Genomic DNA, 57,671 nt, shown 5'->3' with positions numbered 1-57,671 from the left:
GACCTGGTGTTGCGCCATCCACCACGGCACAAGCGTCCCGAAAGTGACTCGGTGATCCTGCGGGAGATCCGCGTATTGGAGGCTCTCGGAGAGTCCCGCGTACCCGTCCCGCGGCTGCGGGCCGCCAGTCCGGATCCGGGCATCCTGGGATCCGTGTGTTACGTCACGGACTTCATCGAGGGGTTCAATCCGGCCGAGGGACTGCCGCACGCGTTCGCCCAGCGGCTCGAATGGCAACGGGACCTGGGCCTCCAGATGGCCGACGCGCTGGTCGCCCTTGCGGCGGTACCGGTTACCGACTTCGTGGCAGCGGGCTTCCGCTCGCCCGACGGCTGGCTGGAGCGTCAGCCCGCTCGGTGGCTCGAACAGCTCGCAGGTTACGAGACCGGCGATCTGGTGGAACAGGGCACCGTGCTGTCGCGCTGGCTCACCGAGCACCGGCCGACGATATGGCAGAAGGGACTCATTCACGGCGACTACCACCTGGGCAATATCCTGGTCCGGCCGGATGAGCCGCGGCTGGCGGCCGTCGTCGATTGGGAGCTCGCCACCTTGGGTGATCCGCTGCTGGACCTGGCCCACCTCCTCGTGGGCTGGCCGGTGGGCAACCCGCACTCCTCGCACGCCGATCTGGACGCGCCCGGCCTGCCGGGCCGAGGGGCCCTGTTGGAACGGTATATCCGCTCCGGTGGTGAGGTGCACGACCTGGATTGGTACGGCGTCCTGGCCGCCTTCCGGCTCGGAGTGCTACTTGAGGGCACCTACGCCCGCTCTCGACGGGGCCTGGCAACACCTGAACTCGGCGCGCGGTTCCACGGGCTCGCCACACATCTGTTCGACCGGGCGAAGGCCATCAGCGAAGGCGAGCCCCTCGTCTGACTCACGACCGACGCCGGGCACTCCGAATCTGTTGTCCGCGTCGGCGTATCTGCGAGGTTTCCGGTGCGTGGGTCGAACGACCGCCTGCAACCGGAACCGAACGGGACCTCACCGCCCGTTTCGGCCGGTACCTACACGATCGCCTCGGTACCGGCCGTTCCCCGTCGCCGGACGGTCCGTGAAATGGGCGTTCCGACATGGAAGGTAGCAACGATATGCAGTTGATGACCGGTTCACGCCGGCAGAGTGGCGTGGTCCACGGCGAAAACATCGCCCCACCCTCGGGAAAGGGCTGTACAGGCATCACGGCTCCGGCGTGCGCGGTGGTGATCGAATAAGTGACGCACCGATCGAAAGGCTTCGCTGCCGCCCAACTGCTGCTCCGGGCAGCCCTGGGCGGGACATTGATCGCCCATGGCGTCAAGCATGGACGTTCGCTGGACGGCACGGCGGGCTGGTTCGGGTCCATCGGGTTCCGCGAGCCCGAGCTACAGGCGCGGGTAAGTGCTGTGGTCGAAATCGGAGCCGGGACGGCCCTCGCGGTCGGGTTCGGGACACCCTTCGCGGCGGCTGCCGTGGTCGGCACGATGGGCGTGGCAGCTCGTTCGGTGCACGCGCCCAACGGCTTCTTCATCACGAGCGAGGGCTGGGAATACGTCATGAACATCGCCTCCGCGGCTGTCGCGCTCGCGGCAATCGGGCCCGGGCCGCTGAGTGTGGAACGCGCACTGGGGCTCGAGGACAGAATCGCCGGCGTGCGAGCCGCAGCGCTCGCGGCGGGCCTGGGGCTCGCGGGGGCGGCAGCCCAGCTCGCCGTGTTCTGGCGCCCGCCACAGCCTCCGCTTGATTCGAAAGGAACAGTATGACTCGCTCGGCCGTAATCGTCGACGCCATCCGCTCTCCGATGGCCAAGGGGAAGGCCCCGGAGAACGATCGCCCAGGCGGCGCTCTTTCCGGCCTCCATCCTGCGGACCTGCTCGGCCAGATGCTCGCTGCATTGTTCGCCCGTACCGATGTCGACCCGGGTGTGGTCGACGACGTCATCACCGGGTGCGTCACCAACTCCGGTGAGCAGACCGGCACCATCGGTCGCTGGGCGTGGCTGGGGGCGGGTCTTCCCGAACACGTTCCGTCCGTCATGGTGAACCGCGCATGCGGTTCCTCGCAGCAGGCAGCGGACTTCGCCGCGCAGGCCGTTATTGCCGGGGCCTGCGATGTCGTTGTGGCCTGCGGCGTGGAATCGATGAGCCGGGTGCCGATGTTCAGCGCCCGGATGGGGGCGGACCCGTTCGGTCCCGCAGCGCTCGCGCGTTATGCCCCCGGTATGGTGCCCCAAGGCGTCGCGGCAGAACTGGTCGCCGCGCGGTGGAATCTGGACCGGCAGGCCCTCGACGAGTATGCCGCCGCCTCACATACACGTGCCGCCGCCACGGATTTCGGTGGCGAGACCGTGCCGGTCACCCTCCCGGGCGGTGCTGTGGTCGATGCCGATGAGACGATCCGGCCAGGGACCACGGCCGAGAAGCTGGCGCAGCTCGGTTCCTCCTTCCGTAGCGAGGAAATGACCGAGCGCTTCCCCGAGATCGGGTGGCACATCACCGCGGGGAATTCCTCACAGCTCACCGACGGTGCGAGCGCAGTCCTGATCATGACTGAGGAGCGGGCGGCGGCACTCGGGCTGAAGCCGCGGGCGCGGTTTCATGCCTTCGGGCTGGCCTCGGACGACCCGATCACGATGCTGACCGGGCCGATCCCCGCCACGCGGAAGGCGCTCGAGCGGTCCGGGCTGGGTATCGACGATCTCGACCATATCGAGGTGAACGAGGCCTTCGCCTCGGTCCCGCTCGCTTGGCGTACCGAGTTCGACGCCGACCCCGCCCGGGTCAATCCCCGCGGCGGAGCGATCTCGCTGGGCCATCCGCTGGGCGCCTCGGGGGCCCGGCTGCTGACCACCATGCTGAACGGTCTCGAGGCGACGGGCGGTCGCTATGGTCTGCAAACCATGTGCGAAGCGGGTGGTATGGCCAATGCCACGATCATCGAACGGTTGTGAACCGTTCGGTCCCGGGCCGGAGAGTGTCTCGTGTACCCCTCGTGGGCTGTGGCCTCGCTCCCGCAGGATGTTCGGCCGGCTCGTCGAGACCACCCCTCTTGCCAAGGGGAATCCTGGATGCAAGACTGGTGCGATCCCCGTCGTTGCGAAACATCCGGGCGGGTCTGCGGGGTTCCAAAGGAGGAAACTGGGCAGTGGACAGCTTGAACGATTTTTATCGCATCGCCGAGCAGGTACGGAACTGGGGACGCTGGGGACAGGCCGATGAGCTGGGCACGTTGAATCTGATCGACGAGGAACACGTTCGGCGTGCGGCCTCGTTGGTTCGCAGTGGCCGTGTGTTCTCGCTGGGGATGGATTTCGGCCCGGCCAGCCCTCAGGGCGCGCTCGATTTCCGGCCCAAACCCATGCATATGATGACCGTGGACGGTGGTGACCAGACCCATTACGCCGAATACGGGAGCAAGTGGCCCACCAATGGTGTGGCACAGCAAATCGCCGGGTTCTTCGGAGTCAGCCCGTTCCGGTTCAACGACGATGTGATCGTCATGCCGTTACAAGCATCGACGCAATGGGATGCGTTGTCGCACGCGTATTACGACGGCAAACTCTACAACGGATTTCCCGCAGAATCGGTAACCAGCGCCGGCGCCTTCCACTGCGGTATCGACAAAGTCGATGTGAAAGGCGTGATATCGCGCGGAGTCTTGATCGACATGGCCCGGTATCGCGGAGTGGAATATCTCGCCCCAGGCAACGACATCACGCCCGATGAGCTCGACGACGCGTTGAAACGCCAAGGCGTTTCGGTAGATCCGGGCGATATCGTGCTGGTCAGGACCGGTTGGATCAGCAAGTTCCGGGAGACCGGAGATCCGATGGAACCGTCGGCGGGGCTCGGCTGGCGCTGCGCGTCCTGGCTGCACGAGCACGAGGTGGCCGCGGTAGCCGCCGACAATGTGATGGTCGAGAGCCTCGAGTCGGGCGTGGAGGGCATGTTCTTGCCGCTCCACCTTCTTGCACTGCGTGAGATGGGGATGATGCTCGGCGAGTTCTGGAACATGGAGCAGTTGGCGGCCGATTGTGCTTCCGACCGGATCTACGAGTTTCAAATAATCGCCCCGCCACTGCGTGTGACGGGTGCTGTCGGATCCCCCGTCAACCCGATAGCACTCAAATAGCCGGCGGCACACGGTGCGCGGTCACCAGGTAGTGAATGAGGGTTGACTTGAGTGGCGGTTCACTATATTCGATCCGAGCAATCCAGAAAGCTTCCGCCGCACAGATGGAAACGCGGAGAGGGGCACTCCATGGATAGCCCGCTCTTTCCATGGGGCGCTTCTTTTTTCGTTGAGGACGAAGAGGTGTGATGGACGGCCAGCAATACACGCATCGCGATATGTGTGCGATCGTGGGTATCGGTGCCACCGAATTCAGCCGGAGGTCAGGGCGCAGTGTCGCGTCGATGGCCGCCGAAGCCGGTCTGGCAGCGATCGCCGATGCCGGACTGCGTCCCGAGGATATCGATGGCGTGGTTCGCTCGGACTACGACACGGTGCACCACAACGACATCGGACACTGGCTGGGCCTGGCCGGTCTGAAATTCTGGGGAATATCGGGCACGGCCGGATCATCTCCGTGTGCGATGATCGGGCAGGCAGTCGCCGCGATTGTGTCCGGGCAGGCAACGAATGTGCTGGTGTACAGGGCGCTCAACGGTAGGTCAGGGCTCCGGTATGGCAAAGGGACAGCGATTCAGCAGTCCGGCGGAGCTCGCTACGTCGGCGGCAACGGCACCTTGGACGAGTTCTTTCTTCCGTACGGGATGATGGCACCGGGCCAGCTCTACGCGATGCTCGCCCGCCGCCACATGATCGACTACGGCACCACGAGCGATGATTTGGCGAGCATCGCCATGACGATCCGGCGGCGGGCAAATGCGAACCCCGCCGCGATGATGGCGCAGAAACCGATGTCGCGAGACGATTACCACGCATCTCGGATGATCGCCGATCCGTTGCGTCTGTTCGACTACTGTCTGGAGACCGACGGTGCCTGCGCGGTCGTCGTGACATCGGCCGAACGTGCCGCGGACACGCCCCAGCCGATAGTCCTGGTGCGTGCGGTGACCCAGGGGGCCGTCCCGGAAATGCAGGGCGGCAAGGTGTTTCCGGCTTTGATGCGCCCTTCGATCATGGAGACACCATCGAAGTACGTCGGCGACGAACTGTATCGGCGAGCCGGAATAGGGCCCGCCGATATCGATGTCGCGCAAATCTATGATTGCTTCACGATCACGGTCTTGCTGCAGCTGGAAGATTACGGCCTGTGCCCGCGGGGAGAAGGCGGGCGGTTCGCGTCCAGCGGTGCGATCGACATCGAAGGCCAGGTGCCGATCAACACTGCCGGTGGCAACTTGTCGGAGGGCTACATCCACGGGATGAATCACATTGTGGAAGGTGTCCGTCAGCTGCGCGGCCGGTCGACAACACCGGTGCCCGGCGCGGAGACGTGTCTGGTCACCTCCGGTGCACCGACGCTGACGAGTGCGATGATCTTGAGGACGGCGTAATGACCGAGCAGATGAATCGGCCGCTACCGGTGACCGACGACGAGGAGACCGCCGGCTTCTGGAAGGCCGCGACCGGGGAACGCCTGGTGGTGCGCTCGTGCAACTCCTGTTCGTTGTTCCTGCACCTGCCCAAGTCCTACTGCCATCACTGCGGATCCTGGGATGTGGGCTGGCGGGAGGTCGGCCCCACTGGCTCGGTTTACACATGGACGGTGTTGATGCATTCGATCCATCCATCATTCCCGGCGCCGTGCACTATCGTGCTGGTCCAACTCGACGAGGATCCCGCGATAAGGTTTGTCGGCTACCTCGACGGCACGCCGGAGCTCGCGTCCGGCACGCCGGTGCGGGTCCGCTTCGAGCACGTCGAGCCAGGGGTCACCGTTCCGCAATGGGAACTCGCCGAGTAGTGATAGGGACTGGGTATCACTGTGTGCGGCGGATACCGGCTCGCTGGGACTGTTGGTTCCTGGCTCGTCACGGAGGTGATGTGTCCGGCCCTCCATGTCGACCGGATAGGCGCATCCCGCGCGTAGCAGATGCGCGGGATGCGTCGTGTTACGGGTGTTGTCCGCTCCGGCGATCGAGAACGCGGGGGAGGGCTCACGGCAGGAGTGCGTCGGCGAGTCACGCGCTGACGATGACTGACGCCCAGGCCCGGCATCACCCGGTTCACCGCGGCCGGCGACAACGCGTTCACCCAGGCCCCGGTCTCGAACGCCGCATCCACGGCGATATTGAGGACGCCGGATGCGACGACGATCCGCGAGGACGCCTCCAGCGTCGACGGCGTGTCGGACCAGCAGGCCCGGAGTCCGGACCCGGGTATCCACACTGTGCCGAACCCGAATCCTTCCAGTCCGGCGGCCACGTCGCGGGCTTTGGCCTTATCCCGACTGCGGAGGTGCGCCGACCAGATGCCGATCGAGCCCAGTTGCGGCGTCATCGGTTCCCTTCAGCGATGGTGAGCACGCTGGCGCGTGCGATGGCGGGGACAGTAGCCGACATCTGTCCGGCTCATAGCCGCTGTAGCTTCCGTGCCGGCGAACCCGACAAGTTATCCGGCAATTGCTGGAGGATGTTCGACGGCGTCCGGGGCCGTCCGTGGGGCGGCACTTGCTCGCGACATCCATACGAAGTCCTCAACGTGGCGCTCGGGTAGGAATCCAGTATCCTGGACACACTTCGGGTGTGACGTTGAGCGCCCGGCGGGCTCGTTCAATCGCACCCGGGCCGTGTGCGTGCGGCCGACGAGCGTGGAGAGAACTGATCCGCGGCCCGGCCGACAGGGCGGCGGGTAGACTGCTGAAGGCACTGGACAGAACGCCTCGTGGGGCGCAGTTATCCGGTCGGAGTGAGTGGGTCGACGTGACCGTTGAATATGCAAGCATGAGGAGAATCCCCATCGCCGCCGAATCGCAGCTCGAGATGCTCGACCGCACTCCTCGGCTTGTCGATGAGGTAGTGGCGCATCTGCGGGACAGGATCATCGAAGGGGTTCTCTCCCCTGGGACCCGATTGGCCCAAGTGTCGTTGGCGGCACAGCTGGGAGTCAGTCGCACGCCGCTGCGTGAGGCATTGCGAGTGTTGGAGAGCGAGGGGCTGCTGCGACACTGCGATAACCAGCGCGTTGAAGTGGTCGAGATCGGTGCCGAGGACCTACGTGAGATGTACGAACTACGGGAGGTGATCGACGGCCTCGCCGCGCGATTGGCCGCTCGGAAAGGTGTCTCGTCGGCTGATGAACGCCGCGCGAATGAACTTCTCGACCAGATGGGCACGTCGGCAGAACCATATGATCCCGTTCTGCGTAGTCGGTCCCATTCGCAATTTCACGAACTCATCGCTACGGCCTCAGGCAACAGCAAAGTGCAGTCGTTCTGTCCATTGATCAGAACCAGTACGGCGGCTCTCTATCTACCGATGAACCGCGAGCGTGGAGCGGCTAACCTGCTTGCCGCGCAGCCCACCAAGTCGTACAAGGACATTCTCGACGAAGCTCAAGTCCAACACAGCGAAATTCTCGAAGCCATTGTGGCGCGCGATCCTGAGACCGCTGAAGCAGCTGCACGTCGCCATATTCGGAGAACGATCTCCCTCACGCCGCACTTTGCATGACATGTCAAGTGGGTCGGGTCGGCACTTCGGTCCGCGAACCGAAACCCTGTGCGTGTGGCTGTACTAGGAGCATGCGTACTTGCCGATAGGCTCTGCCGCGAGTGCTGTGCCGGACTGGAGTCGGGATGCCAACAACGGCCGATCTATTGCGCGATCGAGGGCACTGTGGCACACGATGGACACACCTGGCTCACACCGGGGCGCGGGCCTCGTCCCACCTGGGTATCGTGTGGACCTCGTCGATCGAGGTGGCTTCCGGTGCGAGCTGCCACCTCGTCAACTTGTGACGTGTCTCGAGGTTTCACGAACCGAGGGGCAAGCAGGCGTCAGCCACTGCTCAGCCAACCGTTGCCCAGTCAGTAGGGGGCAAGAAGTCGTACCTGGCCTCGGAGATGAAGTCGTTGGTGGCGTCGATGAGGATGGTCGAGCGGAGCCTGGACGTGTTCGCGGCCGTCCGCGACGAGTTGCTGGCGCTGGTCAGCTGACGTCAGCGCCACACGGGCGCAGGAACCGGGAGCGGAGCCGCATCGGCCCGCAGTAAGCCATCGATGATGACGGCGAGATATCGCCGCCAGAGATCGGAAGGCGCACCGGGCAGATTCTCGGCAACCTGGACGGGAGCGCAGGCGAGGAGGAAGACGTCGGTGCCCGTGATGTCTGACCGGATGAGGCCGTGCTCACGTGCTCGGTCCACGAGCGCCACCACCGCATCGTGCGCCTCGCCACGTACCCGGGTGGCTTCCTCAGTGCTGCCGCCATTCGAGATGAGGTAGGCCAAGTCGCGCTGTTGCCGCTGGTCAGCGGCGAAGGTGAGGAAGTCCACGAGGGCTGTCTCGGGGTCGGGAGCGTCCAGCAACCGCCGGGCATGGTCTGCCAGGACGATCATGTGTTTGACGACGATGGCCGCCACGAGGTCTTCCTTCGTGGCGAAGTGACGAAACATGGTCCCCTTTGCCACGCCGGCCCGCGTCGCGATATCCGCCACAGAGACATCGGGGCCCCGCTCTGCCATGACTGCCTCTGCCGCGGCGAGCAAGCGATCCCGGTTTCGTACAGCGTCTGCGCGCAATGGTCGAGTCCTGTCCTCCATGGCTGGAGTCTATTCGAAAGTGACCTGGTGGTCATGTTATATTCGACCTGCTCCAGCAAAATGACCCTCTGGTCAACTTAAGGTGGACATCATGGACCCTCGCGACACAGACGCGAACAAGATTCCTTTCGACTCGCATCTCAGCTTGACTGCTGACGAAGTCCTCACCACGACACGCGCGGTCCGTCGGCGTCTCGACCTCACCCGCCCCGTACCGCGCGAGCTGATCGAAGAGGCCGTGAAGATCGCGCAGCAGGCACCCACGGGGCGGAACCAACAGCAGTGGGACTTCATATTCATCGAAGACCCGGCCACCAAGGCGCGAGTCGCCGACATCTGGCGTCAAGGCCTTCAGAGCCGCGCTCCGGATGAGCACGGCATGGCCCCCATGCCTACCCGAATGAGCTTCGGCTCATCGGAGTGGGGGAAGATCCGCGACAGCCTCGGGCATCTCTTCTGGCGCCTCCACGAGGTTCCGGTGCTCATGATCCCCGTCGTACGTGTCGCGCATCGCGCAGAGATGACATCCACACGAGGGCAGGCGCACAACTGGGGTTCTGTCATCCCAGCCACCTGGAGTTTCATGCTTGCCGCGCGCGAACGCGGCCTCGGCACAGCCTGGACCGTCGGACACCTGCAGTATGAGCGAGAGATGGCCGATGTTCTCGGGATCCCCTACGACAACGTCGTCCAAGTTGCACTGACCCCCATTGCCTACACCATCGGGACCGACTTCAAGCCCGCACGGAAGGCCGATCCGGTCAGTCATATCCATTGGAACCGCTGGTAGGGAGAACGTTGCCCGCTCCTACTGCTCTGGCCTTGTCTCCGTGTAGGTGTGGCGCGTGCCTCGCCGTCATAGTTGGATATCGGGAGGCGCATTCCGGAATCCGGTGTCTGCCGCGATTGCTCGGTTCGGGCGATCTTAAGCGTGCCGCCATCCACGATCCAGTTGGAACAGAACCACGCCATCGACCTGCTCACCGAACTGGCCCATCAAACCGGAAAGTAATCCCAACGCCGCAAGGCCGACAACCTCCGCTGCTACTTCAAACCCTCACCAGCAGCTATGCGCAGCATCACCAGCCTCCTCTGCCTCGACCCGCACCGCCGATAACCCTTCCCGAAACACCGACACCGGATAGTCCGTCATCACCGCTGGTCAAGCCATTGTCGTTGTTCTTCGCCCGATTACTACCGGCGGCAAAGGTGTTGCCTTCCTCGCTCGCTGGCCTTCGAATAAGGCGATACAGTATGCGCGCGACCGGATTCGGGAATAACCCTCCGGCGGCGGGCATGGCCTTGTCGATGCTGGTCAGGAACTCGATGACGCGATGGCGGCGGTGCTGTTCGCCGATCACGGTGCCGTCGGCGATGTTGAACGCGGCGAACAGGCTGGTGGTGCCGTGCCGGGCATAGTCGTGGGTGCGGCGCGCGGGCGTACCCTGCACCTGATCCAGCAGGATCGACGGTGGCCGGTCCGGCCGCGGCTCATCGGCCAGACCTGCCAGTCCGTACTCGATGAAGCGACCTCGCCATTTACGCACCGTCATCGCCGATACGCCCAACTCGGCAGCAACGTGGGTGTTGAACGCACCCGGCTCGGCGCACGCCGGCACGATCCGGCACCGCAATGCATACGCCTGCGTCGAGGTCGCTGCCCGCGCACCCCGCACTAACTCCCGACGCTGCGTCTCGGTCACTACCAGATCCGGCCCCAGGCCGCGGCCGCCCTGTCCTTGCCGCCGCCGGATCCTACAATTAACCAACGGATTTCAGGCGCGGAACACTAGTGTCCTGGTCCCGAAATTTGCGCTGTTATTGAGTATGGTTGGTGCGTGTCGTTTTCGGGGCGTGCTGATGCCGAGTTCGAGTTGACCAGTGCTGAGCGGGAAAGGCTTGTCGCGTGGTCGGTTTCAGGGTCGGAGCGGGAGGCCGTGCAGCGCGGATCGTGCTCGCGTGCGCCGAGCCGGGTGTGGTGTACGAGCGGCTGGCTGCCGATCTCGGTGTGTCGGCAATGACGGTGGGCAAGTGGCGTAAGCGGTTCGCCGAGTCCAGGTTGGACGGACTACGCGATGCGCGTCGGTCGGGTCGTCCGACTGCCGATGTGGTGTTGACCGGCGACGAGGCCGAACAGTTGAGGCGCTGGTCGCGGCGGGCGAAGACCTCGCAGGCTTTGGTGTTGCGGGCTCGGATCGTGTTGGCCTGTGCTGCGGGAGCGTCGAACAAGCGGGTCGCGGCCGATCTCCGGGTGATGGAAAGTACTGTGGCTCGTTGGCGGAGCCGGTTCGTCGAGCGACGGCTCGGGGGTCTGATCGATGAGCCTCGCCGGGGGCGGCCACCCTCGATCCTGCTCGATCAGGTCGAGGACGTGGTGGTCACCACACTGGAACAGATGCCGCCGAACGCGACGCACTGGTCACGGGCATCGATGGCCAAGCGAACTGGCCTGTCGCGCAGCACGATAGGCCGTATCTGGGGCAAGTTCGATTTGAAGCCGCATTCTGGTCGACGGGTTCAAACTGTCCAACGATCCGCAGTTCGTGGACAAGGTCGTCGATGTCGTGGGCCTCTACCACAACCCGCCGGAGCGGGCCGTGGTCCTGTGCGTGGACGAGAAGTCCGGGATGCAGGCGCTCGACCGTTCCCAGCCGGTTCTTCCCATGATGCCCGGCATGCCCGAACGCCGTAGCCATGACTACGTCCGTCACGGCGTGAGCGACCTTTTCGCCGCATTCAACATCTCCGATGGCACCGTGATCTCCCAGCTCTACCCACAGCACCGAGCGGCCGAGTTCAAGAAATTCCTGGTCGCAATCGACAAAGCCGTGCCGGCCGGCCTGGACGTGCATGTGGTGTGTGACAACCTGGCCACCCACAAGGCCCCGGTCGTCAACGCCTGGCTCGCCAAGCACCCGCGCTTCCACATGCATTTCACCCCGACCGGATCCTCATGGATCAACCAGGTCGAACGCTGGTTCGGGCTCCTCACCGACCAACTCCTGCGACGCAGCGTCCACAAAAGCGTTGCAGCACTGGAGAAAGACGTCAAGGGCTGGATCGAGAACTGGAACGCTGACCCGAAACCGTTCACCTGGCGCAAGACCGCTGACGAGATCCTCGACTCCCTCGCCAAATATATGGCGAAGATTTCGGGACCAGGACACTAGGTGGGGGGCGCCCGTCGACGCGCCCGGATCGAACATGCCCAAGACGTCGGCGTCCGGCCGAGCATGTCATCAGGCGGCCTGCGGCACGACCTGTGCGATAATGTCGAGGATGCCCGGAAACTGCTGCTCGAGTTCGGCGCGGCGCAGGACTGGGAATCGGAAGGCGCCCTGGGTCCGGCATGTGGTGACGCCGGCATTCAGGAGCTTGGTCAGATGATAGGAACACGTCGAAGTCGGCAGCGACACTTGCTCCGCGATCTGGCCGGCCGTCCGGAGCTCGCCGTCGAGCAAAAGTCTCACGACCGCCAGTCGGCTCTCGTCACCCAGCACTGCGAACAGCCGGGCCATATCTGGAAGCGGCATGGGTGCTGACATTCGAGGTTTGCGCTGCATGAAACCCATGCTAGCGTAGCAACCATATTTCCACAGTTTTGGAAATGTCATTTTTATGCTGACCGGTATCAAGCCCCGAGGAGAGCCATGAGTGACACTGACCGGATCCAATACCTGCTCGACCGACTGGAGATCCAGGACAAGGTCGCCCTCTACGGGCTGGGACAGGACCTGCACCAGGCCGACAGTGAGGACGGAAATGTCCTTGCACAGTGGGGCCAGCTCTTTACACCCGACGCCGTGATCGATGCAACCGATGCCGGAGGGCAGATCTTCAACCTCGGCGACTACGCGGAACTAATGCGCGGCAAGGACCTCGTCGGTGGCAAGGAAGGCCTGGGGTTCTCCTTCAACGCCTGGCAGCACATTGAGGGACACGCCACCGTCACCATCGACGGCGACACCGCTCACTCGATGGCCCCACACTGGCACACGCACATGAGCCGCGACGGCAAAACCAATACCCACGCTGTGGGCTACTGGCACGACGACTGGGTCCGCACGTCCGAGGGATGGAGGATCCGGCTGCGCCGCATCGAGCACCTATATTTCCAGACGTTCCCGGTCGTCGACACCCCGCCGATGATCGCCGGAATCGACCCGATCTGACACCGACCGGCCAGCGCTCTGTGCCCGTGCGCCGACCCGTTCTCGGCAGCTCCCGCGTTCAGGATTCCCGACCACGTGGGCGCGCCGACCACCGGAGCTCCGTCCACGCCGGAAAGAAGGCCGACGGCCACCGTCAACTCATCCGGGCTGCCTTGCAGGATCTCGCCGAGATCGGCGAGTACGCGAGAGGTCTGCCCAACCGGTAGAGGATGGTTCCGGTCACGACGGAAGGTACCGGGTGCAATCGGATTCGCGCCGATGTCACGACGCCGGAGTTGCCTCCCCTGACCGAAGCGGGAGCACTGCGCAGCGACATCGACCCGGTCGACGTCGGCGGCATCCTCGCGGGCGTGCTCTCCGTGGCCGGCGCGCCCGAGCAACACGCCCAACTCGACCGCATGCTCACCGTCGTCGACGGCGGCTCGAGGCCGCTAGTAGATTTCGTCGGTGGCGAAGACTGGGCGGCCGTGCTCATCCGCGTCGTGCGCGAAACCTCTCGATGCGTGATCTGTGCGTTGGCTCTCGAGCCGCGGGCTCGGTCTCGGAGCGGTCACGGCTCGCGGCACATGCGCTCTCGAGGATTGCGCGCTGGCGGTGGTGGTTTCGCGGGTCGGCAGCGGCCGTGCGCAACCACCTTCTCCGGTGCTCGCACCAGATTGTGTTCTACAAGTGCCGGCGGTCGGCGACTTGGATCGCCGTCGGGGGCACAGCCGACCGGTGGGCGCGAGCCGGTGAACGGATACTCCCCTCAGATCGATGTCGAGTGTGTGTCCCACGCGGTCCGGCTGCCTCCGGTGCCCTCGGCGAGGAGCCTGAGGGCGTGGGCCGAGGGCAAGTCGGGTTTTGTGTCGTAGATGATGAGGGTCTGATCGGGGTCGTCGGCGATGATGAGCGCCTGGTAGCTGATGGTGAGGTCGCCGACCAGCGGGTGGTGGTAGCGCTTGGTCCCGGTGGTGCGCTGGTGGACGTGGTTGCGGGCCCAGAGGCGGCGGAACTCGGGACTGTGGATCGACAGCTCACCGACGAGCCGGCCGAGCTGCGGGTCGTCGGGGTGCTTGCCGGCATCGACGCGGAGCATGGCTGCGGTATCGGCGGCGACCTGCTCCCAATCGGCGTAGAGCTCACGCGCGTGGGGGTCGAGGAAGACGAACGTGGCCTGGTTGCGTTCCGAGGTGGGCAGTGTTTCGAAGTCGGTGATCAGCCGGCCCGCGAGGTGGTTGTGCCCGAGCACGTCGAGGCGGCGGCCGAGGACGAAGGCGGGCCGGAGGGCCGCGTCGAGGTTACAGAGCAGTGATCGTGTCGCTGGGTGCAGTTGCTGCGGCCGGTCGGGGCGCCTGCGGCGTGCCGGTGCCGGTTTTGCGATGGTGTGCGGATGGGTGCGTTCGGTGTCGTCGAGCCGGAGTGCATCGGCGAGGGCGTCGAGCACCTGCGGCGAGGCACTCTTCGAACGGCCCTGCTCGAGACGTGTGTAGTAGTCGACGCTCACCCCTGCCAGCTGCGCCAGCTCCTCCCGGCGCAGCCCCGCCACCCGTCGGCGTGGCCCGAGGTCGTGGAGACCCACGTCTTCCGGGCGTAGCCTGGCCCGCCGTGCCTGCAGGAAGTCGCCGAGCGGGCTTGGTCCGTCCATCACTCCACTATCCACGCCAACGGCACCGCCCAGCCACACCCTGCCGGGGGTAGGACAAGGCGGGGCTGGTTGCCGCGCGCGGACACGATCAGGCTCGACCTGCCAGGGCAGCCGCCCTCGATTCACGAGGAGTGATCATGGATCAGATCGAGCTGGGTGACGTGACCGTCACCCGTGTCAAGGAGTACTACGGCTCCGTCGAGATGGGCCCCGCGGACTTCTTCCCCGACAGCCCCGACGGCGTCTGGGACGAGCACCAGAGTTGGCTCGCGCCGGACTTTTTGGACACCGGCACCGGCGAATGCCTCTCGGCTATCCAGACCTGGCTGTTGCGCAGCGAAGGCCGCACCATCCTCGTCGACACCGGGGTCGGCAACCACAAGGACCGTCCCTACGCGCCCGTCTGGAACCGGCTGGACACGAACTTCCTGGACAACCTCGCCGCCGCCGGTGTCCGGCCCGAAGACGTCGACGTCGTCATCAACACCCATTTGCACATCGACCACGTGGGCTGGAACACCTACCTCGACGGCCGGACCTGGGTGCCGACCTTCCCGAACGCTACGTACCTGATCACGCGGCAGGACTTCGACTTCTGGAATCCGGCCAACAACCACGAACCGCTGCTGGGTCGCGGCAACCAGAACGTCTTCGAGGACAGCGTCGTTCCGGTGCACGAGGCCGGGCTGATCCACCTGTGGGACGGCTCGTGCCGGATCGACCGGAACCTCCGGCTGGATCTCGCGCCCGGCCACACCCCCGGGTCGTCCGTGCTGACCTTGGAGTCGGGCGGCGACCGTGCGCTGTTCGTCGGCGATCTGGTGCACACCCCGTTACAGCTCGTGGAGCCGGAGACCAACTCCTGCTTCTGCGAGGACCCGGCCGAAGCTCGGGTGACTCGCCACAAGCTCCTCGGCCGCGCGGCCGAGGACAACGCGCTGGTCTTCCCCGCGCACCTCGGCGGCCAGGGCGGCGCCGAGGTCGAGCGCGACGGGTCGAAGTTCGCCATCAAGGAGTGGGCGGGCTTCTCCCGCATCGCCTGAGCCCGGTGGGGCCGGCCCTGCCCCGCAGTAACCCGAGAGAGGATGAATTTCCCGTGCCCCAGCAGGCAAATCCGATCGTAGAGACCCCGGCGGGCGCCGTACGCGGTGTTCGTGACCGATTCGGCGAGTTCTACCGCGCCGTCCCCTACGCGGCGGCACCCAGAGGCGCCGGCCGGTTCGCGCCACCGGCGTCCCACCCGGGCTGGTCCAGTGTCCGGGACGCCACCGCACCGTCGCCGACCGCGCCGCAGCCTGCCCGGGACTTCGGGCGGCTCGACATGATCCCCTACTTCGGCCCGGGCTGGGTGCGCGGCGAGGAATACCTGACTGTCGACGTCCGCACGCCCGGCGCGGACGGCGGGAAGCGGCCGGTCATGGTCTTCGTGCACGGCGGCGGATTCGTCACCGGTTCCACCCGCGCCGCGCTCTACGACGGCCGGGCGTTCGCCCGCGACGGCGTGGTGCTGGTGACGGTGAACTACCGCGTCGGCATCCCCGGCTTCCTCGACCTGGACGGAGCCCCCGCCAACCGCGGGCTGCTCGACGTCCTCGCCGCGCTCGGCTGGGTGCGGGACACGATAGCTGCGTTCGGTGGCGATCCCGCGAACGTCACGCTGTTCGGCCAGTCCGCTGGTGCCACCATCACCGGAGCCCTGCTGGCGACGCCGGAAGCCAAGGGGCTGTTCCGGCGCGCGATCATCCAGAGCGGCAGCGGCACCGGCGCCTTCACCCCCGAACAGGCGCAGCGGGTCACCGCGGCGGCTGCCCGGGCGCTGGGCGTGCCGCCCACCGCGGAGGCATTCGCCGAGATCCCGGACGAGAGGTTTCTCGAGATCCTGCCGGATCTCGCGGGGATCGACCTGCGGACCGCGACGGCCACGGACCCACTCGTCGAGCTGAGCCCGTTCTCCCTGGTCCTGCCCGTGCAGCCGGCCGACGCCCTGGCGGAGGGGCCGGGCGGAGAAGTCGGCCTGCTCATTGGCACCAACACCGAAGAGGGCCATCTATACCTGGTACCGCAGGGCAAGCTGGAGTCGTCCATGGACGACGATGTGCTCGCAGTCGCGGCGAAGGTCGGCGCGGACCCCGCCGCCGTCGTCGCGGCTCATCGGGCGGCCCGCCCGGGGGCGACCCCGGGCGAGTTGCGCTCCGCGGTGCTGGGCGAAGGCCTCTTCGGGGCCGGCACCGCTCGGATGACCGAGGCCCACGCCCGGCTGTCCGGTGGCCGCACCCATGTTTACTCGTTCGGCTACCGCTCGACGGCTTTGGACGGTCGGCTGGGCGCCACCCACACGGTCGAGCTGCCCTTTGTGTTCGACATCGCCGATGAACCGTGGCTGCACGGCGACGCCGGTCTGCTCGGTCCCGACCCGGCGCCCGCCGGGCTCGCGGCCCGCGTGCACGGCGCCTGGGTCGCCTTCGCGACCCACGGCGACCCCGGCTGGGCGGCGTACGACCCGCGGTGGCCGCAGGCGGAAGCCTTGGGTGGCTGAAAGATCCCCATCGTTCTCACCGCGACGTGCCGGACAACGCCCGGGTCCGCGGGCCGCCCGCCTCCGTCACCGGCCGACGGCCGCGGATTCTGCGGATCAGACCGAGGAGGACCGACCGCAGCGCCTCGGCCCGACGGCTGGAGGGGACGAACATCTGCTGCTTGAGCCGCGCGGTGCGCTGGTGCTTGGTGATGAACGGACGCAGGCCGGTTTCCCAGGTGTCCAGCGCGGCGGCGAGGTCGTCGGGGTGTTCCAGCAGAGCCACGCCCAGCGCGGCGCCCCCGCGAAGCGAGGACGTGGCACCCATGCCCGAGTAGAGGTTCATGCACCACGCCGCATCCCCCACCAGCACGACCCGACCCTTGCTCCACCGTGGCATCCGCACCTGGTGCACCGAGTCGAACAGGTGGTCAGGGGCCTCTTCCAGGGAGTCCAGGACGTGCCGCACCACGGGATCGTCCATTCCGGAATAGACCGAGCGCAGCCGCTGGACCCGTGACCCGCTGAACTGCTCCTGGATGTCTGTCGTCCGGTACGTCAGCAGCGCGGTGGGCGCGTGGTCGGCGAGCCCGAACACCCACATTGCCCGCTTCGCGCGCGCAATGATGATGCTGTCACTCGCCTCGTACGACGGCACCTGCTCCTTCAGTTGGAAGGCGCAAATCATCGCGTTCCATGTGGTCAGGTAGTCCTCGTCCGGACCGAACACGATCCGGCGCACGCTCGAGCGCATCCCGTCCGCGCCGACGACCATGTCGAAGCTCTCGCGGTACTGCGCACCGGTGTCGGCCTTCTCGAGCAGAACCTGCACCTCGGCAGGACCCTCGGTGATCGTGACCGGAGTGGTCCCGAACCGCACCTCGACGCCGGTGATGTTCTGCCACAGCGCGGCCTCGATGTCGCCGCGCAGCACCGCTGCCGGCTCCCCGGGCTGATCCAGGAATCCCAGAGCCGGCCTGCGCCTGCCCCTGCGATCCACCGACCACGAATTCGCGCGGGCCGCCCGTTGCGGGTTGCGGGTGTGCAGGTGGTCGGCGATGCCCAGGTCGACCGCGGCCTGCCGACCCTCCGGGAACAGCCCGACGAAATAGCCCCCGGTACGCCGCTCGGGCGCCCGTTCGACGATCACCGGCGTCCAGCCGGCCCGGCGCAGCCCGATGGCCGCGGACATCCCCGCGATTCCGAGCCCGACCACCAACGCCCTCTTCCGCATGGCTGTCACCGCGTCGCGCCGGACGGGGCAGCGGCCGCCGCCGCGGTGAACTCCGCTGCCAGCCGGCGGTGGACGACCCTGCGGACCAGTTCGAGAACGCTCGAAACCAGCACCTGGACCGGGCGGCTGGACGGGACGAACCGCTGTTGCTTGATCCGTGCGGAGCGCCGCTGGCTGGTGATGTAGGGACGCAGGCCGGTTTCCCAGGCGTCCAGCGCGGCGGCGAGGTCGTCGGGGTGCTCGCCCAGTGCGGCGCCGCCGCGCAGCGAGGACGAGGAGCCCATGGCCGAGTAGGTGTTCATGCACCAGGCCGCGTCCCCCACCAGTACGACCCGCCCCGTGCTCCACCGGGGCATCTTCACCTGGTGGATCGAGTCGAACACGTGGTCAGGGGCCTGCTCCAGGGAGTCCAGGACGTGGCGCACCACGGGGTCGTCGTCCATCCCGGAGAAAGCCGCGCGCACCTGCTCGATCGACGGCCCGGCGAACCGGTCCGGAATGTCGTCGGTGCGGTAGGTCAGCCATGCGCAGGGCGCGTGGTCGGCGAGTCCGAACACCCACATCGCACGCTTGGGGCGCGAGACGATGATGCTGTGGCTTGCCTCGTAGGAGGGCACTTGCTCCTTCATCTGGAACGCGCAGATCATCGCCTTCCAGTTCGCCAGGTAGTCCTCGTCCGGACCGAACACCATTCGGCGCACGCTCGAGCGCATCCCGTCCGCGCCGACCACGAGATCGAAGTCCTCGCGGTACTGCTTCCCGGTGCCGGCGTCCTCGAGCAGGACCCGCACCCCGCCGGCGCCCTCGGTGATGTCGACCGGAGTGGTCGCGAACCGCACCTCGACCGCGTCCTCGGTCGCGTTGCCGGTGATGCCTTGCCACAACGCGGCCTCGATGTCGCCGCGCAGCACCGCTGCCAGCCCGCTGGGCGCGTCCAGCAATCCCAGAGCCGGCTTCCGCCTGCCCCGGTGATCCACCGACCACGAGTTCCCGCCCGGGCGCCATTCCGGGTTGCGGGTGTGCAAGTGGTCGGCGATCCCCAGGTCGGCCGCGGCCTGCACACCCTCCGGGAACATGAAGATGAAGTAGCCCCCCGTCCGACGCTCGGCTGCTCGTTCGACGATCACCGGCGTCCAACCGGCCCGGCGCAGCCCGATGGCCGCGGACATCCCCGCGATTCCGAGCCCCACCACCAGTGCCCTCTTCTGCATGGGTTTCCTCTCTCCGGTCACGTTCTGATGGATGGACGGCTCAATCGGGCACGACGACGGCGCGGCTGCGGCCGGTGTGTGCCCACGCCTCGCCGATCCGGCTCAGCGGGAACACGGTGTAGGGCAGCTGCAGGGACCCGTCGGCGAAGCGGGCCATGACCTCGGGCGCCTCGGCGAGCATCTCCTCGGCGGACCGCGATCCGACGCCGCTCCCGGTGATCCGGATCCGCCTGCTGCGCAGCAGGTCCGCGGGCAGCGACGCCTCCAAGCCCGCGAGCGAGCCGATCTGCACGTAGGCCGTGTTCGCCTCGGTGTCCTCGCCGCTGCGACCCAGCACGGCGAAGACGGCTTCGGCGACGGGCCCCCACAGGTAATCCAGCACGAGACCGGGCGATGTCTCGGATACCGCATCAGCCAGGGCCTTCTCCATGCCGTCGGGTCCGTCGTGGGCCAGCGACACGGTCGTCGCTCCCGCGCCACGCAGCCGCTCCAGCGCCTCCGGATCGCGTCCGGCCGCGATGACCCGCTCGGCCCCTAGCGCCAACGCCCCCTGCACGGCAAGGCTGCCCGACATCCCCGTGGCGCCCAGCACCAGTACGGTGCCCAGCGCCCCTATTTCCTTGCGTCGCGCGGTGAGGACCATCCAGCCCGAGAGGCCGGGGTTCATGCCTGCGGCGATCGCGAGTGGATCCGCTCCCGCCGGGACCTCCGCTTGGAAGGGCGCGACCAGCCGTTCGGCCATCGTCCCGAAGGGTGGACGCGCGTATCCGGTGTAGACCAGGCGCCCGTCGCCGGTGCGAGCGACCGCGTCGATGCCCGGCACCAGTGGATACGTCATCTGCCCTCGGCCGTAGTGCCGCCCGGTGGTCAGCCCGCGAACGATGTTGTGCAGGCCGGCGCCGACGAGGTTCAGCGGCTCGTGACCGGGTGGGACCGTCGGCTCGGGGAAGTCGCCGCAGACAGGCGACATATCGGGGGCGGTGACGACTGCAGCACGCATCAGATTCTCCTTAACTAAGTTAAACGCTGTAATCAGCATTACTTAACAAAGTTAAGTTGTCAATTCGCTCTTGCTCTTGGTCGTGGGCTTCGTCATCGAGGAGCAGGAGCGACGCCAGTCCGCCGCGACGATCCGACGCGCTACTCGGCTACCGAGCGTGACGTCTGGCTCGGCGAAGGCGCGTCACTGGTGAAGGAGGCCGGGCACTTTCACGACGACGGCGACCAGCGGTTCGAACGGCATCTCGGCATCGTCCTCGACGGGCTTACCGCCCGACCAGTCATACGCGCCTGCGAGCAGGCACGAGCGGCCGCCGGGCCTGACGTGACGACCCCGGGGATCCGTCGGGAAACAGCTGACCCCACTGAATTCGGGCTGCTGTCTTCACCGACGTGGACGCGCACACGTCGCAGCTCGCGGGCAAGGTGCAGCGCGGGGTCGGCATCACAGCACCGGGCCGTGGCCCAGGACGTGTTGATCCTGGCGTCCGCCGCGAACAGCACGCAACAGGGCGACCCGGTGACCGACCGGCTGCCTTTCCCGGCGTGATCGCGGTCTGCGCGGTGGATGTGGATCTCGCGGCCGTCCCGCGCGGGCCGGCGTCGGAAGTGGTGCCCGGCGCGGTGATCGAGGTCGTGCCACCGGCCGCCGCGGGCAAGAGGGACTGAAGTGAGTTCGTCAGGCGGGGAATCCGCGACGGCGACGTCGAACGGCGGAGGAAAGACCGAAGACCATAGGATCAGACAATCTGCACTGCCGGCTGTTCCGGCGTCCGTTCGACGCTCGGCAAGGCTGGACTCGTGCCGGGGAGCTCTCGGTCCGGATCGAGCGGGGCGGCGTCGCCGCCGTCTCGACGGAAGTCGGCCGGCGCGCCGAGGGCGGGGCGGCACGTCGCCCAGGACCACTCCGGCCACGCCGACGTTGAACGCCGTCTGCATGTTGCCGGCTTCGCGGCGGCGGGTCTCGTCCAGAACATCGGCGTTCGAGACCCGCTCCGGTCAGGGCTACAACGTCGGCAAAGCGTGCTACGGCTACCGCACTGGAGCCATTGGAAATGCCTGGTCATCGTGGGTGGCGAGGCAGTGTCAGCGAGGCTGACCGCTCTCATGAGCACGGCTGGCCATCGGGGATCGACGTCGGCGGGCCAGGCCGAGGGCGAGCACGGTGGCGGTCGCCAGCGTGGCGGCCGCGATCGCGATATAGCTGTACACGCCCGTCGCGGAGTTCACCGCCGTCCCGTCGATGATCGTCTGGGTGGACGAGAGCACGGCTGCCCCCACGAACGTCATGACCACCGAGCCGAACGCGCCCACGACCGAAACCATGCTCGAGACCGCAGCCTGACGATCGGCCGACACGAGCAACCCGGCCAGGTTGAATCCGGTGGTCAGGAGCGCACCCATCGTGCACTGCAGCAGAAAGGAGCAGGCGATCGCGGCGGGCAGCCAGGACGCCCCGGTGAGCATTCCGGCGGCGCCGGCGGTGCCGACCGTCGTGGCGGCGGCCAGCGTGGCCGCCGGTCCGATCCGGGTCGCGAGCCAGCCCGAGAGCACTCCACCGACGACAACCCCGACGGCGGGAATCCCGAACAGTAGTCCCAGCATGCCCTGGGCGTCGAGCCCGTAACCGAGCCGCTGCTCGTGCGAGACCTGGGCGATCAAGCTGAGGAGCTGGTCCATGCTCTGTGTCGCACCCGTAGCGAGCACGATGACGAGCAGCGTGAGCAGGAGGGGCCGCCCGAGGTTGCTGATGTCGATCACAGGATCGGTGGCCCGCCGGGAGTGCCGTACCCAGTACGCCAGCGTGGTCACACCGGCGCCGAGAATGGCGAACGGGACCACGCCGAACCAGCCGATCTCCGGCCCCAGGCTGATGTAGCCGAGCACCGTGACCAGGCCGGCGCCCAGTAGGAGGGCGCCGCCGACGTCGAGCCGGCCCGGCGTAATGGTTGTGGATTCGGGGATGACGGCGCGCACGGCAACGGCGGCGGTGGCGCCGAGTGCGGCTGCCGTCACGAAGATGATGCGGAAGCCGAACTCGGCGACCAGATTCTCGTAGAGGAAGGCGGCGCCGAGGTTGAGCACTGCTGTGCCGGTGGTGACGATCCCGACCGCGGGCATTGCGATCCGTGGTTCGCAGAGTTCGCGGACGATCGCGGCGGAGAGGAAGATCGACGCGATGACGGCGCCTTGGGCGAGACGTCCGAGGGTGAAAATCAGCATGTCGGGAGCTATCACGCAGATGACGGAGCCGGTGCAGCCGATGAGCAGCGTGCTGACGAGCATCCGGCGTTTGCCGCGTAGGTCGGCGCTCCGGCCCAGCAGCGGGGCCCACAGCGCACCGGCGAGTACCGCGCTGGAGCTGATCCAGGCCGCCTGATCGGTCTGGAAGTGCTCGAGCATCTGCGGGAGGAACAGTAGCGGCGCTACGAGCACGGTATCCGCCATCAGATTGCCGATGAGGAGTGCGGCGATCTGTGCGGCGAGGCGCTTGTTCCACCTTCTGTGCCGTGTCGTGCCCGGTGGCAGGCCGGTGTCAGGCGTGGTGTTCACGAAAGCTCCTTTGCGATGGTCGAGCAGTTTCAGCGCTGCCGCCACGGTCTGTTCCCGAGTGATTCCCTTCCCCGTGGTCGCAGCTTAACTAAGTTAAGGAGCGGTGGCAATCGGTCGGCTGAACTCGGATGAGGAGGGTGCCGTGCGGGCGGCGGTCGTCACCGGGTCCGATGTCGCGCCGGTGTGCGCGGAGTTCTACGCCCCCGGTGCAGCCGCCTGTTGTGAGGGTCGGAACGGCTGATCGGTCGTCAGTGCAGCCGATGTGCGAGCCCGTCGAGGAGGATGCCGAGTTGCCGTTCGAATCTCGGGTCGCCGTCGTCGCGGAGATGTCCGGCGGCCTTGACCAGCTCGGCGCCTTCGCCGAGCCACGCGTCACGTCCGGTGAGCGAGTATCGAGCGGGGTCGGTGTCGGCGGACGGGCTGCGCTCCTGCTCTTCGATGACGAAGCCGACTACGAAGGCGGTGACCAGGTCCAGGGTGTCGTCGGCCTCGGGCAGGGAGAACCCGGCCGCCGTCAAGCGCTCGAGCCACGATTCTTTCGCCTTCACCACTTCGGGGTCGGCGAAACGCGTGCCGCTGAAGATGCGCGCCCCATCCCGGTGCATCAGATACTCCGACCTCAAGACGCGGGCGTAGGCGAATACATCGTCACGCCAGTCGCCGCCGCGCGGGATCGCCGCGAGGGCTTCGGTGACGCGTCGCATGACGAAGGTGGCCATTTCGTCGAGCAGTTCCTGTTTGTTGCGGACGTGCCAGTACAGGGCGGGGGCCTTCACGTCGAGCCGGGATGCGAGCGCACGGACGGTGAGGGCGTCCATGCCCTGCTCGTTGAGCAGATCGAGTGCTGTCGTCACGATCTGCTCCCGCGTGATTCCTTTGGTCACAGTTGGCACCTTAACGAAGTTAAGGCACTGTTGCCGACATCGGAGATCAACTTGGTTGAATAGTCATCTCATGCGTGCTGCGGTCGTCAGCGCCCCGGACGCGGCACCCGTCTGTGCGGACTTCCCGGATCCGCCGTTCGGCGGCGGACAGTACCGTGTGCTCGGCGCAGGCCAGTCCCGCCTCTGATCAGTGTCGGTCAGCTCCTGGCGGCGTCGGTTGTGGATTGCCGGCAATCCCGGGGTGCAACAACTCGCCAATCGAATTCCGATGACAACGATCCGACTCTGAAGGTGCGTTGTCACGTTACCGGGGACCTGTCACTACGATAGGGGCATGGCGGCTTCGTTCTCAAATGGTCTCAACGGTACCGAGCCCCGGGCCGGTAGGCGGAACCTCAAGGGCGACATGCGAGAGCGAGCGATCCTCGAGGGAGCTTATGAAACACTGCGCACCGAGTCGATGCGTACGGTCTCGATCGATGATCTCACCAAGAGCGCAGGATTGTCGCGATCCTCCTTCTATTTCTATTTCGAATCCAAGTGGCAGGTGCTTTCGGCGCTTCTTTCGAGCGTTACCGACGATGTTTTCAAAGCATCCGCAATGATTTTCGATCGGCCGGCCGGAGTTCCGCCAGAGGTTGCGATAGAGCATGCGGTCTCCGAAGTTATAGATGTATGGGAGCGGCACGGGCACATTCTTCGTGAAGTCGGTGATGCCGCGGCGGCGGAACCTGCCTTACAGGCTCAGTGGGACAAAATCTTGGGTGGATTCATCGATGCTGCCGCCGCCGCTATCGAGCGCGACAGAGCCGCTGGTGTGGCTATCGACGGGCCGCCGGCCCGCTCCCTGGCGGCAGCGCTCATGTGGATGGGTGAGAGAAACCTCGGTCTCATGAGCATGCGCAGCGCGAACGCGATCCGCATGGAAGATATGGTCGAGACGGTGACGACCGTGTGGCTGAGAACAGTGTTCGGCCTCGAATACGCTGGAACCTCGAAAAATACCTGAGCGGACGTTTCAACTCCCAGCGCCAGGGCAACGAACCACGCTGTGCCCGGCACGGGCTTCGTGGTGGTGAGAACGCTGCGGCCCTGTGCGGTATGTGTTTCTGCCACGTCGAGGTCATGGGGCTGCTGCACGCATGACCGACTCGATACCTGAAGAAATATTGCGGACTTCGCGACCCCGGTCTCGCGTTCGCGGCGCCGTCCGAGCGGCCGATGTCGACTGTTTCCTTGCCTCGGAAGGAGCGGCGGACATCACGGGTGTGGTGTTTCCGGTCGACGGCGGCGTGTTGACGTGACCGGTTGATCCGCGCGGCCTCAGTCTCCGGCGTCTGTCCGAGACCCACGAATCTCGGGGTATCGATCCCGCCCTTCGGCAAAGCGCTCCAGCGCAACGGAGTCGACCACAATCGTGCCCGTAATCGTTACCACCTCCCTCTTTTCGATCGTGACAGTGTAGGCGACTGTCACCGATCCTTGTTGCGCGGAACTGACATAGCCTTCACATCTGAGGCGCGAGCCCAACGGCGTGGGAGCGGTGAATCGGGAGTTCAGAGATCGGAGCTCTTCGAGGGGGCACCAAGATGTCACCCACCGACCGACAAATGCCATAGATAGCATTCCTTGAGCAATTACTTCGCGATGCCCCGCCAGTTGCGCTGCCGAATCACTCAGGTGAAGAGGATTGTTGTCCCCGGAGGCCTGAGCGTACTCGGACAACATGGATCTGGTGACCGGCCCGAAAAATGCGGTGGGCACAGGAGCTCGGTCGATCATCGAATGACCTGCCGATCCTTGATCAGCCAGGTGCATTCGGACGTAGCGACCACCTCGTCCCCGCGGTGAAACGTATTCAGCGTCACCAAGTAGGTCATGGTTCCTCCCTTGAAACCAGCATCGGTGATGCGGCGTCGAACCTGAATCGCGTCGCCCGCGTAGACGAGCGAACGGAAGTGAAACGCTTGTTCACCGTGGAGAACCATTGTGGTGTCGAGCCCGAGTTCGCGTATGAAGCGAAGGATGTCTCGGTGGTCGATCTCCAGCGTGATCATGAACGTGGGCGGTGCGGGGATATCCTTCATACCGAGCTCCCGGGCGACCGCGACGTCGAAGTACATCGGGTCGGTTTCGCCAGTGGCGGCGGCGAACTCACCGACGGCTTGTCTTGTCACGTGACGATCGAAGCTTTCGAGCTGCCGACCGATGAATTGCGTCGGTTCGGTGGACACCTCAGTGGCTCCTTCCCAGGTAGGCGGCGCGAACGTCCGGCGAAGTTCGCAATTCGTCGGCCGGCCCGCTGATCGTGATTCGCCCCTGCTCGAGTACATGGGCATGTTGCGCGAGGCCCAGAGCATCGTCGGCCATTTGTTCGATCAAGAGGATGCCGGCGCGTGTCTCGTCTGCGATCAGCTGGATCAGTCGGAAGACCTCCTGCGTCAGCTTGGGGCTGAGGCCGAGCGAAGGTTCATCGAGCACCAGATACCTGGGCGCCGAAGCAACGGCTCGGGTCAGGGCCACCATTTGTTGTTCTCCGCCGGACAGATGGCCGGCGCGTTGACTCCACCGATCGCGGAGTATGGGAAACGCGTCGAGAAGCGTCTCCACGTGCTGCGACGATGTTCTACCGCGTCCAGCAGCCGCGCAGGATCCCATGCGGATGTTCTCCGCGACGGTCAGCCTGGCGAATAGTCGTCGACCTTCGGGCACCATCACAATGCCGGCGCGTGCTCGTTGAGCCGCGGTCAACTTCTGGACGGGTTTGCCGTCGAGGACGATGGACCCGGACCGGCAAGGCAGCAGACCGCACACTGTTCGCGCCAACGTCGATTTGCCTGCGCCGTTCGACCCGATCAACGCCGAGATTCGGCCGGGCGCAAGCTCCATGCTGATCGACTTGGTGACCGTAGCCCTACCGTAGCCGGAACTGACTTCTTCAACGACCAGACTCATACCTGTCCCCTTCGGTAAACGATTCCACCTGCGAAGAATCGGATGCCCCGAGATACACCGCCATCACCGTCTCGTCGGTCAAGACGTCCGACGCGGTTCCATGGGCGATGACGGTCCCTTGCGCCAAGCATGTGACCTCGTCGGCCACCGTCGAGATCAGGTCCATGTGGTGCTCGACGAGGACCATGCCGAGACCATCGGCACGAAGGTCTGTCAACAGGCGCCCCAGTTCCATGACTTCAGTCGAGTTGAGACCGGCGGCCGGCTCATCCAAGATCAGCACCTTTGGTTGACTTGCGAGCGCTCGAGCGATCTCGAGTGCACGCGCCTTGCCGTACGCCAAGCTCCCAGCGAGAACATACGCTTCGTCGAGGAGGCCCACGCGTCGTAACAGGGCAACCGCCATCCCCTCGAGTTCGGCCTCTCGCCGATACTGAGCGCGCGGCTTCAATGCGGCCCGCCACCACGAAAGTTGTCCTGTGTCAGCGAACCCCGCCTTCACGTTCTCGAGCGCGGTAGCCGAATTGAACAGCTGCGGTGTCTGAAACGTTCGGGCGAGCCCCTTTCGCGTGATCTGGTCCGGACGGTGGCCTGAAATTTCGACCCCGGCCAGGAGGATCGAACCGCTGTCGGGGCGATATGCCCCACTCACCAGGTTCGCCAACGAAGATTTGCCGGCCCCATTCGGTCCGATTACGCCATGGATGCTTCCCGGGCGTACGTGGAGGTCGACTCCGTTGACTGCCAGCAATCCACCGAACTGCTTCGTTACACGGACGACTTCCAAGAGGGCCTCTGTGTCGGTCTCTCCGATATCGACAGCCAGGAAACCCGACGTCGACGGCGGCTGAGAGGGCAGTTGGGGTGCCGGAAGCCGAGCGAGGTTCCGGCGCGTTCGCTTGGCAGCGAAGTCCGAGATCGTTCCTACGACTCCGTGCGGGAGGGCGAACAGTGCCGCGATGAGAATCAGGCCGATGATCCCAGGCGTCGACAGATACCACTGTTCACTCAGGTACTGACGCTGAAATTCTGTGACACCCTCCAGCACCTCTGACCGTTCCAGCCACACGACGATCACGGCGCCGACAGCGGGCCCGATGACAGTTCCACTGCCTCCGAGGATGACGGCGAGCAGAATCGTGATCGAGAAGAACACGTCGAACGATTCCGGCTGCAGGTGAGCGAACAGCAGGGCGTAGAAGATGCCACCGAGACCTGCGAGTGCGCTCGAGATGCCCAGCGCAGCGACCTTCCGCTGAAATACGTGCACACCTAGATGCGAAGCGAGGATGTCACTTTCGCCGACGGCCCTCAGCGACCGACCCCATGACGACAGGCTCAGGTTCCGATACCACACCAGCACCACCACGGTTGCCACGAGCACCAGCACGAGCACCGAAGCGAACTCGCCGGCGAAAAGGGGCGGCACAAACGTAAATCCCAGGACGTTCGCGTCGGGAAGAAGGCCGGTTTGGTGTTGGAGGGTGTTCGGATATCCCGATGCGGCGCCGAGTACCGGCCACTCGACCAGGACCTTATGAACCAGTACCGCCAGGACCAAAGTGATCATGGTGAATTGCGGACCCCGGAGGCGGGCCGTTCCCAGGGCTACGACCACGCCGACAACAGCGCACACGATCAGGCTGATGGGAACTGCCAGCAGGATTGGCAGGCCGCCCTCGAAAGAGAGGTAGCCGAAGACATAGGCCCCCACCGCATACATCGCGCCCTGTCCGAGCGAGATGAGACCGGCAAACCCCGATACGAGATTCAGTCCCACAGCCGCCACGACCGTGGCGGCCATCAGGCCGATCAGTTGCATATGAGGAATTGATGTCCCTTCACCACTGAGCCCGGGGGCCAGAGCGAGAAAGGAGATGAGGACGACAGCGATGCCGAACAGAGCATCTCGACGCTGCGGCGAGACTTCGGACCAGCGTGCGATTATGTTCTTCGCCGCTGGTAAGGGCATGTGCATGGTGTTCCTTCGTGCTCGTCTCTGGATCGAGCTTCGAGTGTTCGATTCGCGGGCTGCTGGGTCAGAGCTTCAGCTCCACACGCCGTCCCAGCAGACCCTCGGGTCGGAACATGAGAACGGCCAAGACGACCAGAAGTCCCGAGACCTCGCCCCACATGACGCCGGCGAAGTCGCCGACCGCAGCTGTGACCAGCCCGTAGATCCCACCGCCGAGGAGCGGCCCCCAGAGGGATGTGAGGCCGCCGATGATTCCTGCCGCGAATGCACCCACGAGCAATGGCTCGCCCAGCTGCGGCGAGACGCCGACTTCGGCTGCCCACAGGATGCCGGCCAGAGCCACCACCGACATGGCCAGGCCATAGGCAATCATTCCGATCCGTCGGGACGAGATGCCCATGAGCGAAGCTGCTTCGGCGTCTTCCGACACGGCTCGCATGCGGGTGCCCAACCCGGTCATTCGGGTCACCGTCACCAAGGCGATCGTGACGAGGACCGCTGTTATGGCGATCAGGCCCTGCTGAGCCTGAAGACGGGCCCCCAGGAACTCGACAACTCCGTCCGTTCCGCCGTAGTCCAGTGGCTGGCGCAGCACACCTTCACCGTTGGTGGTCACATTGATGATGATGAATGAGAGACCCACGGTTGAAAGGAGCCATCGCGAGTCGTTGTGTCCCGAACTGAACGGCAGCACGATCAGTCGATAGGTCCATGCCCCCAGCGCACCGACGACAACGATGACGAGCATGATTTTCGCTGCGGCCGGAAGCCGGTCCCATGAGCTGACTCCCAGCGCGAGGAAAGCGGCAACCACCATGAACTCGCCGAGTGCGAAATTCAAGGTGTTGGTGGTCAAGAAAGTGAGGACGAAGCCTTGGGCGACAAGGGCGAACAAGCCGCCCGCGGCCAGTCCCGCTATAACGATCTCCACGAGTTCCGGCCCTTCAGCAGCCGCGCTTGATGCAGTCGGCAACCGTGCCGAACGTTACGATGTCGCCCTCCGGCGTGTCGTCGAATCCCAGCACGTGCCAGTTGGCGACATCTGCGTCGTAGAACTCGCCGTCACCTGGTGCAAAGGGCTTCTCGTACGTCGTTCCCTCTACTTCCACGCTTGCCACCGATTCGATTGCATCCCGGACCGCCCCATGGTCGGCGCCGCCGGCCTTCAGCCCCTGGGCGTAGGCGTCCAGCGCCGAGAACACGTTGTAAACAACCGTGGGCAACTGAGGCTCTTCACCGTAGGCCGACCTGTAGGCGTCGAGCACCTTCGTGAAGTTCGGGCTGTTCAAGTCCTCACGCTCAACAAACTTCAAGCCTTCCCATTCAGCAGGCTTCGAAAGCTCGCGGTAGTTGGCGAGAATATTGCTGGTCGTCGTCTTGCGCGGCGGGTCGAAGCGTACGACCTTCATATCGCGCGTGACGGTGGCGATGTCGGACCCGGACGTGAAGTTGAGGAAAACCGAATTCACGCCGGCATCACGGAGCCGCTTCGCCCCCGCGGTGAAGTCTGTGGCGCCGGTCTGCATCGATTCTTCCACCACCTTCACACCGAGCTCGTCCCCTAGTTTGCGGTACTGGGCCACGGCGGCCTGACCGAAAGCGTCTGCTGCGTAGGCGATACCGACGACGGGTTTCTTTCCATCGACATCCGAGAAAACCACCTGGCTGTTGACCTCGTTGAGGACTGGTCCCGACCACTGCGTTCTGAACGCAAAATTCTTGTCGCCGCCGGTCGGGACCAGGTCGGCATTGCTTGCTGACACCAAAAGGTACGGACGTCGAGAGCGGGCGACCACCTCCGCGATCTGCAGAGCCGGAGCCGACGTCGGAGGACCGAAAATGGCGTCGACGTCGTCTTCGTTCAGGAGCTTCTGCACGGCGCTCGAAGCGCCTTCGGGCGAACCGGCGTCGTCGGCGTAGACGAAGTCGAGTTCGAGACCGTAACGCTTCTCGATAATCGGTGCAGCAAGCTCGATCCCGCGCTGAGTGTCCTGGTAGAACTGCGGGGCCGGCCCCGTCTTCGGGCCGATGACGCCGATCGTGGCATCGCTGTCGGCCGAGGGCGACGACTCCGAGCCCGAGCCGCAGGCACTGGCGAGGAGCATGGCGGCCAGTACTGCCACCATCCGTCGTGTGTGCATCTAGATACTCCTTCAGCCATCGCCGCGCTGAGCGCCGGACCTGTGTGATGCCGCTCACTTCGCGACGCCGAAAACCTATAATCATGATTCACGATTGTCAATAGGTAGCGATCGGAACTGCCAGTCAGCAGGGAACGATGGGACCTGCCGAAAGAGTCGGAAGGTGCATGAAAATAGCCTGGCCACCCCTCGGAACTCGAGGGGTGGCCAGGCCGGGCCGACCGGATCGCTATCGGGGAAGTGGCAGGAAAAGTGCTCGCGCTATAAAGGCGCGATAGCCCTTCAGCACGGCCGCACGCGACTCTCCGACGCGTCCCATGCTGGAGAGATACACCTTCGCGTAGTAGTTACGCGCGGCGAGCAGCGCGATGGCTATCCCCTCCAGTTCGTCGGGCTCGTATCCTTCGATCTCGCCTCGGTCGACCGCTCGGTTCAGGGCTCTCACGTAGCCGTTGACCACCCTGTCGAAATAGGCGGCATTTGCAACAGGGGCCTGGACGCTCGCTTCGTCCAGGACACGAGCGAACCAAGGATGATCTGACACAAAATCGAGAAATGCCTGCATCCTCTGCATCTCGCGATCCAGGCCGGTCGAATCCTTGGGCACATGCTCCTGGATGAACTCGAGCATGCGTTCTGCATAGGTCGGCAGAACGACGTCGAACAGATCTTGTCGTGTCTCGAAGTACCGATAGAAAGTCCCTTGAGAAATACCTACGTCTTCGACGATTCGGGCCACCGACGCCTCGGCATAGCCGCGATCTCCGATGATCCGGGCTGCGCTCTCGATGATCCGTCGACGCATTGCCGAGATTCGTTCTGGATTTCGCTTGTAGGGCCCTCGTGCCACGCTCGGTCCTCTCCTCCTCGCCGGTACCATCACGCGTACCGCTTACTGGTTCAATTCCTTACCTGCACGACCACCTTCCCGGTGATCGCACGACGATCAAGCATGTCAAGTCCGTCGGCGGCCTGGTTCAGTGGTACCACGGCCGTGATAGCGGGCTTCAAAACCCCGGATACGCACCAGTCGAGAAGCTGTTCCATCAGTGTTCCGAGACGCTCCGGCCGGACCTTCAAATGCTCACCGAGAGCGGACCCGATCACTTTCGCCTGCTTGACCAGGACCACATTGTTCGGTAATGGACCGACACCCGCCGCGAATCCGACCAGCACGTATCGGCCCTCCGTGCGCAGAGTGCGAGCAGCCGGATCAGCATATGGGCCGCTCACCGGGTCGACGACGATGTCCGCTCCGACTTCCCCAACGGCATCGGCGAAGAGTCGCCGAAGCTCCCGGCGATCCGGCACCTGGTCGCCGGTGCCCGAATACGCCAGTCCACGCGCCGCACCGCCCGCCAGAGCGGCCTCGACCTTCTCGCTTGTCGAACAAGCAGCCACCACTTCGGCCCCCAGCCTTGTGGCGATCTGCACGGTCGCAAGGCCGATTCCCGCGCCCGCGCCGGTGACGAGCACTCGCTCGCCCGATGTCAGGCGGGCCCGGTCCTGCACTGCGTGAAGTGCGCTCGCATAGGCGATGGGCAAGACGGCTGCTTCCTCGAACGATACGCCGCCCGGGATGCGGATCAGGCTCGATGTTGGCAGCACAATCTGCTCGCGCAACCCCCCTGAGCCGGTGATCGCGACGACTCGATCACCAACCGACAGGTCATGTACGTTATCGCCCAATGCCTCGACGACCCCGGCGACTTCGCCGCCGGGCGAGTACGGTCGCGCCGCTTTGTCTTGATAGAGATCGCGCATCATCAGGAGATCGGTCGCGTTGAGCCCGACTGCGCGAACCGAGATACGCACCTCGCCACCTAGCGGTACAGGTTCGGGCAGATCAACCCATTCCAAGGTTTCTGGACCGCCCGGCAATACTGACATCAGCGCGCGCATCTCAGCCCTTCCGCTCTGTCGGCGACGCAGCCGCCGGATCGCTGAGCCAATCTGCCGGGCGAGGCCATAGACCTGAGTCGGACATCGAAACCGCCTCGTCCCGAGAGAGCACCTCGGCCGCGGCCTCCGCGTTCGACTTCGCACGCTGGCGCTGAAGCTCGAGCCGCCCGATCTGATTCCGATGGACCTCGTCGGGGCCGTCCAGCAACCTCATCGACCGCGAGTTGGCGAACATCGGGCTCAACAGAAAGTCATTCGTCAGACCGGCTCCACCGAACGCCTGGATAGCCCAATCCACGACCTGGTGCGCGACTGCAGGCGCCGCAACCTTGATCATCGCGATTTCTTGGCGCGCCGCTGAATTTCCGACGGTGTCCATCATCCAGGAAGCCTTCATGGTCAGAAGCCGCGCCTGCTCGATACTGATTCGAGCTTCGGCAATCCGCTCGAGCGTGACGGATTGTTCCGAGATGGTGCGACCGAACGTGCTCCGGCTGTCGACGCGCCGACACATGCGCTCGAGAACTCGTTCGCTCAGGCCGATCAGTCGCATGCAGTGGTGCATGCGGCCGGGCCCGAGACGGCCCTGCGCGATTTCGAACCCCCGGCCCTCTCCCAGCAGGACGTTCCCGACCGGGACACGAACGTCGTCGAACCAGACCTCACACGCGCGGTCGAGGTACGAGCCCAATACCGGCAGCGCCCGAGCAACGTGCACGCCGGCCGTATTGCGGGGTATGAGGACCATGCTCTGCTGCCGGTGGCGGTCTGCTTCGGGGTTCGTCCTGCCCATGAATATCATGAGTTCGCAGTTCGGATGGGTCGCACCACTCGTGTACCACTTCCGCCCGTTGATGACGTACTCGTCTCCGTCGCGGACGATGGAACTCGAGATGGCCGTCGCATCGGAGGACGCTACGTCCGGTTCCGTCATCGCGAAGGCCGAACGGATTGTTCCCTCCAGCAACGGCGACAACCAGCGCGCTTTCTGTTCGGGAGTGCCGTATTTGTGCAGGACCTCCATATTCCCCGAATCCGGGGCCGAACAGTTGAACACCTCCGCCCCGAACAGGACCCGTCCCATGATCTCCGCGAGCGGGGCGTACTCCATGTTCGTCAATCCCTGACCATCGGGGTCCCCGGGCATGAACAGGTTCCACAATCCGACGCCCTTGGCCTTTCCGCGTAGATCGAGAAGCGTCGGATACACGGCCCAAGGCCCCAGTCGCTCGATCTCTTGATGTACTACCCGTTCGGCCGGATACACGTGCTGGTCCATGAATGCGCTCAACCGCTGCTGCAGCTCTCGACTGCGATCGGTGTATCGCAGGTCCATGTCTGTCCCTGGGGGAGGTGTCACGGTCGTGCCTGGGGATCTCAAGATCTGTCTCCTCGACTCAGCGGCTCTGATGCGTACCGGAAGGCTCTGATGCATACTAGAGCAAAAGCGATACTCATGAATCAGCATTACTGTTCCAGATCGAAGCGGAGAGTCCTTTCCTATGTCGTCACACTTGCCCCTCGTCGGCGTCCGGGTACTGGACTTTTCGACCCTGGTGCCTGGGCCGCTGGCCAGTCTGCTCCTATCCGACGCGGGAGCAGATGTTCTCAAGGTGGAACGCCCCGGCAACGGAGATGAGATGCGGGCCCTCGACCCCTATGACTTCACAAACCTCAATCGAGGCAAGCGCAGCATCGTGATCGATCTGAAGAATTCTTCAGCGGCGGCCGAACTCGACCCACTGATCGCGCAGGCCGACGTCTTGATCGAGCAGTTTCGTCCCGGAGTGATGGACCGATTGGGGCTCGGCTACGAACATGTCCGCTCACTGAACCCACGAATCGTCTATTGCTCGATTACCGGATATGGGCAGAACGGCCCGCTGGCAGCCAAGGCCGGACACGACCTGAATTATCTGGTCGACGCGGGACTCCTCGCGTCGGCGCGCCGCTCGTATTCCCATGGTGTCCCTCATCTTCCGCCGACGTTGATCGCGGATATCGGCGGCGGGGCGTACCCGGCCGTCGTCAACATTCTCCTGGCACTGCGCTCCGTCGAACTGACCGGACACGGGGCTCACCTGGATGTCGCGATGACCGAGAACTTGTTCTTCTGGCACTGGTGGATACGGACCCAGGTGGACGTCGCGGGGAGGTCGAGTGCCCCGGGTACTGCCCATCCGGCCGGTGGGTCGCCCCGCTATGCGCTTTACGCGGCGGCCGACGGCGCCGTGGTGGCGGTGGCTGCCATCGAGGAGCGTTTCTGGCAACGACTGTGCGACATACTCGCCCTGCCTGCCGAGCTCAGGTCAGCGGATGCCGACGAGACCACCGTCCAGGCGGGACTCGCCGAGCGGTTCTTGCGATACGGCGGGGACCACTGGCGGTCGCTTTTCGATGGTGTCGACGTGTGTGTCTCGATCATGACCACGCCAGAAGATGCCTTCGCTCACCCACATTGGGCGTATCGCAAGACGTTCGAGGAGACCGTAAGCACGGCCGATCAGAGTTTCGCGGCGATCCCAAGCCCAGTTCATCGAGGGTTTCGCCGCGGTGGGCAACGGGCAGCGCCAGAGCTCGGAGCGTCCGAACCGCAGTTCCGGGGGGCCGAGCGTAGCCGGGTGGACCGTGCCGACGAGGGAGGCAAGCTGTGAGTGCAGATCAGGCCGGGGGTGGCGTTCGTCTTTCCGTCGAAGGCCGTGTTGCTCTTCTGACAATCGATCGGCAAGAAGCGCGGAACGCATTGGATATCGGTATGTGGCGCGCGATTCCTGGACTGATCGCCGAAGCCGAGTCGCACCCCGATGTCGTCGCCGTGGTCCTCCGCGGTGCCGGGAAGGAAGCTTTTGCTGCTGGGGCGGATATATCCGATCTTCGATCGGCCCTCGGAAATCCGGCGGCCGGACGTGCATACATCGATGCCATCGCCGCGGCGGAGTCGAGTATCTCGGACTGCCGACGAGTGACGATCGCAGGCATCAGCGGCTACTGCATCGGTGGCGGGCTCGAGATCGCAATGGCCTGCGACCTGCGCTTCGCCTCGGACACATCTACCTTCGCAACGCCACCCACCAGCCTCGGTGTCGCGTACAGCGTGAATTCGACGCGTCGGCTCATCGAGCTCGTCGGAGTCGGCGCGGCCAGAGACCTGCTCTTCACGGCTCGTCGAATCGATGCGTCGACCGCACGCTGCCTCGGGCTGGTGGACAGAGTGGTAGCAGTGACCCGGTTGGACGAGGAGATCGACGACTACACCGGCGAGTTGGCCGAACAGTCGCAGTATGCGATCCGCTTGACAAAGCTGGTCATTTCCCAGGCACTGGGTCGGCCGGTCGAGACCGCCGCGCTCCGGCAGCTGCGGGTCGACTCCTTCTCCGGTTCTGATCTTCGGGAGGGGATCGCCGCGTTCGAGGAACGCCGACGCCCGAAATTCATCAGCCGCTTGCTCAGTTGACCATTCATTCAACGCATGAGTTCGCTCGCCGGCGTCGGGCTGGAGAAATACTGGATGATGTGGCGATCGGAAGCCAGTGAACTTCTCTCCGTAGTGGACTGCGGGAGCCGGGGCCGGCAGGAGGATCAGCGACCGGTGAAATTGGCTGGTCGACGTTCCAGGAATGCGTTCCGTGCCTCGAGGAGATCTTCGCTGGGCATGAAGGCGGCGTTCCATGCGGCAACGAACCTGAGTCCCGCTTGCACGCGGCGCTCTCGCTCGGCGCCGAGCACCTCTTTGATCCCGGCTAGCACGAGCGGAGAATTGCTTGCCATTTGTAGAGCGAGTTCCGCGCCGGCCGCATAGAGGGCTTCGCTGTCCGTGAAGGTACGGTTGATCAGACCGATCTGCCGCGCCTCATCGGCCGCGATGTCCCGTCCTGTCAGTACCAGCTCGCGAAGGTGCCCATCGCCGATGATCCCGACAAGACGTTGAAGGCTACCGAGGTCGGCGACCATTGCCATACGGGTCTCTCTGACGCTGAACTTGGCACTCTGCGTCGCGAGCCGGACATCGACCGATGAGATGAGATCCACGCCGGCGCCGATGCACCAGCCATCCACAGCGGCGATGACCGGCTTGTTGATACTGGCGACGCTGGAAAACGCCGTTTGGAGTTCGGCGATGGATCGCAAGAAGACCTGACGTTCGCCGGCGCTTGCTCCCGGCCGGGCCAGGTCGAGCAAGGGTTGCATGTCGATCAGGTCGAGCCCGAACGAGAAATCTCTTCCAGAACCTCGGACGACGACGGCGCGTACATCATCACATTCTTCCAGCCAGGAAAACGCCAGCGGCAACTGCTCGAAGTGCGCAATGCCCATCGCCGGATTCGAACCGGTATCGAGCAGCGTGACCGTGGCGACGTGCTCTGTCACAGAGATCTGAAGTGCCGAGTAGGCGGGAGGCTGCATGCCGTTTTGTCCTTTGTGTCCGGTGGGGCGGCCCGCCGTCGGTACGAGCGCCTTCGCTCATGGGAACGTACGGCATTCGGCCAATATTGACAATAATGATTCATCATTATATAAATTGAGGGTCGAGCTACGGTGAAGGACGGTTCAAATGAGCAGGTGCGCATGCTGACGGATCTCCAGCTCTCGGTACGGGATGTCACGCGTAGCTACGTCGCGCGCGAGATCTCGCCGTACATCCAACAGTGGGAGAGCGCGGGCGAAGTTCCCGAAAAGGTCTGGCGGGAACTAGGGGAACAGGGGTTCTTCGGCCTCGCCGTAGATCCGGACTTCGGCGGCGCCGGGGCGGGAGTGACGGCATGGGCGCTCATGATCGAAGAGCTCGCCCAGGGAGATTGCGCCATCGCCAACCAGGTCGGCGGGACCAACTTTCCGTTCGGATCGAAGCTTGCCGAGCTCGGCACTCCTTGGCAGCAGGAGGAGTTTCTCAAACCGGCGGTAGCAGGGGAGTACTACATATCTCTGCTACTGAGCGAAGCGCATGCCGGCTCAGACCTGTCCCAGGTCCGCACCAAGGCGACCAGGCGAGACGGTGGCTGGGTCATCAATGGGGAGAAGGTCTGGATCACTGGTGGGGCGTCTTCGGGGGCGGGCATCTTGCTGGCGACGACCGATCCGGACGCAGGGGCCCGTGGATTGACGCTATTCCTTGTCCGGCCGGACATGCCGGGGTACAACGTCGTCCGGCGCGAGCCGAAGATGGGTCACCGTGTCATCGACATCTGCCAAATTTCTCTCGATGACCTCGAGCTCACCGATGATCATGTTCTGGGAGAGGTGGGGACGGGGTATCGCACCATCCTCGACGGCTTGGACACCAGCCGAATCGGAGTCGCGGCGCAAAGCGTCGGCGTCGCGCAGCGAGCGTTCGACCTGGCACTGGACTACGCCAAGGAAAGGGCGACCTTCGGCCGGCCGATCTTCCAGCACCAGGCGATCGGCTTCAAACTCGCCGAGATGGCAACGAGCATCGAAGTCGCGCGACAGATGTACCTGAGGGCAGCCGCCCTGAAGGAATCCGGTGCGCGTTCCATGCGGGAATCGGCCATGGCCAAGCTTTTCGCTTCCGAGATGGCCGAGTCCGTCTGCAGCGACGCTGTGCAGATATTCGGTGGTGCCGGATTCGCCGGCGGCGGGATGGTAGAGAAGCTCTACCGAGACCAGCGAATCTTGCAGATCTACGAAGGAACCAGCGAAGTCTTGAAAATGCTTATTCATAGGGAGCTGGCGTGACTCAACAGCTGAAGAACAAGGTGGCGCTGGTGACGGGCGGGGGCAATGGAATCGGGGCAGCCATCGTGCGGCGCCTGGCCGAGTCCGGAGCGTCGGTCGGCATCATCGATCGCGATGAAGCATCCGCCCGAGCGATTGCTGCGGAGCTGGATGCGTCTGGTGTGCATACTGCGGTCGTGGTGGCCGACATCAGCAGCAACTCTGCAGTCGTCGACGGAGTGAATGCCATCGAGGAAGCCCTCGGCCCGATCGACATCCTGGTCAACAACGCCGGGTGGGACTCTCTCAAACCTTTCCTCGATAATGACGAATCCCATCGTGACCGAATTATCGACATCAACCTCAAGGGTCCGATCAATGTGACACATGCTGTCCTCGGCAAAATGGTCGACCGTGCCGGTGGCCGGGTCGTCACGATTTCGTCGGATGCCGGCCGCGTCGGGTCCACCGGGCAAGCGGTTTACTCGGCTTGCAAGGCAGGCATGATCGCATTGACGAAGTCGACCGCGAGGGAGATGGCCCGACACGGGATCACTCTGAACGTCGTGGCGCCCGGTCCCACACGGACCAGAATGATGACGGAAGCCCTCGACGGCGACGATGCGAGTGCCAAGCACGTTCTCGAGCGGATGACCAAGGCGATACCTATGCGTCGAATGGGAGAGCCTCGAGACGTCGCGGGGATAGCGGTATTCCTCGCGACCGACGATGCTTCCTTCATCACGGGCCAAGTCATCAGTGTTTCCGGTGGCCTGACGATGCACGGCTAGGGAGAGGCCAGAGGATGAATGTTGTCGAATTCATGATGGGAATCGAGGCGACCGCCAAGGACCGTCCGATCATCTACTTCCGAGATCGAGGTGTGACGGCAAGGGCCTTCAGAACACTTGTTTCGGATGCTGCCGCGAAGCTGGACACAGCTGAGATCGGTACCGATGATCGTGTGGCGCTACTTGCATCCAATCGTCCGGAATGGCTGGCAATCTACTGTGCCTGCCTGGCACGGGGTGCAACTCTGGTCCCGCTCAACCCGGCCTTGTCGGAACCGGAAATCGCCTTCATTCTCGATGACTGTTCTCCGGCATTGGTGATCGTTGACGACAAAAACCTGCCTCGGATCCCACATGGCCTGACGATCCCGATGGTCGTGCTGGTCGAGCCCGAAGTCCGGTCACGGGACGAGGATGACGGGGGTAGCTGGCCGCGAGTCATCGATCTGGAAGACAGGCACCCTGCTCTGATCCACTATACGTCCGGCACCACCGGCCACCCCAAAGGTGCGGTGCTTCCTCACTCCGGAGTCGCGGCTACGCTCAGCCGAACGACCACATGGGTCGGCTCTACGGCGGACGATACGATCCTCATCAACGGATCGCTTGCATTCATCATGCACTCCACCATCGCCGCGATGGGGCATATCGCCATCGGCGCGACAGTGATTCTGGAAGAGCGGTTCCATCCCTCCGAGGCGATCCGAACGATCAACCGCCACAAGGCGACGGTCATCATGTGGGTGCCGACGATGTACGTGATGGTTTGCGAATGGATCGAGTCGAATCCCGATCAAGCCCGGTCCCTCGCCAGCCTCCGGGCATGTGTCTCTTCGGCAGCCGGTCTGCCGTGGAGTCTGGTGGAACGTATGCGTGCCCTTACCGGCAAGACCCTCTACAACGCTTGGGGCATGACCGAGGGCACCCCGCTGACCGGGTTTCCACCCGGGTCTTCACCAGTTCCCGACTCGGTCGGCCCTCCTATCGGGGACAGCGAGATCCGGATACTCGACGCAGACGGATCCGAAGTCGCAGTCGACGAGGTCGGTGAGATCACCTTCCGTAGTCCGAGCAACATGCTCGGATACTTCAACAGACTGGAAGCCACCAAAGAAACCATCATCGACGGCTGGGTACGCTCCGGGGATCTCGGACGTCGCGATGCGGACGGGAACATCTACATCTCCGGACGGATCAAGGACATGATCATCCGAGGTGGTGCGAACATCTACCCCGCCGAGATCGAGGCGGTGCTGACCGATCACTACTCGGTAGCAGAAGCTGCCGTAATCGGAGTTCCCGATGAGCGCTTCGGCGAGATCCCGGTCGGCTTTGTGGTCACCCGGGGCGGTGAAGTAGCAGATGGTGAGCTGCTGCGAGACTACTGCGTTTCCCATCTCGCCTCCTACAAGGTTCCCGCATGGATCTCAGTTGTCGATGATCTACCTCGCGGACCTACCGGCAAGACGTTGAAGCGCGTACTACGCGACCAGGTCCTTGCAGCCGGCAATCCTCCAACCAAGCACTGATCGGAACTTCATGGAAACCATCCAAGCTGTACAGATCTCGACGGGTCACGGCCTTCTGGAAGGGCCCCTCTGGACGCCAGAGGGTCTACTCGTGGCCGACGCCACGGCCGGAGGCGTGCTTCGCATCACCGACTCGGGTCGGACCGAAACTGTGATCGAGCACCGGCGTGGAATCGGTGGAATGGCTCTGCACGCCAATGGCGGACTCGTTGTCAGCGGCCGGAACGTGGCAGTGAAGGGTCTTGTCGGAAGTGGTGACACGGCAACCCATGTGTTGCGAGAAAACGATCCATCCAACGACATCGTCGGGTACAACGATTTGACGGTGGATGCCAAAGGTCGCCTGTATGTGGGTTCGCTCGCCTTTGTCGCTTCGGAATCGCGGGATGCCGATAAACCGGGCCAGCTGTTTTGCATCGACCTGGATGGTTCCGCACGGATCGTGGCCGACGAAATCCTGCTCACGAACGGGCTCGCATTCTCGCCCGATGGCTCATTGCTCTATCACGCCGATACGCTGCGGTCGACCGTCAATGTGTACGACGTCGACGATCGCGGCGGACTCGGCACCAAGCGATCCTTCGTGACGACCGAGGACGGCGAACAACCTGACGGGCTCGCCGTCGATGCCGCCGGAAATGTGTGGGTCGCGCTGCCGCACAGCGGTCAGGTCGGTTGCTTCGATCACAGCGGACAGCGTGTCGCGTCGATCCAGATCGACGTCCCGATGGTGACGAGCTTGACCTTCGGTGGCGATGATCTTCGAGACATGTACATCGTCTCCGGCTCCGAGGGACTCGGCAACGATCGTGGAGCCGGCGTGTTCCGGGCGCGTGTCGAGACACCGGGACTGCCGACAGCTCCGTGCCGGGTTGAGTTTTGAGCACCCTGGGCGGCCCTGCGCACCTCGGGCACCGGTCGATGAGTCCTACCGCGTCGGGTACGACCGGCGCCGGCGCCGATCGTCAGCAGTTGAACTCCGGGGAGGCGCAGGTTCGTCAGCAGCACCGGTTCGATGAACTCGCATTGGTGGAGTGGCTTCGGCCGAGGGTGAGCGGCTTCGCGGGACCCCTGAGGGTGACGCAGTTCCGCGGGGGCCAATCGAATCCCACATACCGGCTGAGTACGCCCGGTGCCGACTACGTCCTGCGGCGGAAGCCGCCGGGTGAGTTGATTCCGGGGGCTCATGCCGTCGACCGGGAGGCGCGTGTCATCGCGGCGCTGGGTGGTGCCGGCATTCCAGTCCCCAAGATCTTGGCTGAATGTCAGGATGACGCCGTGATCGGCACGGCCTTCTACGTGATGGAACACGTAGAAGGCCGAATCTTCTGGGACAGCAGCATGCCGGAGCTTGCCTCTCGCGACCGAGCCCTGATGTTCGACGACATGAATCGAGTGGTCGCCGCATTGCACTCGGTGGACCCTGACACAGTCGGGCTGAGCGACTTCGGCCGAAAAGGTGGCTACCTGCGGCGTCAGCTGGACCGATGGTCTCGGCAGTACGATTCCGAGGCCGGTGGACACGACCCGGATATTGATTGGCTACAAGGATGGCTTCGCGAAAGAGTGCCGACAGATGAACGCGTCTCGATCACTCATGGCGACATCAAATGTGACAACCTCATCTTTCATCCCACAGAGCCTCGGGTAGTTGCGGTTCTCGACTGGGAGCTTGCCACATTGGGCGATCCACTCGCCGACTTCGGCTACAACGCGTTGATGTATCACTTGCCGAGCGATATCGCTGGTGGATTGGGGGCATTTTCGGCCGAGGAGCTCACAGTGCTGGGGATTCCGTCAGAGGATGAGTATGTGGGGAAGTACTGTGAGCGGTCGGTACGTCAACACATTGATGATCTGGACTTCTACCTGGCATTCAATGCCTTTCGACTCTACGCCATCATGCACGGTATTCGAGCGAGGATCGCGCACGGTACAGCAGCGTCGCCGCACGCGGACGAGATGATCTCGGCGATGCCTCAGCTCGCGCAGCTCGGTAGACGTCTGGCAGAACGCGCCGGGAATTGACCGGTCGACGCCCGCCGAACGAGACCGCGTCTGGCCGGACGCGATAACGCGACCACCTGGTTTCAGGGCGGTGGCGTTTCGTCGGCATTCAGTTGATATCGCATCCCACTGGTTGGCGGGTGGGGGAGCCCGCCCGCCATCACCCGGCAGGCTGCCGCCGGACGGCGGTGTCGGCCTCCTGTATCTCCCGCACGGCGGTGATCGCTTCCGTGAGCCACTCGGTCCAGAATTCTTCGAGACCGATACCGGCGCGCAGGACCAGGTGGCGGAGGCGTTGCTCGTCGGTACTGTGGTCGGCGAAGTCGCGCGCCTCGATGTCGAGATACTCGTCGAGTTGGCGTCGGTGGACTTCGAGGTGGCGGCGTAACTCGGGCTCGATGCCGTCGATCCCGACCACTGCGGCGGCACGCATGCGCAGCAGCATGACATCTCGGATCGGGCGGGGATTTTGGCCGGCACCGACCCAGTGGGCGAGTGCGGTGCGCCCGGCGGGCAACACTTCATAGGTCTTCTTCTGACCTTGCAGTGTCTCGGGTTCCTCGCGCGCGGTGATGTAGCCGGTCTCCTCGAGTTTGTTCAACTCTCGGTAGATCTGTTGATGCGTGGCCGACCAGAAGTAGCGAATCGATCGGTCGAAGCGCCGCGCCAACTCCAACCCTGACGATGGCTTCTCGAGTAGAGCCGTCAGGATGGCGTGTGGCAAAGACATGCAGCTGTCCTTCTTTATAGTGGCCCGACGCTGACATGGGTATCTTACTTCGCCACAATGCCCCCCGGGGTCTCGCGATTGTCGGCTCCAGTGCGGCGCCGCGGCCGGTAGCCAGGTAGAGGACCAGCGAGTTTGTCGTAGTGGGTGGCCGTTGCGCGGTGCTGTTCGAGACGGCTGATAGCGCCCACCGCGTGCCGCAAGGTGTGGCGGCTCGGCTCGGCTCGGACACCGATCACTGAGAAGGTAAGCGCCCTTACCGGCTTTTGCAACTAGTTGCATAACCATGGTTCATGGCTTAACGTGCTGACCAACCACTCAGGAAGGGTCAAGTATGACCACCTATCCCCACCTGCTGGCACCACTCGACCTCGGCTTCACTTCGCTGAAAAACCGTGTAGTCATGGGGTCGATGCACCTCGGACTAGAGGAAGCTCCCGACGGATTCGCGCGGATGGCCGAGTTCTACGCCGAACGCGCCCGTGGTGGTGTCGGCTTGATCGTGACCGGTGGCATCGCCCCGAACATCGAGGGCCGGCCTTTTGTTCATGGTGCCAGCATGACCACACCCGCCGATGCCGCGCAGCATCGTCTGATCACTGACGCGGTGCACCGCGTGGGCACCAAGATCGTGATGCAGATCCTGCATTTCGGCCGCTACGCGAAGCACCCCGACCTCGTCGCGCCCAGTCCGATCCAAGCCCCTATCTGCCCGTTCGTCCCGCGGGAAATGTCGGGCGAGGACATCGAACGCACCATCGAGGACTATGTCCGTGCCGCTGAACTCGCCCGTGACGCCGGATACGACGGCGTGGAGATCATGGGGTCGGAAGGTTACCTGATCAACGAGTTCTTGGCCGAACGCACCAATCGCCGCACCGACGAGTGGGGCGGTGACTTCCGCGGGCGTATGCGTCTACCCATCGAGATCGTCGCCCGCACCCGGCGCCGACTCGGTGCCGAGTTCATTCTGGTGTACCGGATGTCGCTACTGGACCTGGTGCCCGGCGGATCGACGCCGGCGGAATCACTCGAGCTCGCCAAGGAGATCGAAGCGGCCGGGGTGAGCATCATCAATACAGGGATCGGATGGCACGAATCGCGAGTTCCCACCATTGCCACCTCGGTCCCGCGTGCTGCCTTCGTCGCGGTGACAGCTCAGCTCAAAGCCACGGTATCGGTGCCGGTGGTCGCCAGCAATCGCATCAATACCCCCGACGTTGCCGAGACCCTGCTCGCGGACGGAACCGCCGACATGGTCTCGCTGGCGCGCCCACTGCTGGCCGATCCCGATTTCGTAGCCAAGGCCGAACTCGGGCGGCCGGACCGAATCAACACCTGCATCGGCTGCAACCAGGCCTGTATCGATCACACCCTCAGCGGCAAGATCACCTCGTGCCTTGTCAACCCCCGGGCCTGCCACGAAACACTGATCTCGCTCACGGCGGTTCGTGCCCGGCGGCGGATCGGTGTCGTGGGTGCTGGGCCTGCCGGGATGGCGTTCGCCCTCAACGCCGCCCATCGCGGGTACGTGGTGACACTGTTCGACGCGGCACCGGTACTGGGCGGCCAGTTCGATATCGCCCGCCGCATCCCCGGCAAGGAAGAGTTCGCCGAAACACTGCGCTACTTCACCGGCGAACTGGCCAGGGCAGGAGTAGAACTCCGGTTGGGAACCACCGTCACCGCGCAGACCCTGATCGATGAGGCATTCGACGAAGTCGTCATCGCCACCGGAATCCTCCCGCGACTTCCGGCCATCAGCGGCATCGACCACCCCAAGGTTGTCAGCTATCTGTCGGTGCTGCGTGACGGAGCGCCAGTCGGAAGGCGGGTAGCGATCATCGGCGCCGGAGGCATCGGATTCGATGTGGCCGAATACGTTTCGCAACCGGGACCATCGACCAGCCTCGACATCGCGGCATTCAACCGACACTGGGGTATCGACAGTGATCTGCAGACACCGGGTGGACTGGTCGACCCGCACCCGTCGGCTTCGCCCCGCACCGTCTACCTGCTGCAACGCAAAACGTCCAAGGTTGGCGCCGGACTGGGCGTGACGACCGGCTGGATCCATCGAGCCGAACTCACTCAGCGTGGAGTCCACATGCTCGCCGGTGTGTGCTACCACCGCATCGACGACGAAGGCCTGCATATAAGCATCGGCGACGATGATCGTACCCTCGAGATCGACACCGTCATCGTCTGCGCCGGCCAGGACTCTCGCCGGAACCTGTTCGACGAACTCTGCCACCACGGACTGAGCCCCCACCTGATCGGCGGCGCCTCCGTGGCTGCGGAACTCGATGCCAAACGAGCCATCCGTCAAGGCACCGAGCTTGCCGCGAGTATCTGAAAGAACCGGCCCAAGGGAATGACACAGCCCAGGTCACTGCACCCGGCTTGTTCGGATAGAGATTGATGTACCCGAGTTCGGCCTCGCTCGAGAAGCAGCGAACACGCCCCACCGGCACCCGGCCCCGGCCGTGGTCATCGGATCCGGCGGCCGGGCACGGTGAGGTCATGGGGCGAACTCGGGCAGGGTCAGGGCAGAATGGGCGGGCCGTTCCGCCGGGGTGGGCATCGCGCTGAGGTTGCGTAGCATCTCGTTTCGTTGCTGCAGGGACTGCGCGGTGGCCGGGAACAGCGCGGCATCACCTTTGCCGACCTGGTTCTGGTTCAGCGTCACGAACTCCCGTGTGTCGTGTTCGTAGGCGGCGAAGCCCGCGGCGTGGTCTCGGTCCGCCAGTGAGCCGGCGAGCATATACGCGCCGACGAGCGCGAGGCTGGATCCCTGTCCGGTGAGGAATGAGGGCGCGTACGCGGCGTCGCCCACCAGTGCGACTCTGCCGCTGGACCAGCGGGGCAAGTGGATCTGGCCGACTGTATCGAAGAACAGGTCCTCCGCCTGCCGCATGGCATTCAGCATGCCCGGGACCTGCCATCCGGCGTCGGCGAAAACGCCCACGACCAGTTCTCGTTGGGCCTGCGGTTTCCGGAACGCGTCGAACGGTGGGGCCGGGTGGGCGAAGTTCAGCAGGGCATGCACTGTGTCGTCGTTGTCTCCCACGGCGTAGAGTGCCGCGGCCCGGCCCGGCGTGTTCCACAACACGGTCTCGCGGCTCAGCCCCAGGGTGTTGGGCATGGTGAATCCGGCGAAGCAGTAGCCGAGGTATCGATGGAACTGTTCTTCGGGGCCGAACACGAGTTCGCGTGTGCGGGAATGCAGACCGTCGGCCCCGACCACCAGGTCGAAAGTTTCTGTGCCGCCCCGGCGGAAGGTGACATCGACGCCGTGGCCGGACTGGTCGAGAGTGTCGATGGAGTCGCCGAACAGGAACTGCACGTCGTTACGAACCGCCTCGTACAGAGCGGCGGTCAATTCCCCGCGCGGCACTTCCAGATCGTTTCCCGTGCCGCCGGTCAGGGAGTGTGGGTCGACCGATGCCACCGTGTCGCCGGAGCCGTCGAGGAAGGAGATCCGGCGCAGGTCGATATGCGCGTCCTGTAGCCGCGGCAGAATACCCATTCGCCGCACGACTTCCAGTGCGGTACCGCGCACGTCGATGGGATAGCCGCCGCCGCGGAAGCCGTCTGCCTTCTCGACCACCGTGACCGCGAATCCGTATCGGTTCAGCCAGAATGCAAGGGCGGGCCCCGCAATGCTCGCCCCGGATATCAGTACAGTCCGGCGGGGCGTGGTACGGCTACCCCGCGGCAGTTCTGTATCGGTCATTGCGTGACTCCTTTGTTCATGGACCGGACGACAAACAAGGACAGCGCCGTCACGGAGCCGGCGATGACGAAGCCGGTGACGAAGGCCGATTCGGCCGGGATATCGGACCCGGAAGGTGTTGCGGCGGTGAGGATCGCGCCACTGAGTTGCGCACCCACGGCGTAGCCGAGTACGCGAGTCACCAGGACAAGGCTGGTGGCGATACCGGTGTCCCGCCGATCGACGGCGGTGGCGATGCTGGTCACCAGCGCGGTAACGCACAGACCGTTGGCGAGCGCGATCATCGCCTTACCCCCGACGAGGTGCCAGACCTCGGTGTGCAGGGCCGCCAGACCGATCAGCCCGACGGCGAGGACCACGATTCCGGCGGTGACCACGGCACGCGAGCCGGAACGCCGCACCCACGCCCCGCTGAGCGGCCCGGCCAGGGTCGCGGCCACGGCGCCGGGTAGCAATAGGAATCCGATTTCGGTGGCGCTCGCTCCGAACCCGTATTCGCCGGCCGGGACCGCGAGTAGTTGCGGGACCAGGTAGACCGCTACCGAGGTACCCACACAGATCGCGAACGTCAGCACGCACGGCTGCCATATCGCGGGCCGTGCGAGCATGCGCAGATCGATCATCGGTTCGGTCGCGCGCCGTTCGACGGCTATCCATCCGGTGACGAAGGCTGCCAGAACCATGACGAGGGCGCCGAGGACGAGTGGCCGGGAAGTGAGATCGGGTGCCAGCGCGAGTCCGAGCATGAGCGTGGTCAGGGACCCGCTCAACAGAGCCAGGCCCGGCCAGTCGATCCCGGTGGCGTCGGTCCGGCCGGGCGCATCATGCGGCATCAGTCGGTTGACCAGCGCGGTGGCCATGATGACCGCGATCGTAGGCAGCGCGAACATCCAGTGCCGGGACAGTCCTTCGGCCACCGGCCCGGCCGCCAGCGTTCCCGCCATCCCGCCCCCCACGAACAACCCGCTGACCACACCGATGGCCACCTTCGCCGCGTCCGCGGGCAGGTGATCGCGTACCAGGATGAAGGACAGCGGCAGGGCGCCGACCATCGCTCCCTGCAGTATCTGGCCGAGCAGCAGGACGGGCAGGTTCGGTGCGATAGCGGAGACCAGTCCTCCCGTCGAGACCACCGCCATCAGCCGGATCAGGACCCGTTTTCCACCGTAGCGGTCGCCGAATGTGCCGGCGACCGGTGTGATGAGCGCGCCGGTGACGAGGAGTACGACGCTGAGCAGCGCGCCTTGCGCCGGAGTCATATCCAGCTCGCGTTGCAGCAGTGGGAGGGTCGGCGCCACCACCGATTCCAGAGCGCCGGTGGCGACCGCCAGCATGCCGAGTGCCGCGACAGCGGGCTTCCCGATACGGGCTGCGGGAGCCAGCGTTTCGGTCATGGACTTCCTTCCGTAGTTGCGGCCAGGAGCGCGTGCAAGCTCCGCGAACGGTGCAACACCGCAACTACACTACACCGTGCAGTGTAATTCGGTAGGATGTCGTCATGCCGACCACGAAGACGCTGCGTGAGGGGTCAACCCAGAAGCGGGCTGCTATTCTTTCCGCTGCGCGGGAGCTGTTTCTCGCCCAGGGGTTCGACCGGTCCAGCGTCGATGCGGTCGCCGCCCGGGCCGAGGTGTCCAAACGGACGGTCTATGACTACTTCGGTGATAAGCACACATTGCTGCAAGCAGTCGTCGACGCAGTCGGCCAGTCGCTGACCGACACGATCCGGCGCACGCTCGACGACACCCTCGCCGGTCTCCCCGAAGGCGTCGATCTCGAAGAGTCCCTGGTCACCTTCTCGATGCGTATCGCCACCGATATGCTCGGCTCGGCGGAGTACGCAACGCTGGTTCGATTGGTTCGCACGGAATCCGGCCACCTACCGCACCCCGGCTACAACCCGATGGCCGATACTCCCGAAGAAGCAATCGCCGAGCGGTTCGCCGCCTTCGCCGCGGCTGGGCTACTCGACATTCCCGACCCCCGGCTCGCGGTAGACCAATTCCTCGCCCTGGCGTTCGGGGTCGCACTCAACAAGTTCGGCTCGGCGAATGCCGCGGAGGATCCTCGTGTCGAGCCGCTCGTAGTCGAGGGCGTGCGCACCTTTCTCAGGGCGTTCCGGGCTGGTCCGGTGCGGTGAAGCGGTGGGTCTGTGAGGGTTTCCAGCCGGGTCCGCCGCTCCGGGCAAAACTCACCCATGCCCCGTGCATGGGTGCGGCGAGTGCAGCGGGCGATTCGGCCGGGCCGAGCAGACCGCGAGAGCCGTGCAGTTCCGCGAAGTTGGAGCGGTCGAATACGAACGCAAGCTTCACCGTATGGCCGCGCCGAGCCGGCCGTCCACCGCGGTGGATGGCCAGGCGAAATCCGTTGCGGTCGGCGTGATGCCGAGCGCGGCGCCGGCCCATGGGTGACCCGTGCCGCCTGTTCCTGCGACAAGGCGCCCGAACCGTTGCCACTCTGCACGATCGCGCGCCGCTGGTATCCGGGGTCGCGCGGATACCGCTCACGATGGTGGCCCCCGTGTACTGGCCGAACAGTGGGAATTGTCCATGAAGAGCCCGGAGTTCGTCGCGCTGTGGAGCGACCACCGCGTCAAACCATGTGAGGCTGATGCCTACGAGCTACGTCATCCGCTGGTGGGAACGCTCACCGCCATCGAGCAAATGGTCATGGAGCGTGATCGTCCTCGTTTGGCCGCACCGGCCAGGTACTCACTGGTTCCGCAGGGTCCGGTAGGTGAAGTCGGTCAGGTAGTCGTTCAGTCTGAGGGAGGCCTCGGACGCCTTGGTCTGGTCGCCGTGGCAGATAGCACGCAGGATGTCCCCGTGGAGGTCGGCCGCTTCGGCCAGCTCCACCTTCGGATCGCGCAGGTGGGCGAACCAGAACCGGCGCGAGAGGCCCTGCAATGGGGCCATAGCCACCGAGAGGTACTCGTTGTGCGCGGCCTCGACGATCAGGGTGTGGGTCTGCTTGAGCAGTTCACCGAACCGTTTGGAGTCGTCGCCGTCGAACTTGCCGAGGACCTCGGCCAGCGCCAGGATGCGCTCGCGCTGCTCCGTCGTGGCGCGGAGGGCGGCGAGGCGGACCGCGAGTTCTTCCATGGAGCGGCGTAGTTCGAGCACCTTGAGCTGGGCCTCGATCGATGTCGGGGCGACGAACACCCCCTGGCTCGGATGGATATCCACCATGCGCTCCCGCGCGAGCCGTTGCAGCGCCTCGCGCACCGGGGTGCGGCCGAGCCCGGTCCGCTCCATCAGCCGGGCCTCCGACAACAACGACCCCGGTGGGAGCTCCTGGAACGTGATCATGCGTTCCAGCACGTCGTAGGCCTGGTCGGCCTTGTTCACCACGGGTGGTCCTCCTTCGTACTTCACTACTGGGTCTGGACAGTACCGTGCGTAGCGATGTACAACCGGTACATGACCAATATATCGGACTGGTCGCTGACCGGTGGACCTCTCGACCGCGGACTCGAGGTGCTGGCCGAGGTCGACGTTCTCGTGGTCGGGGCCGGAGCGGCCGGGGTCGCGGCGGCGGTCGTCGCGGCCGAGGCAGGCAAGTCGGTGCTCGTCGTCGAGAAGTACGGTTTCGCCGGTGGCGCGGCGGTCGCAGGCATGTCCGGCACGATCTGCGGGATGTACCTCGCGTCGGACACCGACCGGGAGCCTCGGCAGGTCGTCGAGGGGTTCACCGAGCGATTTCGACGGGAGCTGGCAACCCGCGGCGGTCTCACCGCGCCGCAGGTCTACGGCAAGACCTGGACCGCAGCGCACGACCCGCTCATGTGGCGCGAGGTCGCGGACGACCTCCTCGAAGCCGCAGGTGTCACGGTCCTGTACCACACCGCGGTCACCGCCGTCGTTCTCGACGGCGATACCCACCGCGGGGTCGTGGTCGAATCGAACGCGGGCCGGGCAGTGGTGCTGGCCGCCAGGACGATCGACGCCTCGGGTGACGCGGCGGTGATCGCCCGCGCCGGGTACCGCTACACCTTCGGCGACCACGGCACGATCCAGAACCCGACCATGTTCTTCCGTCTCGGCAACGTCGACGTCGAGCGGTTCCTGGAGTTCTACGGCGAGGATACGATCTGCCCGCCGTACGTCAGCGAGGAGATTCTCCGGGCGCGGGACGCGGGCCTGGACCTACCGCGCCAGAAGATCTGGATTTTCACCACTCCCAGACGCGGCGAGCTGCTCGTCAACGCGACCCGGCTGGCGGGCCGCGACGGGCGGATGCTCAATGTGATCGACCCAGCGGATTTCACCGAGGCCGAGATCCGGGGACGGCGGCAGGTCCGTTCGTATGCGCGGTTCCTGGCCGAACGGATCCCCGGTTGCGAAACGGCTTTCGTGGTGGACACCGGGGTGGAGGCAGGGATCCGGCAGACTCGCACGATCGCCGGTATCGAGCGGCTGTCCAACGAGGACGTCCTCGCGGCCCGCAAGCGTGAGGACGGGATCTGCCGGGTGCCGTGGCCGATCGAGCTGCACGTCGGTGACCGGCCGAAACTGACCTGGCTGCTCGACGACTACTACGAGGTGCCCTACGGCACGCTCGTGCCCGAACGCGGCGAGGGCATCATCGTCGCGGGCCGTTGCCTGAGCGCCGAGCACGAGGCGCTCGCCTCGGCGCGGGTCACCGCGCAGTGCTTCGAGTACGGCCACGCCGCCGCCGTCGCGACGCTGTTGTCGCTCGACAACAGCCGCCCGTACCGGGAGCTCGACGGCCGCGAGGTCCGGTCCGCGATGGCCGCCAACGGAAGCGCACTTTCCCGTACCGACAGGAGAACAGCATGAATGAGCTGCGGAGCAACTTCGAGCCGGGCACCACCCGTTGGGCCGTGCGCCGCGCCCAGTGGAGCGCGATGGGAATCAGCGTCGAGGATCAGCACAAGCCCAAGATCGCGATCGTCAACACGTCGTCGAAGCTGTCGGTGTGCTTCGCACACCTCGACGACGTGGCGAAGGTCGTCGCGGACGCGGTTCGCGAGCCGGGAGGGCTGCCACTGGAGATCCGCACGACCGCGCCGTCCGATTTCGTGACCAGCGCGGGCCGCAAGGCGCGGTATCTGATGCCGACCCGGGATCTGATCGTCAACGACGTCGAAGCCGCCGTCGAAGGTGCCCAGCTCGACGGCATGGTGCTGTTGTCGAGCTGCGACAAGACGACACCGGCCCACCTGATGGCCGCCGCCCGGCTCGACCTGCCTTCGATCATCGTCGTCGGCGGTTACCAGCGAGGAGGCACGTTCTCCGGCTGCTCGGTCGATATCGACTCGGTGTACGAGTCGGTGGGTGCCGTAGCGTCCGGGAAGCTGGGCGTGGAGGAGCTCGGCGAGCTGGCCGACCGCGCGATCGAGGGACCCGGTGTGTGCGCGGGCCTGGCGACGGCGAACACGATGCACGTGCTCGCCGAGGCGCTCGGCATGGCGATGCCCGGTTCGGCGCCGACGCGCGCGAACTCCGCGCCGATGCTCGAGCGGGCCGCGGCCGCGGGACGCCGTGCCGTCGAGCTGGTCCGGGAAGGGCTCACCGCACGGAAGGTGCTGACCCGCGACGCCATCGAGAACGCGGTAGAGGTGGCGCTGGCGCTGGGCGGTTCGGTCAACTGCGTCCGGCACCTCACGGCCGTGGCCGCGGAGGCCGACCTCGACCTCGACGTCGTTGCGTTGTTCGAGGAGAAGGGGCGCGGCGCCAAGCAGCTCGCTGCGATCCGTCCGAACGGGACACACCAGGTGTGGGACCTCGACCGGGTAGGCGGGGTCCGCACTGTGCTGCGTGCGCTGGCCCCTCGGCTGCACACCCACGCGCTGACCGTGTCCGGCAGCACCGTTGCCGAGCTGGTCGCCGAGGCACCTGGGCCGGACGGCGATGTGGTGCACCCGCTGGAAAAACCCATCGCCGACGAGCCGGGCCTGCTGATCCTGCGTGGGTCGCTGGCCCCGGACGGCGCAATCGTCAAGGTCGCCGGAGTGGGCTCGGCGCGCCGCCAGTTCTCCGGGCCTGCCAAGGTTTTCGCGGGTGAGGACGAGGCCATCGCCGCGCTCGGCCAGAGCGGGATCGAGCCCGGAGACGTGATCGTGCTGCGCGGGATGGGCCCGAGGGGCGGACCCGGCACGGTGTTCGCCGCGAGCTTTGTAGCCGCCCTCAACGGGGCCGGCCTCGGTGGCCAGGTCGCCGTGGTCACGGACGGCGAACTGTCCGGGCTGAACCACGGACTCGTCGTGGGGCAGGTCATGCCCGAAGCGGCCGACGGCGGACCACTCGCCGGGGTCCAGGACAGGGACAGCATCTCGATCGACCTCGACGCACGGCTGATCGACGCCGACCCGGTGCGCGACGGCAAGCCCGTCACCGCCGGGGACCCGGGCGCCGAGCGCGGCTGGCTGGGCCAGTACGCGGCACTGGTCGGCCCGATCCAGCGGGGTGCGGTCCTGCGCCGTCCCGCCCGCCACTGAAGTTTTCTGGCCTCCGAAGGAGCTGGCTCTACATGACCGAATCGCGACGGCGCGCCCGCAAAGCCGGTATCGCCGCCCTCGTCGGCACCACGCTCGAGTGGTACGACTTTCTGATCTACGGCACGGCTGCCGCGCTGATCCTGAACAAGCTGTTCTTTCCCACGATCAGTCCGGTCGCGGGCACACTGGCCACCTTCGCCACCTACGCCGTCGGTTTCCTCGCCCGACCGCTGGGCGGCATCGTACTGGGCAACCTCGGCGACCGGCTCGGCCGCAAGACGATGCTGGTGCTCACCCTCGTGTTGATGGGCGTCGCGACCACGCTGATCGGCGTGCTGCCCACCTACGATCAGATCGGCGCGTGGGCGCCGGTCCTGCTGATCCTGTTGCGTCTCGTGCAGGGCTTCGGCGCCGGAGGCGAGTACGCCGGCGCCGTGGTGCTGTCCGTCGAGCACGGCGACCAGCGACGTCGCGGACTGGCCGGTGCGTGGGCCCCGGCCGGTTTCGCACTCGCCACCCTGCTCGCGACTGGGATCTTCCAACTGTTCCTGCTGCTGCCCGACGAGCAGTTCCGCCAGTGGGGCTGGCGAGTACCGTTTCTGCTGGGGCTCGTCATGCTCGTGATCGGCTACTTCATCCGCAGCGACGTGGACGAGACTCCCGCGTTCGAGAAGGCCAAGCAGGCCGAGGAAACCGAACCGGGGCTGTTCGCCGCGCTGCGGTACCAGCCGAAGAGCTTCCTGGTCGTCATTGGTGCCCGTTTCGCCGAGAACGGCTTCGCCTATCTGTTCCCCGTGTTCGCGGTAGCTTTCCTGACCCACCAGCTGGGCCTGTCCGAGTCGCTCGGGCTGACTGCGGTGATCATCGCGTCGGCCGTCCAAGTGGGCGCAGTGCCGCTGTTCGCCTGGCTGTCCGACAGGTGGGGACGGCGGCCTGTCTACGCGGCCGGCGCTGTCGCGTCGGCGCTGTGGACCGTGCCGTTCTTCCTCCTGCTGGAAACCCGCGAGCCGGTGGCCGTCGTCGTCGGGTTCGTGGTGGGGCTCGGCATCTGCTACCCGGCGATGCTGGCGCCGCAGGCGGCGTGGTTCGCGGAGCTGTTCGAAACCAAGACCAGGCTAGCCGGATTCGCGTTCGCTCGTGAGATCGGTTCTGTGCTGGCGGGCGGTTTCCTGCCGCTGATCGCTACCGCGCTGCTCGCGTGGTCCGGCCACTGGTGGCCGGTCGCCGCGTACCTGGGGCTGCTGACGGTGCTCACTCTCATCGCGCTCGCCGTCGGCCCAGAAACCCGGCGCCACGACATCGAGTCCGCCGGTACGCGCGAGACGGTCCTGACGGGATAGCCCAGGGATCGACGGGGACGAGGCGGGCTTTGCGGCCCACCTCGTCGGCGATCCGGTCGCACCCCTGTCCGGCCGCAACACGATTCCGCGGTCCACAATGAAGGTCTCCAGGCATTTCCACGGCGAAGTGGCGAAACGGTTCATCGAGCACGGCTTGGCTGGGCTGGTCGATGAACCCCGGCCGGGACGGCCGCCGTCGATACTGTTGGACCGAGTAGAATGGGCGTCGGCGGAACGTGAAAACTGGATCTGGCACAAATTTCGTGATCCGGTCCGTCGGGATTGTCAGTCGCCCAGCAGGATGCACTTGCGGAGAAGGTCTGGTTTCGCGCGCCCGAACATCTGGCGTTTGATCATCTTGATGCGGTTGACGTGGCCTTCGAGCGGCCAGCAGGATGCGCTGAAGCGCTATTCGAGTTCACCTGGCAAACACGCCTTTTGGCCCGAGATAATGGCAGATCCGGAGGGGAACGGGGCAGAGGAGCCGCAGCGGAAACGTGTACGCTGGCGATATGTACACCAAAAGTGTGCACACCTGTCGCAAAAGCAGTGTTCTGATCCCCCTCCGGACACAACCACTATGTCGCTTCATGCGCCCTACCTGCGGTTATATAAGCCGGGTAGGTGGCGGTGCCGAGTCGGATCAACGCAAAACCGCAAGTAGGGGCCTGTGGGGGTTCAATTCGGGTTGAACTGAGGGAATCCTGAGAAACCGGCAGGGCGGCGTAGCGCATCATCATTGGACATATCGCGGATGTCTTTCCGGCTCTGCGGATATCGGCCGAGGGGCCCGCCGTTGGGGTATGTCCCCGCTTGCCAAGGTGGCCTCATGCAGAACGTTTGGCCCGGTCGAGACCGCTCGGTCTACTACCACCCGCCTGCCGCAGGGCGGCAGGAGCTCGAGGAAAGTTGAAGTCATCGTCCCGAAGGATCCGCCCGAGCTCACGCCGGCCGCTGCTCGGGCTTTGCTGCGCCTCATCCACCGCGTGGGTGGGTAGACCCTGCTCAGATCCTTTCGATGAGGGTGGCATTGGCCATGCCGGCGCCTTCGCACATCGTTTGGAGTCCGAACCGCCCGCCGGTCGCTTCGAGATGGTTGACCAGTGTGGTCATCAGCCGGGTTCCGGACGCACCGAGCGGGTGCCCGAGTGCGATGGCGCCACCGCGGGGATTGAGTTTGGTGGGGTCGGCGTCGAACGCCGCCTGCCATGCCATCGGAACCGGTGCGAACGCCTCGTTGACCTCGTAGGCGTCGATATCGTCGATGGTGAGGCCCGACCGGGCCAGGATCTTCTCGGTGGCCGGGATCGGGCCGGTCAGCATGATCTCGGGATCGGAGCCGACGATCGCGAAATGGCGCAGGCGGGCTCTGGGTGTCAGATCGAGCCGGGCGGCCGTCTCCTCGCTCATGATCAGCGCTGCCGAAGCGCCATCGGTCAACGGTGAGGAGTTGCCGGGGGTGATGGCCCAGCCGATTTCGGGGTATCGCCTGCTGAACTCTTCGTCGCGGAAAGCGGGCGGTAGCGCGCCGAGTTTCGCCGCCGAGGTGGTGGCACGAACCGTCTCGTCGACCGTGTGCAGCGTGCCGTCGGGCCGGGTGACGGGCACGATTTCGGTGTCGAATGCCCCGTTGGCGCTGAACTCGGCCGCACGCTGGTGTGAGCGTGCCGCGAATTCGTCCAGGGCAGTTCGATCGAGCTTCCACCGGGCGGTGATCAGTTCGGCACCGATGCCCTGGTGCGGCAGGCTCGGGAAGCGACCGGCCAAGGGGCCGTGCGGGTGCCCGTCGCCGACGGCTGTCCCCATCGGTACCCGGCTCATCGACTCCACGCCGCAGGCGATCGCGATATCGTAGGCCCCTGCGATCACCCCTTGCGCGGCGAAGTGCACGGCCTGCTGACTCGAGCCGCATTGGCGGTCCACCGTCGTACCAGGCACCGTGATCGGGAAGCCGGCGTTCAACAAGGCGGTGCGAGAGATGTTGAGAGCCTGGTCGCTGGCCTGGCCGACGCAACCGGCGATGACATCGTCGACCAGTGCCGGGTCGATCCCGGTCCGGTCGATCAGGGCGGACAAGACGGTCGACAGCAGATCCGCCGGATGGACACCGGATAACGCGCCACCCGGTTTTCCCTTTCCCGATGCGGTGCGGACGATATCCACGATCACAGCTTTGGTCATGCTGACGTGCCTTTCATCGAAGTTCTCTACGGGTTCCGCAGGAGCCGGCTATCCGCATTCGGCCGCAGATGGCTCCTCATGTCGTGACCTTTTCGCTCCCGAGCGTCAGCGAGGTGCCATCCGGATCGCTCCGTCGAGTCGGATGACTTCGCCGTTGAGCATCGGGTTCTCGACGATGTGGCGTACCAGCGCACCGAACTCGGCCGGATCTCCGAGTCGAGACGGATGCGGAACCTGTGCGCCGAGGGATTGTCTGATGTCTTCCGGCAGCGTTTTCAACAGTGGGGTGTCGAATGTGCCGGGAGCTATTGTGGCAACGCGGATCTGGTGCCTCGCGAGTTCCCGGG

The 57,671-nt window shown here is 65.0% G+C and carries 49 protein-coding genes and 4 pseudogenes (2 of these 53 only partly in view); 28 read left to right on the top strand and 25 right to left on the bottom strand.

What is annotated here, in order from left to right; translation table 11 throughout:
* From NF4_RS24630 to NF4_RS24600, 7 genes are all read left to right on the top strand, one after another.
* Positions 1 to 879 carry the 3' portion of a phosphotransferase family protein gene (locus tag NF4_RS24630; RefSeq protein ID WP_063129750.1) on the top strand. The gene continues 156 nt to the left of window position 1, outside the view, so only the last 879 of its 1,035 coding nucleotides appear in the window; the start codon falls outside the window, past its left edge; it ends in the stop codon at positions 877 to 879.
* Positions 880 to 1,217: 338 nt separating this feature from the next.
* Positions 1,218 to 1,745 (top strand): DoxX family protein, encoded by a 528-nt coding sequence (locus tag NF4_RS24625; protein WP_063129749.1) that lies wholly within the window; start codon positions 1,218 to 1,220, stop codon positions 1,743 to 1,745.
* Positions 1,742 to 2,932, top strand: a complete 1,191-nt coding sequence (locus tag NF4_RS24620) for a thiolase family protein (protein ID WP_063129748.1) — start codon at positions 1,742 to 1,744, stop codon at positions 2,930 to 2,932. The genes NF4_RS24625 and NF4_RS24620 overlap by 4 nt, the downstream gene beginning before the upstream one ends.
* A gap of 194 nt (positions 2,933 to 3,126) precedes the next feature.
* Entirely contained in the window at positions 3,127 to 4,113 is a 987-nt protein-coding gene (locus NF4_RS24615; RefSeq protein WP_063129747.1) for a cyclase family protein, read from the top strand.
* Positions 4,114 to 4,301: 188 nt separating this feature from the next.
* On the top strand, positions 4,302 to 5,504 hold the full coding sequence (locus NF4_RS24610; RefSeq protein ID WP_063129746.1) for a thiolase C-terminal domain-containing protein: 1,203 nt from the start codon (positions 4,302 to 4,304) through the stop codon (positions 5,502 to 5,504).
* On the top strand, positions 5,504 to 5,914 hold the full coding sequence (locus NF4_RS24605) for a Zn-ribbon domain-containing OB-fold protein (RefSeq protein ID WP_063129745.1): 411 nt from the start codon (positions 5,504 to 5,506) through the stop codon (positions 5,912 to 5,914). The genes NF4_RS24610 and NF4_RS24605 overlap by 1 nt, the downstream gene beginning before the upstream one ends.
* Before the next feature lie 979 nt (positions 5,915 to 6,893).
* Complete coding sequence (locus tag NF4_RS24600) at positions 6,894 to 7,622, top strand: GntR family transcriptional regulator (protein ID WP_063129744.1); 729 nt, start codon at positions 6,894 to 6,896, stop codon at positions 7,620 to 7,622.
* 487 nt (positions 7,623 to 8,109) lie between these two features.
* On the opposite strand, the gene NF4_RS24595 is transcribed toward NF4_RS24600, so the two are convergent.
* Entirely contained in the window at positions 8,110 to 8,712 is a 603-nt protein-coding gene (locus NF4_RS24595) for a TetR/AcrR family transcriptional regulator (protein ID WP_063129743.1), read from the bottom strand.
* A 91-nt stretch (positions 8,713 to 8,803) separates the two neighbouring features.
* Here NF4_RS24595 and NF4_RS24590 point away from each other — a divergent pair, with 91 nt between their 5' ends.
* Positions 8,804 to 9,502: a nitroreductase family protein gene (locus NF4_RS24590; RefSeq protein WP_063129811.1), complete on the top strand. Its 699-nt coding sequence runs from the start codon at positions 8,804 to 8,806 to the stop codon at positions 9,500 to 9,502.
* A gap of 499 nt (positions 9,503 to 10,001) precedes the next feature.
* On the opposite strand, the pseudogene NF4_RS40300 reads toward NF4_RS24590, so the two are convergent.
* Positions 10,002 to 10,394 (bottom strand): annotated as a pseudogene (locus NF4_RS40300) (helix-turn-helix domain-containing protein); the annotation flags it as partial.
* A 224-nt stretch (positions 10,395 to 10,618) separates the two neighbouring features.
* On the opposite strand from NF4_RS40300, the pseudogene NF4_RS40295 reads away from it, so the two are divergent.
* Both NF4_RS40295 and NF4_RS24580 read left to right on the top strand, forming a co-directional pair.
* Positions 10,619 to 10,753 (top strand): annotated as a pseudogene (locus tag NF4_RS40295) (transposase); the annotation flags it as partial.
* Positions 10,730 to 11,882: pseudogene (locus tag NF4_RS24580) on the top strand (IS630 family transposase). The pseudogenes NF4_RS40295 and NF4_RS24580, both read left to right, overlap by 24 nt.
* Positions 11,883 to 11,951: 69 nt before the next feature.
* Here the strand turns inward: NF4_RS24580 and NF4_RS24575 are convergent.
* Positions 11,952 to 12,275, bottom strand: coding sequence for an ArsR/SmtB family transcription factor (locus NF4_RS24575; RefSeq protein ID WP_198165459.1), 324 nt, complete (start codon positions 12,273 to 12,275; stop codon positions 11,952 to 11,954).
* 87 nt (positions 12,276 to 12,362) lie between these two features.
* Here NF4_RS24575 and NF4_RS24570 point away from each other — a divergent pair, with 87 nt between their 5' ends.
* Positions 12,363 to 12,884 (top strand): nuclear transport factor 2 family protein, encoded by a 522-nt coding sequence (locus NF4_RS24570; RefSeq protein WP_063129740.1) that lies wholly within the window; start codon positions 12,363 to 12,365, stop codon positions 12,882 to 12,884.
* 748 nt (positions 12,885 to 13,632) lie between these two features.
* On the opposite strand, the gene NF4_RS24565 is transcribed toward NF4_RS24570, so the two are convergent.
* A complete protein-coding gene (locus NF4_RS24565; protein ID WP_063129739.1) occupies positions 13,633 to 14,511 on the bottom strand; it encodes a helix-turn-helix transcriptional regulator in 879 nt (292 codons plus the stop codon).
* Positions 14,512 to 14,648: 137 nt separating this feature from the next.
* On the opposite strand from NF4_RS24565, the gene NF4_RS24560 reads away from it, so the two are divergent.
* Together NF4_RS24560 and NF4_RS24555 are read left to right on the top strand one after the other, a co-directional pair.
* On the top strand, positions 14,649 to 15,554 hold the full coding sequence (locus NF4_RS24560) for an MBL fold metallo-hydrolase (RefSeq protein ID WP_063129738.1): 906 nt from the start codon (positions 14,649 to 14,651) through the stop codon (positions 15,552 to 15,554).
* Positions 15,555 to 15,607: 53 nt separating this feature from the next.
* On the top strand, positions 15,608 to 17,047 hold the full coding sequence (locus NF4_RS24555) for a carboxylesterase/lipase family protein (protein ID WP_063129810.1): 1,440 nt from the start codon (positions 15,608 to 15,610) through the stop codon (positions 17,045 to 17,047).
* A 16-nt stretch (positions 17,048 to 17,063) separates the two neighbouring features.
* Here NF4_RS24555 and NF4_RS24550 read toward each other — a convergent pair whose 3' ends face one another.
* Genes NF4_RS24550 through NF4_RS24540 form a run of 3 tightly spaced genes read right to left on the bottom strand, consistent with a single transcriptional unit; the run spans position 17,064 to position 20,471 of the window.
* Positions 17,064 to 18,260: an FAD-dependent monooxygenase gene (locus NF4_RS24550; protein WP_063129737.1), complete on the bottom strand. Its 1,197-nt coding sequence runs from the start codon at positions 18,258 to 18,260 to the stop codon at positions 17,064 to 17,066.
* A 5-nt stretch (positions 18,261 to 18,265) separates the two neighbouring features.
* On the bottom strand, positions 18,266 to 19,471 hold the full coding sequence (locus NF4_RS24545; RefSeq protein ID WP_084533418.1) for an FAD-dependent monooxygenase: 1,206 nt from the start codon (positions 19,469 to 19,471) through the stop codon (positions 18,266 to 18,268).
* A 40-nt stretch (positions 19,472 to 19,511) separates the two neighbouring features.
* Positions 19,512 to 20,471, bottom strand: a complete 960-nt coding sequence (locus NF4_RS24540; protein ID WP_063129736.1) for a quinone oxidoreductase family protein — start codon at positions 20,469 to 20,471, stop codon at positions 19,512 to 19,514.
* A 545-nt stretch (positions 20,472 to 21,016) separates the two neighbouring features.
* Here NF4_RS24540 and NF4_RS39845 point away from each other — a divergent pair.
* On the top strand, positions 21,017 to 21,139 hold the full coding sequence (locus tag NF4_RS39845; RefSeq protein WP_269749653.1) for a hypothetical protein: 123 nt from the start codon (positions 21,017 to 21,019) through the stop codon (positions 21,137 to 21,139).
* 417 nt (positions 21,140 to 21,556) lie between these two features.
* On the opposite strand, the gene NF4_RS24530 is transcribed toward NF4_RS39845, so the two are convergent.
* Both NF4_RS24530 and NF4_RS24525 read right to left on the bottom strand, forming a co-directional pair.
* Positions 21,557 to 23,023, bottom strand: a complete 1,467-nt coding sequence (locus tag NF4_RS24530; RefSeq protein WP_063129808.1) for an MFS transporter — start codon at positions 23,021 to 23,023, stop codon at positions 21,557 to 21,559.
* Positions 23,024 to 23,271: 248 nt separating this feature from the next.
* Positions 23,272 to 23,907, bottom strand: a complete 636-nt coding sequence (locus NF4_RS24525) for a TetR/AcrR family transcriptional regulator C-terminal domain-containing protein (RefSeq protein WP_063129734.1) — start codon at positions 23,905 to 23,907, stop codon at positions 23,272 to 23,274.
* Positions 23,908 to 24,241: 334 nt separating this feature from the next.
* Between NF4_RS24525 and NF4_RS24520 the strand changes: the two genes are divergently transcribed.
* Positions 24,242 to 24,916: a TetR/AcrR family transcriptional regulator gene (locus tag NF4_RS24520; protein WP_063129733.1), complete on the top strand. Its 675-nt coding sequence runs from the start codon at positions 24,242 to 24,244 to the stop codon at positions 24,914 to 24,916.
* A 314-nt stretch (positions 24,917 to 25,230) separates the two neighbouring features.
* On the opposite strand, the gene NF4_RS40130 is transcribed toward NF4_RS24520, so the two are convergent.
* From NF4_RS40130 to NF4_RS24480, 9 genes are all read right to left on the bottom strand, one after another.
* Entirely contained in the window at positions 25,231 to 25,689 is a 459-nt protein-coding gene (locus NF4_RS40130; RefSeq protein WP_157120558.1) for a MaoC family dehydratase, read from the bottom strand.
* Positions 25,686 to 26,141 (bottom strand): FAS1-like dehydratase domain-containing protein, encoded by a 456-nt coding sequence (locus tag NF4_RS24515; RefSeq protein WP_063129732.1) that lies wholly within the window; start codon positions 26,139 to 26,141, stop codon positions 25,686 to 25,688. Before NF4_RS24515 ends, NF4_RS40130 begins: the two co-directional genes overlap by 4 nt.
* A gap of 1 nt (position 26,142) precedes the next feature.
* Positions 26,143 to 26,862, bottom strand: coding sequence for an ABC transporter ATP-binding protein (locus NF4_RS24510; protein WP_063129731.1), 720 nt, complete (start codon positions 26,860 to 26,862; stop codon positions 26,143 to 26,145).
* Positions 26,846 to 28,834, bottom strand: coding sequence for a branched-chain amino acid ABC transporter ATP-binding protein/permease (locus NF4_RS24505; protein WP_198165457.1), 1,989 nt, complete (start codon positions 28,832 to 28,834; stop codon positions 26,846 to 26,848). The genes NF4_RS24510 and NF4_RS24505 overlap by 17 nt, the downstream gene beginning before the upstream one ends.
* Before the next feature lie 67 nt (positions 28,835 to 28,901).
* Positions 28,902 to 29,768 carry a branched-chain amino acid ABC transporter permease gene (locus NF4_RS24500; protein ID WP_063129729.1) on the bottom strand — a complete coding sequence of 289 codons (867 nt, stop codon included), beginning with the start codon at positions 29,766 to 29,768 and terminating at the stop codon, positions 28,902 to 28,904.
* Between the two features lie 13 nt (positions 29,769 to 29,781).
* Entirely contained in the window at positions 29,782 to 30,978 is a 1,197-nt protein-coding gene (locus tag NF4_RS24495) for an ABC transporter substrate-binding protein (RefSeq protein ID WP_084533414.1), read from the bottom strand.
* 229 nt (positions 30,979 to 31,207) lie between these two features.
* Positions 31,208 to 31,783 carry a TetR/AcrR family transcriptional regulator gene (locus NF4_RS24490; RefSeq protein WP_063129727.1) on the bottom strand — a complete coding sequence of 192 codons (576 nt, stop codon included), beginning with the start codon at positions 31,781 to 31,783 and terminating at the stop codon, positions 31,208 to 31,210.
* A gap of 95 nt (positions 31,784 to 31,878) precedes the next feature.
* On the bottom strand, positions 31,879 to 32,880 hold the full coding sequence (locus NF4_RS24485) for an NADPH:quinone oxidoreductase family protein (protein ID WP_063129726.1): 1,002 nt from the start codon (positions 32,878 to 32,880) through the stop codon (positions 31,879 to 31,881).
* Between the two features lies 1 nt (position 32,881).
* The gene (locus NF4_RS24480) at positions 32,882 to 34,216 is read right to left on the bottom strand and encodes an acyl-CoA dehydrogenase family protein (protein ID WP_063129725.1); all 1,335 of its coding nucleotides are present in this window, start codon (positions 34,214 to 34,216) and stop codon (positions 32,882 to 32,884) included.
* A 166-nt stretch (positions 34,217 to 34,382) separates the two neighbouring features.
* Here NF4_RS24480 and NF4_RS24475 point away from each other — a divergent pair, with 166 nt between their 5' ends.
* Together NF4_RS24475 and NF4_RS24470 are read left to right on the top strand one after the other, a co-directional pair.
* Positions 34,383 to 35,534, top strand: a complete 1,152-nt coding sequence (locus NF4_RS24475) for a CaiB/BaiF CoA transferase family protein (protein WP_063129724.1) — start codon at positions 34,383 to 34,385, stop codon at positions 35,532 to 35,534.
* Positions 35,531 to 36,334, top strand: coding sequence for an enoyl-CoA hydratase/isomerase family protein (locus tag NF4_RS24470; protein WP_063814688.1), 804 nt, complete (start codon positions 35,531 to 35,533; stop codon positions 36,332 to 36,334). Before NF4_RS24475 ends, NF4_RS24470 begins: the two co-directional genes overlap by 4 nt.
* A gap of 125 nt (positions 36,335 to 36,459) precedes the next feature.
* Here NF4_RS24470 and NF4_RS24465 read toward each other — a convergent pair whose 3' ends face one another.
* Positions 36,460 to 37,284 (bottom strand): crotonase/enoyl-CoA hydratase family protein, encoded by an 825-nt coding sequence (locus tag NF4_RS24465; protein WP_063129722.1) that lies wholly within the window; start codon positions 37,282 to 37,284, stop codon positions 36,460 to 36,462.
* 132 nt (positions 37,285 to 37,416) lie between these two features.
* On the opposite strand from NF4_RS24465, the gene NF4_RS24460 reads away from it, so the two are divergent.
* From NF4_RS24460 to NF4_RS24435, 5 genes are all read left to right on the top strand, one after another.
* Positions 37,417 to 38,574 carry an acyl-CoA dehydrogenase family protein gene (locus tag NF4_RS24460; protein WP_157120556.1) on the top strand — a complete coding sequence of 386 codons (1,158 nt, stop codon included), beginning with the start codon at positions 37,417 to 37,419 and terminating at the stop codon, positions 38,572 to 38,574.
* Complete coding sequence (locus NF4_RS24455) at positions 38,571 to 39,344, top strand: SDR family NAD(P)-dependent oxidoreductase (protein WP_063129720.1); 774 nt, start codon at positions 38,571 to 38,573, stop codon at positions 39,342 to 39,344. The genes NF4_RS24460 and NF4_RS24455 overlap by 4 nt, the downstream gene beginning before the upstream one ends.
* A gap of 14 nt (positions 39,345 to 39,358) precedes the next feature.
* The gene (locus NF4_RS24450) at positions 39,359 to 40,873 is read left to right on the top strand and encodes a class I adenylate-forming enzyme family protein (RefSeq protein WP_063129719.1); all 1,515 of its coding nucleotides are present in this window, start codon (positions 39,359 to 39,361) and stop codon (positions 40,871 to 40,873) included.
* 10 nt (positions 40,874 to 40,883) lie between these two features.
* Positions 40,884 to 41,756, top strand: a complete 873-nt coding sequence (locus tag NF4_RS24440) for an SMP-30/gluconolactonase/LRE family protein (protein WP_084533412.1) — start codon at positions 40,884 to 40,886, stop codon at positions 41,754 to 41,756.
* Between the two features lie 89 nt (positions 41,757 to 41,845).
* A complete protein-coding gene (locus NF4_RS24435; RefSeq protein WP_198165455.1) occupies positions 41,846 to 42,901 on the top strand; it encodes a phosphotransferase family protein in 1,056 nt (351 codons plus the stop codon).
* A 139-nt stretch (positions 42,902 to 43,040) separates the two neighbouring features.
* Here the strand turns inward: NF4_RS24435 and NF4_RS24430 are convergent, their stop codons facing one another.
* Positions 43,041 to 43,610: a PadR family transcriptional regulator gene (locus NF4_RS24430; protein ID WP_063129715.1), complete on the bottom strand. Its 570-nt coding sequence runs from the start codon at positions 43,608 to 43,610 to the stop codon at positions 43,041 to 43,043.
* Positions 43,611 to 43,941: 331 nt separating this feature from the next.
* Between NF4_RS24430 and NF4_RS24425 the strand changes: the two genes are divergently transcribed.
* Complete coding sequence (locus NF4_RS24425; protein ID WP_063129714.1) at positions 43,942 to 45,963, top strand: NADPH-dependent 2,4-dienoyl-CoA reductase; 2,022 nt, start codon at positions 43,942 to 43,944, stop codon at positions 45,961 to 45,963.
* Between the two features lie 165 nt (positions 45,964 to 46,128).
* Here the strand turns inward: NF4_RS24425 and NF4_RS24420 are convergent, their stop codons facing one another.
* Together NF4_RS24420 and NF4_RS24415 are read right to left on the bottom strand one after the other, a co-directional pair.
* The gene (locus NF4_RS24420) at positions 46,129 to 47,343 is read right to left on the bottom strand and encodes an FAD-dependent monooxygenase (protein WP_063129713.1); all 1,215 of its coding nucleotides are present in this window, start codon (positions 47,341 to 47,343) and stop codon (positions 46,129 to 46,131) included.
* Positions 47,340 to 48,737 (bottom strand): MFS transporter, encoded by a 1,398-nt coding sequence (locus NF4_RS24415; RefSeq protein WP_063129712.1) that lies wholly within the window; start codon positions 48,735 to 48,737, stop codon positions 47,340 to 47,342. Before NF4_RS24415 ends, NF4_RS24420 begins: the two co-directional genes overlap by 4 nt.
* 104 nt (positions 48,738 to 48,841) lie before the next feature.
* Between NF4_RS24415 and NF4_RS24410 the strand changes: the two genes are divergently transcribed.
* Both NF4_RS24410 and NF4_RS38755 read left to right on the top strand, forming a co-directional pair.
* Complete coding sequence (locus NF4_RS24410; RefSeq protein WP_063129711.1) at positions 48,842 to 49,483, top strand: TetR/AcrR family transcriptional regulator; 642 nt, start codon at positions 48,842 to 48,844, stop codon at positions 49,481 to 49,483.
* A gap of 274 nt (positions 49,484 to 49,757) precedes the next feature.
* Positions 49,758 to 50,003: pseudogene (locus NF4_RS38755) on the top strand (MmyB family transcriptional regulator); the annotation flags it as partial.
* A gap of 51 nt (positions 50,004 to 50,054) precedes the next feature.
* Here NF4_RS38755 and NF4_RS24400 read toward each other — a convergent pair.
* Positions 50,055 to 50,693 (bottom strand): GntR family transcriptional regulator, encoded by a 639-nt coding sequence (locus tag NF4_RS24400; RefSeq protein ID WP_084533411.1) that lies wholly within the window; start codon positions 50,691 to 50,693, stop codon positions 50,055 to 50,057.
* Between the two features lie 69 nt (positions 50,694 to 50,762).
* Between NF4_RS24400 and NF4_RS24395 the strand changes: the two genes are divergently transcribed.
* The 3 genes from NF4_RS24395 to NF4_RS24385 are packed head-to-tail and all read left to right on the top strand — an operon-like array spanning position 50,763 to position 55,143.
* The gene (locus NF4_RS24395; RefSeq protein ID WP_063129709.1) at positions 50,763 to 52,142 is read left to right on the top strand and encodes an FAD-dependent oxidoreductase; all 1,380 of its coding nucleotides are present in this window, start codon (positions 50,763 to 50,765) and stop codon (positions 52,140 to 52,142) included.
* Entirely contained in the window at positions 52,139 to 53,803 is a 1,665-nt protein-coding gene (locus NF4_RS24390) for a dihydroxy-acid dehydratase (RefSeq protein WP_063129708.1), read from the top strand. Before NF4_RS24395 ends, NF4_RS24390 begins: the two co-directional genes overlap by 4 nt.
* 32 nt (positions 53,804 to 53,835) lie before the next feature.
* Positions 53,836 to 55,143: an MFS transporter gene (locus tag NF4_RS24385; RefSeq protein ID WP_063129707.1), complete on the top strand. Its 1,308-nt coding sequence runs from the start codon at positions 53,836 to 53,838 to the stop codon at positions 55,141 to 55,143.
* 1,005 nt (positions 55,144 to 56,148) lie between these two features.
* On the opposite strand, the gene NF4_RS24380 is transcribed toward NF4_RS24385, so the two are convergent.
* Positions 56,149 to 57,324 carry a thiolase family protein gene (locus NF4_RS24380; RefSeq protein ID WP_063129706.1) on the bottom strand — a complete coding sequence of 392 codons (1,176 nt, stop codon included), beginning with the start codon at positions 57,322 to 57,324 and terminating at the stop codon, positions 56,149 to 56,151.
* Between the two features lie 105 nt (positions 57,325 to 57,429).
* Positions 57,430 to 57,671, bottom strand: the final stretch of a protein-coding gene (locus NF4_RS24375; protein ID WP_063129705.1) for an SDR family NAD(P)-dependent oxidoreductase. It continues 520 nt past the right edge of the window; the window shows 242 of its 762 coding nt (coding positions 521-762); its start codon lies off the right edge, out of view; the stop codon is at positions 57,430 to 57,432.

The sequence above is a fragment of the Nocardia fusca NBRC 14340 genome (genome assembly GCF_001618425.1).
GTDB lineage: Bacteria > Actinomycetota > Actinomycetes > Mycobacteriales > Mycobacteriaceae > Nocardia > Nocardia fusca.
This window is presented reverse-complemented; position numbering and strand designations above follow the sequence as displayed.

Excerpts from the sequence above, each read along its gene's own strand:
- NF4_RS24620 (WP_063129748.1), top strand. The coding sequence starts at position 1,742 with ATGACTCGCTCGGCCGTAATCGTCGACGCCATCCGCTCTCCGATGGCC.
- NF4_RS24610 (WP_063129746.1), top strand. The coding sequence starts at position 4,302 with ATGGACGGCCAGCAATACACGCATCGCGATATGTGTGCGATCGTGGGT.
- NF4_RS24605 (WP_063129745.1), top strand. The coding sequence starts at position 5,504 with ATGACCGAGCAGATGAATCGGCCGCTACCGGTGACCGACGACGAGGAG.
- NF4_RS24600 (WP_063129744.1), top strand. The coding sequence starts at position 6,894 with ATGAGGAGAATCCCCATCGCCGCCGAATCGCAGCTCGAGATGCTCGAC.
- NF4_RS24595 (WP_063129743.1), bottom strand. The coding sequence starts at position 8,712 with ATGGAGGACAGGACTCGACCATTGCGCGCAGACGCTGTACGAAACCGG.
- NF4_RS24590 (WP_063129811.1), top strand. The coding sequence starts at position 8,804 with ATGGACCCTCGCGACACAGACGCGAACAAGATTCCTTTCGACTCGCAT.
- NF4_RS24575 (WP_198165459.1), bottom strand. The coding sequence starts at position 12,275 with ATGCAGCGCAAACCTCGAATGTCAGCACCCATGCCGCTTCCAGATATG.
- NF4_RS24570 (WP_063129740.1), top strand. The coding sequence starts at position 12,363 with ATGAGTGACACTGACCGGATCCAATACCTGCTCGACCGACTGGAGATC.
- NF4_RS24565 (WP_063129739.1), bottom strand. The coding sequence starts at position 14,511 with ATGGACGGACCAAGCCCGCTCGGCGACTTCCTGCAGGCACGGCGGGCC.
- NF4_RS24560 (WP_063129738.1), top strand. The coding sequence starts at position 14,649 with ATGGATCAGATCGAGCTGGGTGACGTGACCGTCACCCGTGTCAAGGAG.
- NF4_RS24550 (WP_063129737.1), bottom strand. The coding sequence starts at position 18,260 with ATGCGGAAGAGGGCGTTGGTGGTCGGGCTCGGAATCGCGGGGATGTCC.
- NF4_RS24545 (WP_084533418.1), bottom strand. The coding sequence starts at position 19,471 with ATGCAGAAGAGGGCACTGGTGGTGGGGCTCGGAATCGCGGGGATGTCC.
- NF4_RS24540 (WP_063129736.1), bottom strand. The coding sequence starts at position 20,471 with ATGCGTGCTGCAGTCGTCACCGCCCCCGATATGTCGCCTGTCTGCGGC.
- NF4_RS24520 (WP_063129733.1), top strand. The coding sequence starts at position 24,242 with ATGGCGGCTTCGTTCTCAAATGGTCTCAACGGTACCGAGCCCCGGGCC.
- NF4_RS40130 (WP_157120558.1), bottom strand. The coding sequence starts at position 25,689 with ATGATCGACCGAGCTCCTGTGCCCACCGCATTTTTCGGGCCGGTCACC.
- NF4_RS24510 (WP_063129731.1), bottom strand. The coding sequence starts at position 26,862 with ATGAGTCTGGTCGTTGAAGAAGTCAGTTCCGGCTACGGTAGGGCTACG.
- NF4_RS24505 (WP_198165457.1), bottom strand. The coding sequence starts at position 28,834 with ATGCCCTTACCAGCGGCGAAGAACATAATCGCACGCTGGTCCGAAGTC.
- NF4_RS24495 (WP_084533414.1), bottom strand. The coding sequence starts at position 30,978 with ATGCACACACGACGGATGGTGGCAGTACTGGCCGCCATGCTCCTCGCC.
- NF4_RS24490 (WP_063129727.1), bottom strand. The coding sequence starts at position 31,783 with ATGCGTCGACGGATCATCGAGAGCGCAGCCCGGATCATCGGAGATCGC.
- NF4_RS24485 (WP_063129726.1), bottom strand. The coding sequence starts at position 32,880 with ATGCGCGCGCTGATGTCAGTATTGCCGGGCGGTCCAGAAACCTTGGAA.
- NF4_RS24480 (WP_063129725.1), bottom strand. The coding sequence starts at position 34,216 with ATGGACCTGCGATACACCGATCGCAGTCGAGAGCTGCAGCAGCGGTTG.
- NF4_RS24475 (WP_063129724.1), top strand. The coding sequence starts at position 34,383 with ATGTCGTCACACTTGCCCCTCGTCGGCGTCCGGGTACTGGACTTTTCG.
- NF4_RS24465 (WP_063129722.1), bottom strand. The coding sequence starts at position 37,284 with ATGCAGCCTCCCGCCTACTCGGCACTTCAGATCTCTGTGACAGAGCAC.
- NF4_RS24450 (WP_063129719.1), top strand. The coding sequence starts at position 39,359 with ATGAATGTTGTCGAATTCATGATGGGAATCGAGGCGACCGCCAAGGAC.
- NF4_RS24440 (WP_084533412.1), top strand. The coding sequence starts at position 40,884 with ATGGAAACCATCCAAGCTGTACAGATCTCGACGGGTCACGGCCTTCTG.
- NF4_RS24430 (WP_063129715.1), bottom strand. The coding sequence starts at position 43,610 with ATGTCTTTGCCACACGCCATCCTGACGGCTCTACTCGAGAAGCCATCG.
- NF4_RS24425 (WP_063129714.1), top strand. The coding sequence starts at position 43,942 with ATGACCACCTATCCCCACCTGCTGGCACCACTCGACCTCGGCTTCACT.
- NF4_RS24420 (WP_063129713.1), bottom strand. The coding sequence starts at position 47,343 with ATGACCGATACAGAACTGCCGCGGGGTAGCCGTACCACGCCCCGCCGG.
- NF4_RS24415 (WP_063129712.1), bottom strand. The coding sequence starts at position 48,737 with ATGACCGAAACGCTGGCTCCCGCAGCCCGTATCGGGAAGCCCGCTGTC.
- NF4_RS24410 (WP_063129711.1), top strand. The coding sequence starts at position 48,842 with ATGCCGACCACGAAGACGCTGCGTGAGGGGTCAACCCAGAAGCGGGCT.
- NF4_RS24395 (WP_063129709.1), top strand. The coding sequence starts at position 50,763 with ATGACCAATATATCGGACTGGTCGCTGACCGGTGGACCTCTCGACCGC.
- NF4_RS24390 (WP_063129708.1), top strand. The coding sequence starts at position 52,139 with ATGAATGAGCTGCGGAGCAACTTCGAGCCGGGCACCACCCGTTGGGCC.
- NF4_RS24385 (WP_063129707.1), top strand. The coding sequence starts at position 53,836 with ATGACCGAATCGCGACGGCGCGCCCGCAAAGCCGGTATCGCCGCCCTC.
- NF4_RS24380 (WP_063129706.1), bottom strand. The coding sequence starts at position 57,324 with ATGACCAAAGCTGTGATCGTGGATATCGTCCGCACCGCATCGGGAAAG.